The sequence below is a fragment of the Micromonospora sp. CPCC 206060 genome (genome assembly GCF_036906895.1).
Lineage (GTDB): Bacteria > Actinomycetota > Actinomycetes > Mycobacteriales > Micromonosporaceae > Micromonospora.
In genome coordinates this window covers 1-57,671 of sequence record NZ_JBAKHU010000040.1, presented here as the reverse complement: position 1 = coordinate 57,671, position 57,671 = coordinate 1, and the positions used below count along the sequence as shown (strand labels likewise).

Genomic DNA, 57,671 nt, shown 5'->3' with positions numbered 1-57,671 from the left:
TAACGGTGGCGACGCCCCACCGGCGCTGCGCGAACTTGCCGTACGCGGGGTCAGCCTGCGCTATCCCGACCGGGACACCGCCGCCGTCGACGACGTCACGCTGACCATCCAGGCCGGGCAGACCGTGGCGTTCGTCGGCGAGAACGGCTCCGGCAAGACCACCCTGGCCGCGATGATCGCCACCCTGCGTACCCCGACCAGCGGTGTGATCGAGTGGAACGGGCGACCGCTGGCTGACTGGGACCTCGACCGGCTGCGAACCCGGATCGCCGTGGTCACCCAGGAGTACCACAAGTGGCCCTTCACCGCGGCGACGAACATTGCCATCGGCGACGTCGACGTCGATGCCCGGCAGCAGCGGATCGAGGCCGCCGCCGTCCGGGCCGTCGCGCACGACATGATCCGCGAGCTGCCCCATGGGTACGAGACACTGCTCGACCGGACCTTCGCCCAGGGGCAGGACCTCTCCGGTGGACAGTGGCAGCGCATCACCGCGGCCCGCGGTTTCCTGCGCGACGCGGAACTGCTGATTATGGACGAGCCGTCCTCCGCCCTGGATCCGCGTGCCGAGGATGCCCTCTTCCAGGCCATCCGGGACCGGCAGGGCAGGGCGACGACCATCCTGATCACCCACCGGTTGGCCAACGTGCGGCACGCCGACCGGATCTTCGTGCTGCACCACGGCCGGCTCGTGGAAGCCGGCAGCCACGACGAACTCATCGCCACCGGTGGCCGGTACGCCGACCTGTTCACCCTGCAGGCCGCCGGGTACGACGCCAGCGTGGTGGTCCGTCCGCCGGTCCCGCAGCAGGCCGGCCCCGCCGGATCCTGACCACGTTGCGCTGTGTCCCCGGCCGGTGGCGTTCTGATGATCGACAGCGCATCGGCCACTGTGGCAAAATCCCCCGCATTGGCCACCGTGAATAGTGATCTGGGCCACCGGGCGGGGGGCTGCCCGGCGGCCGGTCGGGTTGATCCGCGGTCCGGTGAGACTCGCACGGGTGGGGGAGGTGAGTGGCCATGAGCGCAGTGGACCAACTGTCCGCGCAGCCCGCCCGAACCGCACCGACCAGCGACTGCACCCTGTTCTGCCTGCCCTACGCCGGGGGCGACGCCACGGCGTACTGGCGGTGGCCCGACCTCCTGCCCGGGTCGGTCCGAGTGGACACCGTGGAGCTTCCCGGACGCGACGGTCGCCGGCCCGGGCACCAGGGGATCGAGGTGGGCGACGTGGCCGCCCGGATCGCCGCGCACGCCCACGCGCCGTACGCGCTGTACGGCCACAGCATGGGTGCCCGGCTGGCCTTCGAGGTGATCCGGGAACTGCGGCGTACCGGCACGCCGCTGCCGGTGCGGCTGTACGTGGGCGCGGCCCACCCACCGCACCTGCCCGAGCCGATCACCCGGCTGGCGCACCTGTCCGTGGACGCGTTCCTGGAGCAGTTGATCCTGCGCGCCGGTACGCCGCCCGTGGTCCGGGACGATCCGGACATCCGGGAGGCGGTGCTGCCGACGCTCCGCACCGACCTGGACTGGCTGAAGCGGTACCGCTACCGTCCCGCCGACCCGCTGCCCGTGCCGGTGGTGGCGTTCGCGGGCCTCGACGACCGGGAGGTACCCGACGACATGATGCTCGGGTGGGCCCGGCACACGTCGGCCTCCTTCCGGCTGCACACCCTGGTCGGTGACCACCTGTTCATCCGTACCGCACCACAGACCGTGACCGCGATGATCGCGGCCGACCTCGCGGCAGCCCTGTCCGACGTGCCGGCCGGGCCCGCCGTGGCCCCGCCCGCCGCCGACGAGATCCACCTGTGGCGGATGGCGCTGGACCACCTGCCGGCCGGCACCACCGCGACCGGGGAACTGTCCACCGAGGAGGCGGCCCGCGCGGCGCGGATCGCCGACCCGACGGAGCGTCGCCGCCACGTCGCATCCCGGGTGGCCCTGCGTGACCTGCTGCGGCGTTACGGCACGGATCCACTCCGGTCCGAACCGGCCGGGCTGCGCTGGTCGATCGGCCGGTCGGCCGGCACGGCGGTCGTCGCGGTCTGCCAGGAGGACCTCGGCGTCGACCTCGAAACGCTGCGGCCGATGGCCGACTTCGACGCCTTCTGCGAACGGGTCCTGGCCCCCGCCGAGCGGGCCGAGGTGCTGGCCGAACCGGAGGAACACCAGCTACGGGCCGCGATGCGGTGCTGGACGGCGAAGGAGGCCGTCCGCAAGGCCACCGGCAGCGCACCGGCCGGACCGGACGCCACCGGCTGGCAGGTCACCCACCTCGACCTGGACGGCGCGGTAGCCGCAGTCGCCACCTGCCGTGGACGGTGGCGACTGCGGTTCGAGACGTTCGGCATGGACCTGCGCTAGATGGACGTGGTACGAGCCGGCACACCGGGTGCGGGCCAGCGAGCGGACGAACCGGTGGCGCCCCGACAGTGGACACATGGCCCGGGACAGCCGTCCCCGGCCGGACTGCTGTGGGATCTCGTGGTGGCACAGGCGACGCAGCGGCCCGGGGCGGTCGCGGTCCGCCAGTGGGAGTCCACCCTCACCTACGCCACGCTGGTCGGTGCCGCCGCCGCGCTGGCCGGGCGGCTACGGGCCCTCGGGGTCGGACCGGAGACCCGGGTCGGCATCTGCACGCGCCGTGGCCCGCTGCTGCCGGTGGGCGTACTGGGCATCCTGGCCAGCGGTGGCGCGTACGTCGTGCTCGATCCGGCGCATCCCCTGAGCCGACTCGACGACATCTGCGCCGACGCCGGCATCGACGTGGTGGTGGTCGACGAGGGCGGGGCGACGCTGCTCGCCGACACCGGCCGGCAGCTCGTCGTACCGACCCTGGCGCCCACCGGCGCCGACGCACCGCCCACCGGCACCCGTCCGGCACCGGCCGGCGCAGCCAGCGCGACGAACACGGCGTACGTGCTGTACACCTCGGGATCGACCGGGCGCCCCAAGGGCGTGGCCGTCAGCCAGCACAGCGTCGCGTCGTTCGTCACCGCCGCCGGCCGGCACTTCGGACTCGACGCCACCTGCCGGGCCGTCGCCTTCTCCGCCCTTGGTTTCGACGTGTCGGTGCTGGACCTGCTGACCCCGTTGACCTGCGGGGCCAGCGTCCAACTCGTCCCGGACGCCGACCGCGTCGACCCGGCCCGCCTGCAGCGGTTTCTGGCCGCACACGAGGTGACCTGGGGATTCATCCCACCGGCCCTGCTGCCGTTGCTGGATCCGACCCGGCTGCCCACCCTGCGCGACGTCGTCACCGCCGGTGAGCCACCCGGCCCGGAGCAGGTGGCCCGCTGGTCGGCCCCACCGCAACGCCGGCTGCACAACTGGTACGGCCCGACGGAGACCACCGTGTGCGTGGTCGGCGGCGAGCTGACCGGCGACTGGCAGCGGCCGGTACCGATCGGCCGGCCACTGGCCGGATGCCGGGCGTACGTGCTCGACGAGCGGATGGACCCCTGTCCGCCCGGGGTGCCCGGTGAGTTGTACATCGGCGGTCCCCAGGTTGCCCTCGGGTACTGGCGGCGACCCGCGCTGACCGCCGAACGGTTCGTCCCCGACCCGTACGGCGACGAGCCGGGGGCACGGCTGTACCGCACCGGGGACCGGGCGGCGTGGGAGCCGGACGGACGGATCGCGTACCTGGGCCGGCTGGACCGGCAGGTGAAGATCCAGGGCCAGCGGGTCGAGATCGGCGAGGTCGAGTCGGTGGTCCGCGCGCATTCCCGGGTGTCGCAGGCGGTCGTCGACGTCGAACCGGGCGCGACCGGGGAACTGGTCGCCTTCCTGACCCCGGCCGACGCTCCCGACCTGGCCGCACTGCGGGAGCACTGCGCGCAGCGGCTACCCGGTTACATGCTGCCCACCCGCGTGGTCCGGCTCGCCACGCTGCCGTTGACCGTCGCCGGCAAGACCGACCTGGCGGCGTTGCGGGAGCTGAACCGGCAGCGGCCGAGCGTCGTACCGGCGCCGCAGCCGGCGGCGTCGCTCGCGGCGGCCGTGGCCACCGCCTGGGCGGAGGTCCTCCAGGCGTCCGGACCCGCGCCGACCGACGGGTTCCTCGACGTGGGCGGGCACTCGCTGCGGGCCATGCGGCTGGTGTCCGCGCTGCGGGACCGGATCGGCCGCGACATCGTCGTGGAGGACGTGTACGCCGGCCGCACCCTCGCCGGGCTGACCCGGCGGGTCGAGGCGGCCCCGGTGCTCGACGGCGCCGACCTCGTCCCGGTGGGCAACCCACCCGCGCTGTCCACCGCACAGCGGCGGATGTGGTTCGTGGAACAGGCCGCGCCCGGCACTCCCACCCACACCATCGCCTTCGCCGAGCGGCTCCGGGGGCCGCTCGACCTGTCCGCGCTGCGCAGCGCCCTCACCGGCGTCGCCGAACGCCACCAGCCGCTGCGCTGGCGGGTGCCGCAGCGCTCCGGCGCCCCCTACGTGGCCGTCGACGACGCCGTCGCGGTACCGGTGCCGGTGCTCGACCTGTCCGACGGGGCGCCGCACGAACGGGAACGGGCGCTGCGGGCGGCCCTCGACGCCGCCGCGCTCACCCCGTTCGACCTCGCCACCGGTCCGTTGTGGCGGGTCATGCTGGTGCGACTGGCGGACGACGAACACGTCCTGGCCGTCACCGTGCACCATCTCGTCTTCGACGGCTGGTCGCAGGAGGTGTTCTACCGGGACCTCGCCCACGGGTACGCCGCCGCACTCGACGGCCGCCGCCCCGAAGCGCCGCCCCTGCGTGCCGGGTTCGCCGACTACGTCGCGACCCTGGCCGACCGCGCCGCCCGCCACGGCGGCGCGCACCTGAACTGGTGGGCGCGCCGGCTGGCGGACGCCCCCACGGTGTGTGACCTGCCCCGCGACCGGCCCCGCCCGGCCACCCAGTCGTTCCGCGGCGCGACCCGCGACACCCGCCTCGACGCGGACACCACCGCTGCGGTCCGGGCCCTGGCCCGGCGGGCCGACACCACCGGGCACACCGTCCTGCTCGCCGCGTTCGCGCAGCTGGTGCGCCGGCTCACCGGACAGGACGACCTGATCGTCGGCATCCCGTTCGCCGACCGGGACCACGTCGCGTTCGAGCCGCTCATCGGGCTGCTGTTGCAGATCCTGCCGCTGCGGCTGCGCATCGCTGACGACGACAGCTTCACCGCGCACGTCCGGCGCTGCGCCGAGGAGGTCCGGCTCGCCGTCGCGCACCGGGACGCTCCGCTGGAGCGCGTCGTGGAGGCGCTGCGGGTGCCCCGCGACCTCGGGCGCAACCCGCTGATCCAGGTGCTGTTCAACATGTACACCTTCGGGCCGGCCCGGCTGGACCTGCCCGGCTGCACCGCACAGCCGGTACCGGCCGGGTTGCCCGGTTCGTTGTTCGACCTCACCCTGTACGTCAGTGAACACGGCGACGGCCTGCACCTCGCGGCGGTGTACAACCCGGACCTGTACGACGCCGACCGGATCGGGGCCCTGCTCGACACGTACACGCACCTGGTCCGGACCCTGGTCGCCACGCCCGACGCCCCGGTCGTCGACGCCCCGGCCCGCCCGCCGGCCGCCGGGCTGCCCGACTGGCGTACCCCGCTGCCGCGCCGCGACGGCGTACCGGTGCTGCACCGCATCGCCGGCCGCGTCGCCGCGCACCCCGACGACCCGGCCGTCACCGGTGCCGGCGGCGAGCTGACCTGGCGCGCGTTCGACGTGCTGCGCCGCCGGGTCGCCGCAGCGGTCGGCGCCGCCGGGATCGGCCCGGGGGAGACCGTCGCGGTCCTGGCGAGCCGGCACGTGGCACTACCGGCCCTGCTGCTCGGCGTGTTGACCGCCGGTGCCCGGTGGGCGGTGCTGGACACCGCCCACCCGGCCGCCCGGCTGGCCCGGCAGGCGACGGCCGCCGCCGCCAAGGCCCTGCTGGTCTGCCCGGACGTGACCGTCCCCGCCGAACTGGACCACCTGATCCGGCTCGACCCCGCCGACCCACCGGCCCCGCCCGACGGCACCGTGGCCCCGGTGGACGGCACTGTGGCGCCGGACGGCGGGTACCTGTCGTTCACCTCCGGCACCACCGGCGAGCCGCAGGTCGTGGCGGGCACCGCAGCGGCGCTGGCGGCGTTCCTCGACTGGTACCCGGACACCGTCGGTCTCGGACCGCACGACCGGTTCGCGCTGCTCGCCGGTCTCGGTCACGACCCGGTGCTGCGCGACCTGTACACGCCGCTGGTGCTCGGCGCGCGACTGGCCGTACCCGACCAGGCGCTGCTGCGCGACCCGGTCCGGCTCGGCGCCTGGCTGCGTGAGCAGCGGATCACCGTGGCGCACCTGACCCCGCAGTTGGGCCGGATGCTGACCATCGGCCCGGCCGGTGCACCCCTGTCCGACCTGCGCCTGCTCGTCGTCGCGGGGGACCAGTTCACCGCCGGGGACTCCGCCCGGCTGCGCGCGCTGGCGCCGCACGCCCGGCTCGTCAACGCCTACGGCACCACCGAGACCCCGCAGATCCACTCCTGGTACGAGGTGCCGGCCGACCCACCGGGCGACGTCGTCCCGATCGGGCACGGTGCCCCGGGCAGCGCCCTCGTCGTCGTCGACCGGTCCGGCCGACCGGCGGCGGTCGGCGAACTGGGCGAGGTGGTGGTCCGCAGCCGGCACCTGGCGACCGGCTACCTGGACCCCGGGCTGACCGACCGCCGGTTCGACCGCACCCCCGGCGGCACCGATCCTCAGGACCGGCGGTACCGCACCGGTGACCTGGGCCGGCACCGCCCCGACGGCACGGTGGTGCTGGCCGGCCGGGTCGACCACCAGATCAAGGTACGCGGCTACCGGGTCGAACTGGCCGAGATCGAGGCGGCCCTGGCCGCCCACCCCGACGTGCGGGCCGCCGCCGCGCTGCCGGTCACCACCGGCGCCGAGCAGGGCATCCGCGCGTTCGTCGCACCCGCCCAACCCGACCTGCGCCCGGCCGACCTGGTGGAGCACCTGCGGGCCCGGTTCCCCGAATACGCCGTACCGGCACAGCTGCACCTGGTGCCGGCGATCCCGCTGACCGCCAACGGCAAGGTGGACCGGCGGGCGCTGGCCGGCATCGTGCCGCGACCGCAGACCCGGCCGGTCGACGACGAGCTGCGGACCCGGACCGAACGGCTCGTCGCCGGAATCTGGTGCACCGTCCTCGGCCGGCAGCGGGTCGGCCCGGAGGACAACTTCTTCGACACCGGCGGCCACTCGCTGGCCCTGGTCGCGGTGGCCGCCCGGCTCTCGGCGGCCGTCGGTGCCGAGATCCCGGTGGTGGAGCTGTTCCGCCGACCCACCGTCCGCCTGCTCGCCGGCTTCCTCGACGGTGACAGCGGCAGCTCCGGTCTGGACCGGGCCGCCCGTCGCGTCGCGGCCCGCCGGGAACGTCTACGTCAGAGGAACCAGGGCCGCGCCGGCGGTGCCACGGATACGACTGGAGAAGGCGCGATATGACCCACACCCACCACGCCGTGGAGCCGACCGACACCCCGACCGCGGAGCCGATCGCCGTCATCGGCCTGGCCTGCCGGATGCCCGGCGCCGCCGACGCCCGGCAGTTCTGGGACAACCTCGTCGGCGGCGTCGAGGGCGTACGGTTCTTCACCCTCGACGAGCAGCGGGCACTCGGCGTACCCGAGTCGATCGTCAGCGACCCCAACTTCGTCCCGGCTGCTGCCGTCCTCGACGACTACGACAGCATCGACGCCGGGTTCTTCGGCATGTCCATCCGGGAGGCCGAGACCCGCGATCCGCAGCACCGGCTGCTGCTGGAGCTGAGCCACACCGCGCTGGAGGACGCCGGCTACGACCCGGCCCGCTACGACGGCGAGATCGGCATGTACGCCACCGTCGGCCCGGACGTTTACCAGTGGCTCAACATCCGCAGCAACCCCAAGGCGTACGCCAACGCCGGCTGGCTGGCGGTGATGGTCGGCAACCACCCCGACTACGCGGCGACCCTCGCCTCGTACCGGCTGGGCCTGCGCGGACCCAGCCTGACCATGAACACCGCCTGCTCCAGTTCGCTGGTGGCGCTGCACCTGGCCTGCGAGGCCCTGCGCAACGGCGAGTGCGACATGGCGCTGACCGGCGGCGCGACCATCGACATCCCGGCCGGGCACGGCTACCTCTACGACGAGGACGGCATCACCGCACCCGACGGGCACTGCCGCCCCTTCGACGCCGACGCGCGGGGCACCATCTGGGGCAGCGGGGGCGGGGCCGTGGTACTCAAACGGCTGTCGGAGGCGATCGCCGACGGCGACCACATCCGCGCGGTCGTGCTCGGCAACGCGATCAACAACGACGGCGACACCAAGGTCGGCTTCTCCGCGCCCAGCATGGAGGGACAGGCGGCGGTAATCGCCCAGGCGCTCGGCGTGGCCGGGGTCGACCCACGGTCGATCACGTACGTCGAGGCGCACGGCACCGGCACCGCCCTCGGCGACCCGATCGAGGTGTCCGCACTGTCCGCCGTCTACCAGCGCGACACCGACGACCGGGGCTGGTGCGCAATCGGCTCGGTGAAGTCCAACATCGGCCACCTCGGGCAGTCCGCCGGGGCCGCCGCGCTGATCAAGACGGTGCTGTCGCTGGAGCACGGACAGCTCCCGCCGAGCCTGCACTACCGGCAGGCCAACCCGAAGATCGACTTCGGGCAGAACCCGTTCTACGTCAACACCGAACTGACCCGGTGGGAGCCCGACGGCACCCCCCGCCGGGCCGCGGTCAGCTCGTTCGGCATCGGCGGCACCAACGCACATGCCGTCCTGCAGGAGGCGCCCCCGCAGACGCCGGTCGGCGGTGCCACCCGTCCGGCGTACCTGCTGCACCTGTCGGCACGTACCGACACCGCCCTGGCCCGCCAGCGCGAGCAGCTCGCCGCGCACCTGACCGCGTATCCGGAACTGGACCTCGCCGACGTGGCGTACACGCTGCGCGTCGGCCGGCGGGAACTCGCCCGCCGGGCCGCGGTGGTGGTCACCGACACGCTCGACGCGGTGGCCGCGCTGGCCGACGCCAAGCGCGTCGTCACCGGGGTGGCCGGCCGGCGCGCGCCCCGGGTGGCCCTGCTCTTCTCCGGCCAGGGCGCGCAGTACGCCGGCATGGGCGCCGAGCTGTACCGCACCGAGCCGGTGTTCCGCGACGCGGTGGACGAGTGCATCGACATCCTGGCCACCGACCCGGCCGGCGGCCTCGGCGACCTCCGGGAAGTGATCTTCACCGAGGGCGGCGACGAGGCGCTGCGCCGCACCGGTCGCGCCCAACCGGCACTGTTCGTCGTGGAGTACGCCCTGGCCCGGCTCTGGCAGACCTGGGGCGTCGAACCGGCCGCGATGCTCGGCCACAGCATCGGCGAGTACGTCGCCGCCACCCTGGCCGGGGTCTTCACCCTGCCGGACGCCCTGCGTCTGGTCGCCGCCCGGGGCCGGCTCATGCAGAGCATGCCGCCCGGCTCGATGCTCGCCGTGCAGCTCGACGAGGCCGAGGTCCACCCGATGCTGCCCGACGGGCTGTCGGTCGCCACCGTCAACGCCCCCAACAGCTGCGTGGTGGCCGGGCCGACCGAGCTGGTCGGGGCGTTCGCCGAGCGGCTGGCCGCCGACGGCGTGGGCGCCACGATGCTGCGTACCTCGCACGCGTTCCACTCGCCGATGATGGACCCGATCCTCGCCGCGATCCGCGACCTGGTCGCCGCGACCGAGCGGTCCGCGCCCCGGCTGCCGTTCCTGTCCAACGTGACCGGCACCTGGATCACCCCGCAGGAGGCCACCGATCCCGCGTACTGGGCGCGGCACCTGCGCGAGCCGGTCCGCTTCGGCGACGGGGTGGCCACCCTGCTGGCCGAGGGGGAGTGGCTGTTCCTGGAGTGCGGCCCGGGCCGCCAGCTCGCCGGGCTGGTACGCGGGCAGTTGCCCCGGGACGCGCAGGCCCCGCTGCCGAGCCTGCCCGGCCCCCGCGACAGTGTGTCGGATGTGCACGTGCTGTACCGCGCCGCCGGTGCCCTGTGGGCGCACGGCGTGGCACTGGACGCGGCGGCCATCGCCCCGGTGGCCAACCGGGTGCCCCTGCCGACCTACCCGTGGGAACGCACCCGGGCCTGGGTCGAGCCGGACGCCGCCGCAGCCGGGTTCTCCGCGCAGACCTCCGCGGTCGCCAGCCGCTCGGAACGCGGCGGGATCCTGCCGATCGACGCCTGGGCGTGGGCGCCGACCTGGCGCCAGCTCACCCCGGGCCCGTCGAGCGAACCGCCGATCGGCCGGTGCCTGGTGTTCTGCGACGACGACAGCACCGGACTCGGCGCGGACCTGCGCGCCCAGGGCGCGCAGGTCGTCGAGGTCCGCCCGGGCGCGGAGTTCGGGCGTACGGCCGACGGCTGGACCGTCCGGCCCGCCCACCGCGCCGACTACGACACCCTGGTCGCGGAGTTGGTCCAGGTCGGTGGGCCCGTCGAGCGGATCGTGCACGCCTGGGCGGCCGGCGGCCCACCCGCAGCCAATGCCCCGGCGGCGACCTGGGCCGCCCAGGACCAGGGCTTCTTCAGCCTGCTCTACCTCGTCGAGGCGCTCGCCGCCGGCGACCACCCGGAAACCGTCCGGCTCGACGTGCTGACCCGGGGGGCCGCCGACGTCACCGGCACCGACCTGGTCCGCCCCGAACACGCCACCGTCGCCGGGATCGCCCGGGTCGTCCCGCTGGAACTGCCGTGGCTGGCCGTCCGGCACGTCGACCTGGACCCGGCCGCCGCCGGGACGCCCGCCGACTGGTCGTCCGTCGTGACGGAGCTGGTCCGTAAGCCGGAGACCGACGAGGCCGGTCTCTGCCCGCCGACGGCGCTGCGCGCCAATCGCCGCTGGGCGCAGGAGTACCAGCAGGTCCCGCTCCCCGAACGGACCGCCGGGGTACGCACCAACGGCGTGTACGTGATCACCGGCGGGCTGGGTGGTATCGGCATCACGGTGGCCGAGGATCTTGCCTGGCGAGCCCGGGCCCGGGTGGTGCTGGTGTCCCGTTCCGGCCTGCCGCCGCGCGTGCAGTGGGACGACCACCTGCGGGAGCACGGTACGACCGGGCGGATCGGCCGGGCCATCGCCGCGGTACGCCGGATCGAGGAGGCCGGTGGTGAGGCACTGGTCCTGGCCGCCGACGTGACCGACCCCGAGGACCTGCGGCGGGTACGACGCGAGACGCTGGCCATGTTCGGCGCGATCCACGGCATCGTGCACGCCGCCGGTGTGCCCGGCGGTGGTGTCGCAGAGGTCAAGGAACGCGCCGACGCCGAGCGGGTGCTGGCACCGAAGCTGCTCGGCACCCTGGCGCTGCGGGAGGCGTTCGGGGACCTGGACCTCGACGCGGTGCTGCTCTGCTCGTCGATCACCGCAGTGGCGGGCGGCTTCGGCCAGGTCGACTACTGCGGTGCCAACGCCTTCCTCGACGCGCACGCCCGCAGCGCGCACGGCTGGCGGTCCCGGGTCGTCTCGGTCAACTGGGGCGGCTGGCTCGACGCCGGCATGGCCGCCGAGGTGGCCGCACCGGCGGCGCTGCGCGGCCGGGAGCCCGGTGAGCCCAGCACGCCGACCGCAGCGGAAACCGTGACGCCGGTCGGTCACCCGGTCGTCGTGGCGCGACACGACCCCGGCACCGGTGCGTTGCCCTGGTGCGGCGGGACGGTGTCCGCCGCGACCCACTGGGTGCTCGACGAGCACCGGATGTCACCGGTACCGCTGATGCCCGGCACCGGGTACGTGGAGATCGCCCGCGCCGCGGCCGAGGCGGCGCTGCCGGAGCGGGGCGACGGCCAGGTCATCGAGTTGCGTGACGTGGTCTTCGTCGAGCCGATGCCGGTACCCGACGGCACCTCCGCCGAGCTGCGGGTGGTCTTCGAGACCGAGCCCGACGGCGCCGAGTTCCAGGTCCGCAGCATCGCCGGCGGCACCACCTCGACCCACGCGCGCGGCGGTGCCGGCTGGACCGACTCCGGATCGACGCCGGTCGTCGACCTCGACGCTGTCCGTGGCCGCTGCACCCAGGCCGGCGGCCAGGGCGGGGTGGCGCTGTCGAGCCTGCTCACCTACGGGCCGCACTGGCAGAACCTGCGGACCTGGTACACCGGCGACAACGAGGCGCTGGCGCTGCTGGAAGCGAACGACGTCGTCGCCGCCGACCTGCACAACTGGGTGCTGCACCCCGGCATCCTCGACGAGGCCACCTCGTTCGCCCGGTTCAGGTTGGAGGGCCACTACCTGCCGCTGAGCTACGGCCGGGTGGTGGTCCGCGACCGGATGCCCCGCCGGCTCTGGAGCCACCTGCGGTTCCGGGACTCCGCGGGCGCGGAGGTCATCGTCGCCGACGTGTCCCTGATCGACGACGCCGGCCGGGAGATCGTCAGCATCAGCGACTACGTCCTGCGCCGGATCAACCCCGACGCCGTGCACGCCACGGTGACGGCCCGCCCGGGGACCGACCAGGCCGGCGGCGACGCCACGGTGACCGCCGCCGAGCCGGATGCGGTCGCCGGGCCGGTCACCGCCGACCGGCGGGGGATCCGCCCCGCCGACGGCGCCGAGGCGCTGTGCCGGTTGCTGGCCACCCCGCTCGGCGCGCAGGTCGTGGTCACCGCGGTCGCGTTGCCGACCTTCCTGGCCGAGGTGGGTGGGGTCACCCGGGACGCGGTCGAGGACCTGTCGCCGGACGACTCGGCGGCCCGCCCGGGTGGTGCGGCCCGACCCCGGTCGGACAGCTACGTCGCGCCCAGGACCGAACTGGAGGCGACCGTCGCGCAACTGTTCGGTGAGGTGCTCGGCGGTGACGAGATCGGCGTCGAGGACGACTTCTTCGACCTGGGCGGCAACTCGCTGGTGGCGGTCCAGCTCATCGCGCTGGTCCGCAAGCAGGTCCAGGTGAAGCTACCGATGCGCAGCCTGTTCGAGGAACCGACCGTGGCCGGCGTGGTGCGCCTCATCGAGCAGGAACGGCACAGCGCCGCTCCCGCCGTACCCGACGAGGGCGCCACCATCATCGTCCGCCAGCCCCGCCGCGCCGACGTGGGGCAGCGGTGAGCGTGAGGAGTGAGCGTAGCGAGCCCCGCAGTCGCGAACGGAAGGGAGCACTGCGGTGAGCGTGAGGAGTGAGCGTAGCGAGCCCCGCAGTCGCGAACGGAAGGGAGCACTGCGCCCGTGACGGATCTGCACCAGCGGCTGGCCCGGCTCACCCCGCAGCAGCGCGCCGCCCTGGAGGCACGGCTGCTCGCCGCGCCGGGCACGGCGGCGGCCACGATCCCGCGCCGGGCGTCCGGCGTGGACGCCCCCCTGTCGTACGCGCAGGAGCGGCTGTGGTTCCTGCAGCGGTTCGACCCGGGTGACACCGCGTACCACCTGCACCTGGTGGAGCGGCTGCACGGTCCGGTCGACGCCGGACTGCTGCAACGCGCCCTGGACACCGTCGTCGCCCGGCACGAGGTGCTGCGCTCCGGCTTGCCGATCCGCGGCGGCCGGCCCGTGCAGGTCCCCGAGCCTGGCCGCACGGTGCCGGTGACGGTCGTGGCGGTCGACGGCGCGACCGCAACGGACCGGGAGGCACACGCCCGGGCACTGGTGGATGAGCTGGTCAACGCCCCGTTCGACCTGGAGCGGGCGCCGCTGCTGCGGGTCGCGCTGCTACGACTCGACGATGACGACCACGTGTTCTGCCTCGTGCTGCACCACGTCGCCGGCGACGGCTGGTCGTTGGCCGTCATCGCCGACGAACTGTCCCGCGACTACCCGGCCCTGCTGGCCGGGACGGTCCCCGACCTGCCCGACCTGCCGGTGCAGTACGCCGACTACGCGGCCTGGCAGCGGGCCCGGTCGGGTGACGCGGAGCAGACCGGGCGCATCGAGCGGCTGCGCGAACGGGTCGGCGCGGCGCCACCGCTGGTGCTGCCCACCGACGGGCCCCGGCCGTCGGTGCGCACCGCGAAGGGGCGGTCGGCGTCGCGGCGGCTCGGCCCGCTGCTGTCCGCCCGGGTCACCGAACTGGCGAAGGCGGAGAAGGCCACCGTCTTCATGACGCTGCTCGCCGCGTACCAGGTGCTGCTGGCCCGGCACAGCGGACAGCGGGACTTCTGCATCGGCTCGCCGATGGCCGGGCGGGACCGGCCCGAGGTCCGGCCGCTGGTCGGCTGCCTCACCGACACGCTGCTGCTGCGCGCCGACCTGGCCGGTGACCCGACCTTCCGGCAGCTGCTGGCCCGGGTACGTGACGACGCCCTGCGGGCGTACGCCGAGCAGGGCGTCGCCCTGGAACAGCTCATCGAGCAGGTGGGCGCCGACCGGGACACCAGCCGTACCCCGCTGTTCCAGGCCATGTTCAACCTCCAGCCGGCCCGGACCGGGCTGCTGGCGCTGCCCGGCGTGACGGCGACGCCGTGGGCGCCGGACCTGCGGCATGTCAAGGTCGACGTGGAACTGGACGTCAACCAGTACCCGGACGATCTGGAGCTTCAGCTCAGCGTCAGCGAGGTGTTCGACCCGGGTACGGCCCGCCGCCTGACCGGTCACCTGGCGACCCTGCTGGCCTCGGCGGTCACCGCGCCGGACCGGCCACTGTCCCGGCTGACGATGCTCGACGACGCCGAACGGCACCTGGTGCTGCGGGAGTGCAACGACACCGTGGCCGCCTATCCCCAGCGAACGCTGCACGAGCTGGTCGCCGGGCAGGCGGCCCGTACCCCGGACGCGGTGGCCGTGCTCGACGCCGGGCGGCAGCTCACCTACCGGGAACTGGACGGGCGGGCGAACGGGTTGGCGTGGTGGCTGCGGGAGCGGGGACTGCGCCCGCACACCCCGGTGGCGGTGCTGCTGCCCCGCGACGCCGACCTCGTCGTGGCGCTGCTCGCGGTGCTGCGGGCCGGCTGCCACTACGTACCCCTGGAACCGGGGTACCCGACCCACCGGCTGCGGGAGATCGTCGCCGACGCCGGTGTGCCGGTGGTGCTCACCCGGGGCGCCTCGCCCTGGCCCGACGTGACCACCATCGACCTCGACGACGAACAATCCGGGCCGGCCGACGAGGCGCCATCGGCATCCGGTGACCCGGACGACCTGGCGTACCTCATCTACACCTCCGGCTCCACCGGGCGGCCCAAGGGAATCCGGGTGCCGCACCGGGGGGTGGTCAATCTGGTCACCGATGTGGCCCGCACCCTCGGCTGCGGTCCGGCGGACCGGTGGCTGTTCCTCACCTCCGTGTCGTTCGACATCGCCGCGCTGGAGGTGTTCGCGCCGCTGCTGACCGGCGGCGCGGTGGTCGTCGCCGGCGCCAGTTCGGTGTACGCCGTCGACCAGGTCCGGGCCCTCATCGCCGACCACGCGGTGACCACCGTGCAGGCGCCCCCGTCGGTGCTGGAGGCGCTGCTGCCGCAGCTACCGCCCGGACTGCCCCGGGTGATCAGCGGCGGTGAGGCGCTGCCGGCCAGGCTCGCCGAACGACTGCTGGACCGGGTCGGTGAGCTGTGGAACTTCTACGGCCCGACCGAGACCACCATCTGGTCGACCCGCAGTCGGGTGCGTCCCGGCGAGCCGGTGTCGATCGGCTCGCCGGTGGCCAACACCGCCGCCTACGTGCTCGACGAGCGGTACGAGCCGACCCCGGTGGGCTGCGTCGGTGAGCTGTACCTGGCCGGTGCCGGGGTGGCCCGCGACTACCACGCCGATCCCGCGCTGACGGCGGACCGCTTCCTGCCCGACCCGTACGGCGCAGCACCGGGAGGGCGGATGTACCGCACCGGTGACCTGGTGCGCCGCCGCGCCGACGGGCAGCTGGACTTCGTCGGCCGCACCGACGACCAGGTGAAACTCGGCGGGGTACGCATCGAACCGGGTGACATCGAGGCCGCCCTCGCCGACCACCCGCAGGTACGCCGGGCCGTGGTGACCGTCCGCGACGACCAGCCCGCCGGCCGGGCCCTGGTCGGCTACGTCGACTGGGCCGGCGACGACGACCCGGCGACGGCGCTGCGCGCACACCTGCGCACCCGACTGCCGGAGGCGATGATCCCCGCCGCGTTCGTCGTGCCGGACGCGTTCCCGGTCCTGCCCAGCGGCAAGCTGGACCGGGCCGCGCTGCCCGCCCCGGTCACCGTGCCGGCGGCGGCGCCGTCCCGACCACCACAGACCGACAGTGAACTGCTGGTCGCCGAGGTCTTCGGCGAGGTGCTGGGACGCGACAGGCTCGGCGCCGACGACGACTTCTTCGCCCTCGGCGGCAATTCACTGCTCGCGATCCGTGCGCTCGCCGAACTCGGCGCCACCACCGAACTGGACATTCCGCTGCGGACGCTGTTCACCCACCGGACCGTCGGCCAGCTCGCCACGGTGATCGAGGAGCTGATCGCCGCCGACCTCGATCAGCTCTCCGACCAGGAGGCGGCCCGTCTGCTCGCCGACCGGGGGCGGCCGACGTGACCACCTCACCGGGCCTCTCCTCGGGCAATGTGGACCTGTCCGCCCAGAAGCGGGAGCTGCTGCGCCAACGGTTGCGCCGCTCCGGCCCGGCCGCGCCGCGCATCCCGCGCCGCCCGGACGACACCGGGGCACCACCCCTGTCGTTCGCGCAGGAACGGCTCTGGTTCATGGAGCAGTTCGCCCCGGGCACCGGCGCGTACACCGTCCCGCTGTGCCTGCGGCTGCACGGTGACCTCGACGTCGAGCTGCTGCGCCGGGCCGTCACCGGGGTGGTCACCCGGCACGACGTGCTGCGCTACCGGTTCCCGCCCACCGAGGACGGGGTACCGTGCATCGAGGTCGATCCGGTGCGGCCGGTGGACATCGCGGTGCACGACGTCACGACGGCCGGCGTGACCCCGGCGCAGCGGGAACGCGCGGCCCGGGACCTGGCCGCCGCCGAGGCGGCGCGGGCGTTCGACCTGCGTACCGGCCCGCTGCTGCGGGTCGTGCTGCTGCGGCTGGACGCGGCCGACCACGTGCTGCTGGTCTGCACCCACCACACCGTCAGCGACGGCTGGTCCACCGACGTCCTCGCCGACGACCTGCTCGCCCACTACACGGCGTACGCCCGGGATATCCCGCCGGAGCTGCCCGAACTGCCGGTGCGGTACGGCGACTACGCGCTCTGGCAGCGCGACCGGGTGGCCACCGGCGGCCTGGCGGCCTCCCGGGAGTACTGGCGGCGACAGCTGGCCGGGGTCCCACCACTGGAACTGCCGGTCGACGGCGCCCGGGGCGCGGAGCAGACCTTCGCCGGCGCCTCGCACCACTTCCGGCTGGACCGCACCCTGCTCGACGCGCTGCAACCGGTGGCCGACCGGACCGGCGCGACGTTGTACATGACGGTGCTGGCCGCGTACCAGGTGCTGCTGCTGCGGCACACCGGCCAGCCGGACTTCGCGGTCGGCTCGCCGGTCGCCGGTCGGCCGCTGCCGGAGCTGGCCCGCCTGGTCGGCATGTTCGTCAACATGCTGCCGATGCGGGCCGCCCTCGCCGACGACCCGACCTTCGTCGAGGCGCTGACCCGGGTCCGGGACACCGCGTTGGACGCCTGGTCGCACCAGGACCTCCCGTTCGAGCAGGTGGTCCAGGAACTGGACACGGTGCGCGACCCGAGCCGGCCGCCGGTGTTCCAGACCGTTTTCGTGCTGCAACCGGCGCCCGAGCCGCGACCGGCCGACGGCCCGCTCACCGCCACCCGGTTCCCGTTCGACCTGCACGCCACCCGCTACGACCTGGAGCTGTACGCGTTCCCGTCGCCGGACGGGCTGGAGTGCATGTTCGTCTACAACAGCGACCTGTTCGCCGCGGAGCGGATCGGCTGGCTCGGTGGGCACCTGACGTCGCTGCTGACCTCGGCGGCGGCGCAGCCGGACACCCCGGTGTCGCGGCTGGACATGCTGACCGCGCAGGAGCTGGCCGAGGCCGCCCGGCGCAACGACACCGCACAGGACCTGGGCCCGCCGACCTGCCTGCACCGGCTGGTCGTCGCGCAGGCCGCCCGCACGCCGGACGCGGTGGCCGTGCGCGATGCCCGGGGCCCGCTGACCTACGCCGAGCTGGACCGGCGGGTACGCCGGCTGGCCGGCGCGCTCACTGCTGCCGGTGCCCGTACCGGTGACCTGGTCGCCGTGGTCATGGAACGTGGCGCCGAGCAGGTCGTGGCGACGCTGGCCATCCAACTGGCCGGGGCGGCGTACCTGCCGGTCGACCCGGACCTGCCGTCGGCCCGCCGGTACCACCTGATCGAGCGGGGCGGCTGCCGGCTGGCGCTCACCCAGCCGTGGCTGGTCGACCGTCTGGAATGGCCGGCGGACGTCCGTACGCTGGTGGTCACCGACGACGGGCCAGCACCGGGCGACGAGGCGCCGGACGGCACCGCGCCGGCTGATCCAGCCGGGCCGGACGACTTGGCGTACGTCATCTTCACTTCCGGCTCCACCGGCGACCCCAAGGGCGTCGTGATCGACCACCGGGCCGCCGTCAACACGATCCGCGACATCAACCAGCGCTTCACGGTCGGCCCCGACGACCGGGTACTCGCCGTGTCCGCGCTCAGCTTCGACCTGTCCGTGTACGACATCTTCGGCCTGCTCGCCGCTGGCGGCACGCTGGTGATGCCGGAGCCGGCGGCGGCGAAGGACCCGGCCGCCTGGGCCCGCTGGGTCAGCGAACACCAGGTCACCGTCTGGGACTCGGTGCCCGCCCTGATGGAACTGCTCGTCGAACACGCCGAGCAGGACGGCACCGACCTGACCTCGCTGCGTCTGGTGCTGCTCTCCGGGGACTGGATCCCGCTGGACCTGCCCGACCGGATTCGCGCCGTCGCGCCGCATGCCCGGGTGATCAGCCTCGGCGGCGCCACCGAGGGCGCCATCTGGTCGATCTCCTACCCGGTGGGTGCGGTCGACCCGCAGTGGCGGTCCATCCCGTACGGCACACCGCTGGCGAACCAGAGCTTCCACATCCTGGACCGGCACGGCCACCCGGTGCCGGTCGGCGTCACCGGTGAACTGCACATCGGCGGGGTCGGCGTGGCCCGGGGATACTGGCGTGACCCGGAGCGTACGGCGGCCAGCTTCTTCCCCCATCCGGTCACCGGCGAGCCGCTGTACCGCACCGGTGACCTGGGCCGGTACCGGCCCGACGGGGTGATCGAGTTCCTGGGTCGGGTCGACAGCCAGGTCAAGATCCGCGGGTACCGGATCGAGTTGGGTGAGATCGAGGCGCACCTGTCCCGCTGCCCCGGGGTCGCCGAGTGCGTGGTGGCCGTCCTGCGGCACGACGGCGAGCAGATCCTCGTCGGGTACGTGGTGCCCCGTGACGGCGCCGCACCGACGCCCGCCGAGCTGCGCGGGTACCTCACCGACCGGCTCGCCGGGTACATGGTGCCCAGTCACTACGTGACGCTGCCCAGGTTGCCGCTGACCGGCAACGGCAAGGTGGACCGCAAACGCCTTCCCGCGCCGGAGACGGCCGCCGTGACCGGGCCCGTCGCGGCCGGCGGCGACACCACGGCGTCGATGACCCCGACCGAGCGGATCGTCCTGGAGGTGTTCCGGCAGACCCTCGCGGTGGCGTCACCCGGCCTGGACGACAACTTCTTCGACCTCGGTGGGCACTCCATCGCGGCGATCCAGACGGTCACCCGGCTGCGGCGGGCGCTGCCGGGCGACCCGGACACGGCGCCGGTGTTCGGAGTGACCGACCTGTTCCGCCACCCCACCGTGCGGGAGTTCGCCGCCCTGATCGACCACGCGGCCGACGATCCGGCCGACGGTGACCCGGGCCCCCGGATGCTGCACCGGTTGACCCCCCGGTCGGCCGGCACCCCGACGGTGACCTACGTCTGCGTGCCCTTCGGCGGTGGCCAGCCGATGGTCTACCAGCCGCTCGCCGACGCCCTGCCCGCCGACCGGGCGTTGTACGCGGTGGCGATCCCCGGGCACGACCCGACCCGGCCCGACGAGGTGACCGAACCGATCGAGGTGGTCGCCCGGCGCTGTGCCGACGAGATCGGCGCACACGTCGACGGGCCGCTGGTCATCTACGGCCACTGCGGCATCGGCGGCGCGCTCGCCGTGGAGACGGCCCGCTGCCTGGAGGCCGACGGCCGGGACCTCGCCGCGGTCTGTGTGGGCGGGATCTTCCCCTTCGCCCGGCCGGCCGGCCGCATCGCCGGTCCGCTGTCCCGGCTGGTGCGCTTCGACCGGCTCGGTGGCGACCGCGCCTACGAGAACCGGCTGCGGGCCACCGGCGGCGACGTGGCCGGCCTGGAACCGCAGCAGGTCAAATTCATGATCGCCAGCCTGCGGCGGGACTCCCGCCTCGCCGAGGACTACTTCACCCGGCTGCTCGCCAGCGACCCGGTGCCGCTGCGGGCGCCGATCGTGTCGGTGGTCGGCGAGCGGGACGTCGCCACCGACTTCTACGCCGAACGGTTCCGCGAGTGGCACTTCCTGACCGCCACCACCGGGCTGGTCGTCCTCGACGAGGCCGGCCACTACTTCCTGCGGTACCGCGCGCAGGAGCTGGCCGAGATCCTGACCGGCGCCCCGGACACCGTCACCGCCGCGACCGGGTCCCGGATCGACACGTACACCGTGGACTCCGCCCCGCGCGGTGCCCGGCCGAGCTGGTGGACGCAGTCGGTGTCGGTGGCCGGTGCCCGGCGGGACACCGCCATGCCGGTGCCGGCCGGCCCGCAACCGGGCCTGGGCCGGTTCCTCGCCGTCGCGGTGAGCCAGCTGGTGTCGTTCACCGGCACCGCGCTCACCGACTTCGCCCTGCCCCTGTGGGTCTACCTGACCACCGGCTCGCTGGCGCAGTTCGCCGTGTTCATGATGCTCGCCATCGTGCCGGGGGTGTTCGTCGCACCGCTGATCGGTGCCCTGGTCGACCGTTCGGACCGGCGCCGCGTCATGATCGCGGGCAGCTGCGCGGCCGGTACCGTGCAACTCGTCCTCGGGCTGCTGGTCTGGACCGACAACCTGGCGATCTGGCACACCTACCCGCTGGTGACCCTGCTGTCGGTGGCGCTGACCGCGCACCGGCTCGGCTACACCACGGCGGTCCCGCAGCTGGTGCCCAAGCAGTACCTGGGCCACGCCAACGGGCTGGTGCAACTGGCCAACGGCATCGCCCAGTTCGTGGCGCCGCTGGGTGCGGTGGCCCTGCTGTCCACCATCGGCCTCGGCGGCATCCTGGTCTTCGACCTGGTCGGCTTCGCGATCGGGATCTGCATCCTGCTCGCCACCCGGTTCCCGCAAACCATGGCGTACACGCCACGGGAACCGCTGGCGACCGAGATCGCCCAGGGCTTCCGGCTGTCGTTCGGCAACCGGTCCTTCCGGGCGCTGATCGGGTACTTCGCGCTGCTCAACATCCTGCTCGCGCCGCTGCTGATGTCGCTGATGCCGCTGTCGCTGTCGTTCGGCGACATGTCGACGGCGGGCACCGTGTCGTTCATCGGTGGTGGTGGCGCCGCACTCGGCGGTCTCATCGTCGCCTTCTGGGGCGGCCCGGCCCGGCGCCGGGTCCGGGGCATGCTGCTGGTGTCGCTGCTGTTCGGCGTCTTCGGCGCGGTCACCGGCGTGCACCCGTCGGTACTCGCCGTCGGGCTCGGCGCCTTCGGGCTGTGGGGCACCCTGTCGGTGGTCAACGGCATCTACCTGACGGTCGTGCACGTCAAACTGCCGCAACGGTTCCACGGCCGGGTCATCGCCCTCAACCAGGCGGTGGCCTGGTCCACGCTGCCGCTCGGCTTCGCGGTCGTCGCGCCACTGGGGGAGAAGCTGCTCCAGCCGCTGATGACCGCCGACGGCGCGCTCGCCCCCACCGTCGGCGCGGTCATCGGCACCGGACCCGGCCGGGGTCTGGGCCTGCTGTACATCCTGCTCGGCGTGGCGCTCACCGCGCTGGTCCTGGCCGCGCTGCGTACCCGCACACTCCGTCGCTTCGACGACGAGGTACCCGACGCCGATCCCGACGACCTGGTCGGCGCGCGGACCGTCCGACAGCGGGCCACCGGGCCCGTACCTGCCCCCGATCGACCAGTGGAGAGCGCGTGACCGCCGAGCCCGATGTCTTCCCGGCCGCCTCCGGGCAGGAACGCATGTGGTTCCTCGCCCGCCTGGAGCCCGACCTCGCGGTCTACAACGTCAACCTGTGGATCCCGTTGCCGCCCGACTACGACCTGACGCTGGTCCGCCGGGCGTTGACCCTGCTGGTGCAGCGGCACGAGGCGCTGCGCACCACGTTCCGGCTCGGCGCCGACGCTGACGGCGCCGACGCCGCTGGTGCCGCCGCCGACGGTACCGGCGGCCGGGGCGGCGTCGTGCAGCTCATCCACCCCGCAGCCGAGCTGGACGTCACCGAGACCGACCTGCGGGAGCTGCCCGCCGAGGAGCGGGAACCGGCCTTCCACCGGCTCGCCCGCCAGGACGCGGCGCGGCCGTTCGCGCTCGACCGCGCCCCGCTGTGGCGGGCCCGGCTGGTCCGGCTCGCCGCCGACGAGCTGCGCCTGATCTGGATCTGCGACCACACCGTGTTCGACGGCGCCTCCTCGGACCCGTTCGTCACCGAACTGCTGGAGTGCGCTGCCGCGCTCGCCGAGGGACGCCCACCACGCCTGGTCGACCTGCCGATCCAGTTCGCCGACTACGCCGTCTGGCAGCGCGGACGCCTCACCGACGAACGGGTCGGCGCCGAACTGGCCCACTGGCGCCGGGTCCTCGCCGACCTGCCCGACGAGCTGGGCCTGCCGACCGACCGGCCCCGCCCGCCGGTCCGCAGCTACCGGGGCGAGGTGCACCAGTTCGCGCTGTCGGCGGCCCTGACCACCAGGGTCGAGCAGTGGTCGCAGCGGCGCGGGGTCACCCCGTTCATGACGCTGCTCGCCGCGTTCAAGACCCTGCTGTCGCGCTGGGCCGGACACCCGGACATCTTCGTCGGCTGTCCGATGGCCGGCCGGGCACTGCCCGAGCTCCAACCCCTGATCGGCATGTTCGTCAACGCCGTCGTCATCCGTACCGACCTCGACGGTGACCCGAGCTTCACCGACACGGTGCGCCGGGTCCGCGCCTCCCTGCTGGAGTCGATCGACCATCAGGAACTGCCCTTCGAACGCATCGTGGAGGACCTCCAGCGCACCCGTGACCTCAGCCGGCCCCCGCTCTACCAGGTCGCGTTCAACCTGGTGCCGTCGGACACCCGGGGGCAGATCGCCAACGGCACGGTCAAGGTCGACCTGGCACTGGACCTCAACATCCGCGACGGGCGGCTGCACGGCCGGCTGGAGTACGCCACCGACCTGTTCGACACCGCGACGGTGCAGCGGCTCGCCGACACGTACACCACCCTGCTCACCGCCGCCCTCGACGATCCCGACCGGCCGATCTCCCGGCTGCCGCTGCTCACCGCCGCGCAGCGGGCCGCCGTGCTCGCCGCCGGACACGGCGCGGACGTACCGCTGCCGTCTCCGGCGCTGCTCACCGACCTGCTGCACGCCCAGGCGCAGCGGACCCCGCACGCCGTCGCCGTGGTCAGCGGCACCGACACCGTCAGCTACGCCGAGCTGCACTCCCGGGCCAACCGGCTCGCCCACCACCTGCGCGACCTCGGGGTGGGCCCGGAGGTCCCGGTGGCCGTCTGCGTTCCGCGCCGCGTCGAACTGGTCGTCGCCCTCGTTGCGGTACTCAAGGCCGGCGGGGTGCTGGCCCCCCTCGACCCCGACCACCCGCCGGCCCGCCTGACATTCCAGCTTGCCGACTCCCGCGCCGCCGTCGTGCTCACCGAACGCGGTCTGCGGGACCGCTTCGCCGCGTCCGGGCCGGCGACGGTACTGGTCGACGAGCCTGACGGGCGGCCGTGGCCGGACACCGTGCCGCCAACCGCCCTGCACCCGGACAACGCCGCGTACCTGCTCTACACCTCCGGTTCCACCGGCCGCCCCAAGGGTGTGCTCACCAGCCACCGGGCGCTGGTGAACCGGCTGGGATGGATGCAGCAGCGGTTCACCCTCGACGGTGCCGACGCGGTGCTGCACAAGACCTCCGCCGGCTTCGACGTGTCCCTGTGGGAGCTGTTCTGGCCGCTGGTCACCGGCGCCCGGCTGGTCCTGGCCGTCCCCGACGGGCAGCGTGACCCGGCGTACCTGCGCGACGAGATCATCCGGAGCAACGTCACCACCGTGCACTTCGTACCGTCGATGCTGGAGCTGTTCGTGGCGGCCGACGGGATCGGGGAGTGCCGGTCGCTGCGCCGGATCATCTGCAGCGGCGAGGAGCTGACCCGGAGCCTGGCCGAACGCTGCCACCAGCGCCTGCCGGGCACCGGGCCGCACAACCTGTACGGTCCCACGGAGGCGGCGATCGACGTGTCGGCGTGGCCGTTCGACCCGGCCGGGACCGGACCGGTGCCGATCGGCCGGCCGGTGGCCAACACCCGGCTGCTCGTACTCGACCGGTGGCTGGAACCGCTGCCGGTCGGCTTCCCCGGCGAGCTGTACCTCGGCGGGGTGCAGCTGGCGCGCGGCTACCTCGGCCGGCCCGGCCGCACCGCCGGGTCGTTCCTACCCGACCCGCACGGTCCGGCCGGGGGCCGGCTCTACCGCACCGGCGACCTGGCCCGACTGCGCGCCGACGGTGCCGTCGAGTACCTGGGGCGCACCGACTCGCAGGTGAAGATCCACGGCGTCCGCGTCGAACTGGGCGAGATCGAGAGCGTGCTGACCGGGCACCCGCAGGTACGCCGGGCGGTGGCCGCGGTCCGGGACGACGCCCCTGGTGGGCGGGGCCTGGTCGCCTACGTCGACTGGGCCGGCGACGCCACCGACGCGCCCGCCCGGCTGCGTGAGCTGCTCTCCCGGCATCTGCCGGTCACGCTGCTGCCACAGGCGTTCGTACTGACGGCACACTTCCCGACGCTGCCCAGCGGCAAGGTCGACCGGTCGGCGCTGCCGGCACCGGGCGGCGCCGACCGTACCCAGGTGGCCGCCGTCTACCAGCCGCCGGGGACCCCGCTGGAGGAGGAGCTGTGTGCCCTCTGGGCGCAGCTACTCGGCCGGGACCGGGTCGGCGTCGCCGACGACTTCTTCGAACTGGGTGGGCACTCGCTGCTGGCCGTGCAGCTCGTCGGTCGGCTGCGGGAGCGCTACGGGGTGGAGTTCCCGCTTCGCCGCTGCTTCGAGGTCACCACGGTGGAAGGGCACGCGCTGGAGATCCTGGCGCTGCGCCTGGCCGACACCGACACCGAGGCGCTGCTGGCCGCCCTGGAGGCGGGTTCCTGAGGCACCTGCGCGTCGGTCGCCTGCCCGGGGTACGGGCAGGCGACCGACGCGCAGGTGCCCGGCCGGGTCAGCCGGCGCGCCACTTCTGGTTCAAGGTGCCCGCGCACTCCCACAGCTGCAGTCGGGCGCCGTCGTTACCGTTCCAGTCCTTGATGTCGACGCACTTGTTGGCCTGCGGGTTGACCAGGTCACCGGCCGCCGACAGGACGAACTGCTGGGCCGGGTTGCCGCTGCAGTTGGCGATCTGGATGACCGCGCCGTTGTCCCGGGAACCCCAGGCGACGTCCATGCACTTGCTGTTCTGGGTGCGCAGGGTGCCGCCGGTGAACGTCCAGGACTGGGCGCTGGTGCCGTTGCAGGTCCAGGTCTGTAGCGGTACGCCGTCGGAGAAGTTCGAACTCGGTACGTCGATGCACTTGTTGTTCCAGTTGCTGATCAACCGGGTCGTGCTGCCACCGGTCTTGACCAGCGACAGCCCGTAGACGCTGAGGATCTCGTTGACGGGCTGGAACCACATGGTGCCGCCGGTGGTGCAGTTGCCCGTACCGCCGGACGTGACACCCTGGGCCTGGTTGCCGGAGATCCACGCGCCCCCGGAGTCCCCACCCTCGGCGCAGGCGTTGCTGCGGCTCAGCCCCGACACGGAGCCCTGGGCGTAGGTGATGGTCTCGTTGCGGCCGAGGATGGTGCCGCACCGCCAGCCGGTCGTACGCCCGGAGCGGCACACCGAACTGCCGATCACCGCGTCCTGGGACCCGGCCACGCCCACGTTGCCCCCGGAGTAGTTGTTGACCCACGGCCGCGGGGTCCAACTGCTGTTGGTCCGTACCCAGGCGTAGTCGTTGCCGGGGAACGAGGAGCCGGCGAAGGTGCCCTGGGAGACGTTGTTGTAGCCGAGGGTGGGGCTGCCGGTCCTGCCGCAGTGGCCTGCGGTGACAAAGCCGCCCGCGACGGCGAAGCCGACGGAGCACAACGTGTTGCCGTTGATGACGAACTGGTCACCGCCACGGATGTCGTACACGGGCCGTGGTGCGTCGGGCGAGTCGACGAACCTGACGACGCGCGGGTCGGCGCCGCTGCCGGTGACGAAGGCCTTCGCCGCGGCTGCGGAGCCCGGCGGGACCATCACCACGACGCTGTTGGTCACGACGTCGACGTACCACCCGTGCACGGTCCTGGCATCGGCCTCGGCGCTGCGTCCGTCGAGGGCGGTCCGCGCGCTGTCGAGCGTGGCGCGGCTGTGCCGGACGACGACCGCCTCGGCGCCCCCGGCCCGCACCGTGGCGATGGCGGACGGGTCGGTTACGGCGACGGTCAGGCGGTGCCCGTCCTCCGGTATCCATGCCCCGGCGTACCGGGTACCCAGTTCGGCGCGTAGCCGCTTGTCGATGACCGGGGCGGCGGCCTCGACGCGGAGCCGGTCGGCGATCTGGTCGTCGGTGAGCCGCAGGTCGCGGCGCATCGCCTCGAGCATGCCCGGCGCGAGCGGGACGTCCTGGCCGACGGTGCTGACGGGGTCGGCCGGGGTGGTGGCGTCGGCGGCGAGGACGGGGGTGGTCAGGCTCGCCAGTGTGGCGGTGACCACGCCGACCGCGAGCAGCCGTAATGTGGTGATCATGGAGGTCCTTCCTGCGATGACCCGGCGGCGCGGCCGGTGGCGGAGGGCGGGACCTTGTCGACCCAGCCGTCCGTGAGAGCGCTCTCTCAGAAGTCTGGCAATCGGCCGAGGCGAATGTCAAGGCTTCCGTCAACTGCTACCTGGCACCCGGCGGCAGCATGCTGCGGCGGGAGGCGCACACGGACTGGGGCAGCCTGACGGTGCTCTACGTGGAGGCCTAGAAGGTGCCCAACGCGGCCGCCGGGCCGGTACGTGGATCCTGGGTTTGCTTGGCCCCAAGCGCGCCGGGACCGGGCGCACCGGGGTGACCTGCGGAGACGTCAGGTCGAGGGCTGGTGCATCTGAAATTTTAGTGTAATGTCAGCGCTCGGCCGGGGTCCGATCCGCCGCGCGTCACCAACCGCGCCCGCCCGGCGTTCCGGCCTCAGCCGCACCGTGGATTTCGTCGATGGAGGAAGACAAGAGTGGATGCCGTTACGAGTCCGCCGTCCCCGGTCAACGAAGCGACCCTGAGCTACGCCCCCGGCAGCCCGGAGCGGGTGGCGCTGGAGCGGGAGCTGGCGCGGCAGGAGAGCCGGGAGGTGGAGCTGACCGCCGCGATCGGTGGTCGCCGCCGGATGGGCGGGGGAGCGGAGATCGCGGTGGTGCAGCCGCACGACCACCGCCACGTGCTCGGGGTGTTGCGCAACTCCACCCGGGCCGACACCGAGGACGCCATCGCGGCGGCGGGGGAGGCGGCGCCCGCCTGGCGCGAGCTGTCCTTCGACGACCGCGCCGCGATCCTGCTCAAGGCCGCCGACCTGCTGGCCGGCCCGTGGCGCCAGCGACTCAACGCCGCGACGATGCTGGGCCAGTCGAAGACCGCCGTCCAAGCCGAGATCGACTCCGCGTGCGAGCTGGCCGACTTCTGGCGCTTCAACGTCCACTACGCCCGGCAGATCGTGGGCGAGCAACCGGTGGCGAACTCCCGTGGGGTGTGGAACCGCACCGACCACCGCCCCCTGGAGGGCTTCGTCTACGCGGTCACCCCGTTCAACTTCACCGCGATCGCGGGCAACCTGCCGACCGCGCCGGCGTTGATGGGTAACACGGTGCTCTGGAAACCCGCGCCGACCCAGCAGCTCGCCGCGAGCCTGATCATGGAGTTGCTGGAGGAGGCCGGCCTGCCGCCCGGCGTGATCAACATGTTGCCGGGCGACGGCCTCGATGTCTCTGCGGTGGCGCTCACCCATCGCGACCTGGCCGGCATCCACTTCACCGGCTCCACCGCGACGTTCCAGCACCTGTGGTCGACGGTGGGGGCGAACCTCGGGGGCTACCGGTCGTATCCCCGGATCGTCGGTGAGACCGGCGGGAAGGGTTTCGTGCTCGCGCACGGCTCGGCCGATCCGGACGTGCTGCGGGTGGCGCTGCTACGGGGCGCGTTCGAGTACCAGGGGCAGAAGTGCTCGGCCGCCTCGCGGGCGTACGTGGCCCGGTCGGTGTGGGACAGGGTGCGTGACCCGCTGCTCGCCGAGGTGGAGGCGCTGACGATGGGCGACGTCACCGACCTCTCACACTTCATGGGGGCGGTGATCGACGCCCGGGCGTTCGGCCGGCACCGGGCCGTGATCGAGCGGGCCCGCCAGCGGGACTCCCTGACGGTGCTCGCCGGCGGTGAGGTCGACGACTCGGTCGGGTACTTCGTCCGCCCGACCGTCGTGCACAGCGACGACCCCACCGACGAGATGTTCCGCACCGAGTACTTCGGGCCGATCCTGGCCGTGCACGTCTTCGACGACGACGCGTTCACCGACGCCGTCGATCAGCTGGAGTCCTTCTCGTCGTACGCGCTGACCGGCGCGGTCGTGGCCCGCGACCGGGCGGCGATCGCCTGGGCCGGTCAACGGCTGCGGTTCGCCGCCGGCAACTTCTACGTCAACGACAAGCCGACCGGGGCGGTCGTCGGGCAGCAGCCGTTCGGCGGCTCCCGCGCCTCGGGCACCAACGACAAGGCGGGCGCGGCGTCGAACCTGACCCGCTGGATCTCGCCGCGGTCGATCAAGGAGACCTTCGACCCGCCCGGCGACCACCGCTACCCCCACATGGGCTCCCGCTGACGGCGGCTCCCACCAGCCAGAACTCGCTCTGGACTGACCCGCCGACCAGGTGTAGCGTCGTTCACACTTCACTAACATTTCACTGAAATTCCCATGCACCCCCATTGCTTCATGACCATCGACACGGAGGTGTCAGATGAAGAAGTCACTCCGCTCCCTCGGCGTCGTCACGGCCATCACCGGGATGCTCGCCCTGACCGCGTGCGGCACGGACACCTCGTCCGCCGGATCCGGGGCAACCGGTTTCGGCGACTGTGAGGTGACAGCGAACCCCACGGTCCACGAGATGAAGACCATGACCGAGGGCACCCTCACCGTCGCCGCCTCGCTGCCCTACCCGGCCGGCTACCGGGGCAACACTCTCGAATCGGTCAACGGCGGCTACATGTACTGCCTCGACGCCGAGATCGCCAACCGCGCCGGGCTGAGCAGGATCAAGCTGGTGAATGCCTCGTTCGAGGCCCTCGTCACCGCCAAGACCTCGAACTTCGACTTCGCGGTCTGGGACATCTACGACACACCCGAACGGCGCAAGGCCGTCGACTTCTCCACGCCCTACAACACCTACCGCACCGGTGTCCTCGTCAAGACCGGATCCGACCTGACCAAGGAGAGCATCAGGACGGCCACCGTCGGCGTGCTCGCCGGATCCGTTCAGCTCACGTACGTCAACGAGACGCTCAAGCCCAAGCAGGTGCGGGTCTTCGCCTCCAACGACGACCTCTTCAACGCCGTACTGGCCGGGCAGATCGACGCCGCGCTCAACGACACCGCCACCGTCATGCCCCGTGCGGCCAGCTCGGACGGCAAGCTCGAGGTCATCGGACAGTACCCGGCCGGCGGCGACGTGGCAGCGCTGTTCCCCAAGGGCTCGCAGAACGTCACGGCGGTCAACCAGATCCTCGCCGACATGGAGAAGGACGGCACCCTCGCCGCCATCATGGACAAGTGGCTGAACCCGATCCTCGGCGGAGACCCTGACAAACTGGCCGACTGGAGTGCCTGACCATGAAGGTACAGGCACCCGAGACACGTGACGCCCCGCCGACAACGTCCGGTACCGGCCGCACTCCGACCAGGCCACTGTCGACGACGGCCTACCTCACCGCCGCCGCCGTCCTCACCGTCCTGGCCGCGACCCTGTGCTACCAGCTCGCCACCATGCTGGTCGACGCACCCGCCACCCGGATCCTGCTCGGTGCCGCGCTCCCGGTCGCCGCGCTCGGTTGGCCCCTCTCGTTGGCCTACCGGCGCAGCCACCGGTCCCGGCAGGACTGGGAGGCCGGCCGGTACGTCGAGGCCCGCCGGGCGGCGGCGCACTCCCGCAGTGCCGCCATCTCGTCCCTCGGACTCAGCGGCTGCCTGGCCATGGTGGCCGTGCTCGCCCTGATGGTCTTCACCAACGACGGGGCGGTGCAGAAGACGTTCTTCAACGGCGAGTACATGGCGCGCAGCTTCCTCGACATCCTCCGCGCCCTGTGGATCAACATCCAGATCGCGCTCGGCGCCCAGGTCCTCGCCATGGTCTTCGGGCTCGTGCTCGCCATCGGCCGGCAACTGCCGGGCCGGGGCTTCCGCCCGGTCAGGGCGCTGTCCATCGCCTACATCGACGTGTTCCGCGGCATCCCGTCGGTCGTCCTGATCTACCTCGTCTGCTACGGCCTGCCGCTGACCGAGGTGCCGTTCCTCAGCGGCGGATCGCTGGTCGTCTACGCCATCGTGGCGCTGGCCATGACGTACAGCGCCTACAACGCGGAGCTGTACCGCGCCGGGATCGAGTCGATCAACCCTGGCCAGAGCGCCGCAGCCCTGTCCATGGGCCTGACCCAGACCGACGTCCAGCGGTTCGTCATCCTGCCGCAGATGGCTCGCAACATCGCCGCGCCCATGCTCAGCACCTTCATCGGCCTGCAGAAGGACACCGCGCTGGTGATCGTCGTCGGCATCATCGACGCGTTCAGCCAGGCCAAGATCTACTCGGCGAACGATTTCAACCTCTCCGCGGTGACCGCCGTGTGCATCGTCTTCGTCCTCATCACCATCCCGCAGACCCGGTTCGTCGACTACCTGCTCGCCCGTACCGGGGCCAGGAAGACAGGGGCGTGAGCCATGTCCCGAGCGTTCATCGAGTTCGACGAGGTGACCAAGCGGTACGGCGACCTCACCGTGCTGGACAAGGTCGACCTCACCGTCGGCCGGCACGAGGTCGTCACGCTCATCGGCGCCTCCGGTTCCGGCAAGTCGACGCTGCTGCGCTGCGTCAACGGGCTGGAGGACGTCCAGGGAGGGCAGATCCTCCTCGACGGTGACGTCGTCTCCGGCGAGGGCGTCGACCTGGTCGGGCTGTGCCGCCGGGTCGGGATCGTCTTCCAGAGCTACAACCTGTTCCCGCACATGACGGTGCTGCGCAACTGCACGCTCACCCCGGTCCGCGCCGGCGTGGCGAGCAAGGCCGAGGCCGAGGCCAACGCGCGGGCGATGCTCGACCGCGTGGGCCTGCGCGACAAGGCCGACGCCTACCCCTCGCAACTCTCCGGCGGCCAGCAGCAGCGCGTCGCCATCGCCCGGGCGATGCTCATGCGCCCGCAGGCCCTGCTGCTGGACGAGATCACCTCGGCCCTCGACCCGGAACTCGTGATCGAGGTACTGAACCTGGTCCGGGAACTCGCCTCCGACGGCATCACCATGATGATGACGACCCACGAGATGCCCTTCGCCCGCGAGATCTCATCGAAGGTCTGCTTCCTGCACCGGGGCGTGATCCTCGAACAGGGCCCGCCCGAGCAGATCTTCGAATCACCCACCGCGCCCGAACTCCGGTCGTTCCTCCGCAAGATCCACGAAGCCGGCCGGGACTAGCCCCACCCTCACGAGACAAGGTCAGGGACACCAACCGATGAGCAAGACGTACGACACCAGGGACTTCTTCACCTACCTCGGGTACCCGAGCGGCGACCAGCCCTACTGGTGCAAGGACCTGCGCAGCCTCTCCGTCTACTGTCGAGGGGACCGGGCGAACCTGGAGGCGCTGCTCGCGCCAACCCCGTTCGAGCTCGCCGACGACCGGTTCGTCGTGCAGATCGCGGACTTCGGCAACGCCACCCCCGGCCCCTTCTACGACTCGGGTGTCGTCATCCCCGTCCGCTACGGCGACCACCGGGGAGTCAACTACTTCTTCGAGTACGAGGACCAGCCCTGGAGCGTCGCCTTCGGCCGGGAGGTCTGGGGCTACCCCAAGCAGTACGCCGACATCGCGCTGACCGACACCGCCGACGCGGTCTCCGGCGCCGTGCACCGCTCCGGCAAGCTGATCTTCGGTATCTCGATGACCCCCGGGGACGGGCACGACAACGCGACCTGGGCGGACATGTCCCTCTACCCGCACCTTCAGGTCCACGCCCTGCCGGAAGCCGACGGGCCGGGGTTCCGGATCTTTGAGATCGTCTCCCGGGACACCTCGAAGGACTTCGTCCTCAAGCGCCGGAGCTTCGGACCCGCAGCCGTCGAGCTCACCGACGCGCTCTCGGTCAACGGCGTCGAACTGAAGGTGGTCGAGGTACTCGGCGGGGAGTTCTCCGTCGGGGACTATGCCTGCACTGTGGAGCACGGCATCTCGACGGTGATCGACGACCTTCTCGGCGGCCCGTCCCGCGCCGGAGCGTGGGAGCGCCCGTAACCGTCCGGTAGCTTGCCAGAGTGCGGGCCGCTGTGCAGAAGCGGCGCACGACGTGGGGAAGGAATCGCGATGTTGTCGGAGTACGTCGGAAAGGGCGCGCTCGTCGGCATTGACCAGACGGGCAACGCCCTGCTGAGCCAATCGGCCTACGCCAGCCTCTGCTCTCGACTCGTCCGCGCCGAGATCATGCCCGGGGACCGGCTCGTCGAGAACGACCTGCGGGCCGACCTCGGTGTGGGGCTCTCCCCGGTGCGCGAGGCCATCAGGCGGCTGGAGTTCGAGAAGCTGGTGGTCATCTACCCGCGCAGCGGCACCTACGCCACCGAGATCGCGCTCAAGGACTCCCGCTCGGTCATGGAACTGCGACTGGAACTGGAGTCCCTGGCCACGACGCTGGCCTGCCGCCGCGGCTCGAAAGCGGAGAAGGAACAACTCGTCGCGCTCGCCGAGGAGCAGGCCCGTACGACCGACCTGCAACGGTGCATCGACCTGGACGCCGCATTCCACCAGGGCATCTACCTGATGAGCCGCAACGAGTACCTCAAGACGACCGCCCGGATCTACTTCAACCTGGCCCTGCGGCAGTGGTACTTCTGCTCCAAGGTGGTCACCACCCCGGACTGGACCGGGGTGGACCACCGTCCCCTCGCGGCGGCCGTCGCCGACGATGACGCCGCCACCGCCGCCGAGCAGATGCGCGAGCACGTCCGCCACGACTCCCAGCAGGTGTTCGAGATCCTCACCAACTACGGCCTGTAGCCGCCCGAGGGGCGTGCCCGAGCCGCCGGAAAGGACGGCGCCGTGCCATCGGCCGCACTGACATCCCTGTTCACCCTCGACGGAGCACGCGCCCTGGTCACCGGCGCCCACGGCGGTCTCGGCCGCGCCCAGGCCCTCGCCCTCGGCCAGGCCGGCGCCGAGATCATCGCGACCGATCTGACGGCGGACCGGGCCGAGCAGGCGTGCGACCACCTGCGCCAGCAGGGCGTCCGCGCGCTTCCGCTGGCGCTGGAGGTCACCTCCCTCGACAGCATCGAGGCCGCGTTCGGCGCCCTCGAACAGCAAGGCCGCGTTCCCGACGTGGTGGTGAACAACGCTGGCGTGTCGCTGCGCAACAGCGCGTTGACCGCCACCGTCACCGAGTTCGACCTGACCCTGGGGGTCAACCTGCGCGGCACGTACTTCGTGGCCCAGCGCGCCGCGCGGGCCATGCGACTGCGCGGCGGGGGCCGGATCATCAACCTCGCCTCCATCGGCGGCCTGGTCGTCGACGGCGAGCGGTCCTCGGTGTACGACGCGTCGAAGGCCGCCGTCGTGCAGCTGACGAAGAACCTCGCCTACGAGTGGGGCAGGCACGGCATTCGGGTGAACGCCATCGCCCCGGGCTACATGCGCACGGAGATGACCGCCGACCTCATGCCCACCAGGGACGCCGAGGACGAACTGGTGGCCGGGCACATCCCCCTGGGCCGGGTCGGCGAGCCGGGCGACCTGGCCGGCGCGGTGGTGTTCCTCGCCTCGGACGCGTCCGCGTACGTCACCGGGCACACCCTCACCGTCGACGGCGGTTGGGTCGTCTCGCTGTAGCCGGTTGCCGTGCCGCCACTCGCCCGGCGGACGAGGCGGACCGCGCGGACGGGTGACTAGCGGCGGGCTTACCGGGTACGCGCTGCCCATGGGTAGTCAGAACCACAACAAACACGACAGCGGCGGTGAGTCGGCCCGAGGGCGGCGGCATCCGGGCAGCGGCGCCCCGGGACGGCAGGGCTCGGAGGTCGAACGTTCACCGAAACGCCGGCACGAGCGGGCGGCGACCGGGACCTCTGGCAGCGAGCGGGACCACGGCCGGTCCAAGGTCACGCACGAAGGGCGTGTCCACCGTCAGGGCTCGGGCTGAGCACCCGGGCGGGGGCGCGAGCCACCACTCGCCGGGCCACACCAGATGGCCCGGCGGTACCCGGTCCCGCAGGGGTTGAGCGGGCCGGTCAAAAGGCCAGGCGAACGCCGCCACAACGTCTCAGAGCGAGCCCGCGATCTCGGCGATGCGGCGTAGCTGCTCCATGCGCAGGCGCAACGTCGGCGGCACCACCCCGACGATCAGCGTGGTCACGCCGGCGTCGCGGTACGCGGCGAGACGTTCGCGGACCCGGGCCGGCGGACCACAGACGGTCATCGCGTCGACCAGCGCGTCGGACATCGCCGCCATCGCCTCGCCCTGCCGCCCCGCGAGGAACGCCTCCTGCATCGTCTCGGCCTCGCGATCGAACCCGAGCCGACTGGCCAGCTGGTTGTGGAAGTTGTGCCGGCGTGAACCCATCCCGCCCAGGTACAGGGCGAGCATCGGGCGCATCATGTCGTAGGCCAGCTCTAGGTCCTCCTCCACCAGGACCATCACCATCGGCGCGATGTCGAAGCCGTCCAGCGTCCGCCCGGCCCGCGCCGCGCCCTCCTGCAACTGGACCCGGCAGGCCGCCACGTGCTCCGGCGGGAAGTTCAGCGGCAGCCAACCGTCGGCGATCTCCCCGGTCAGCCGGACCGCCTGCGGGCCCAGCGTCGCCAGGTAGATCGGCAACGGCTGCTGCACCGGCTCCACCGCCAGGGCCATCTCCTTGCCCTCACTGTCCGGCAGCGGCACGGTCAGGGTCGGCCCGGAGTACCGCACCGGTTCGCGGGCCAGCGCCATCCGCACCACGGCCACGTAGTCACGGGCCTGGGCGAGCGGACGATCGAACCGCAGTCCGTGCCAGCCCTCCACCAACTGCGGGCCGGAGAACCCGAGCCCGAGCCGGAACCGGCCACCGCAGAGCTGGTCGATCGTGGCCGCCGTCATCGCCGCGGCGACCGGCCGGCGGGCCGGCATCTGCAGGATCGCCGTACCCAGCCGGATCCGGGTGGTCTGCCCGGCCAGCCACGCCATCAGGCTCGCCGGATCGGTGCCGTACGTCTCCGCCGCCCACGCCGAGTGGTACCCGAGCCGTTCCGCCTCGCGGACCAGGGTCAGGTGCTCGGCCGGGCTGAGACCGGCCGTGCCCCAGTAGCTCAGGCTGTATCCGAGTCGCACGCGGGCACCTCCGGTCGGGGGAACTGTTCAGCGATGGCACCGGCCAGCTCGGCGGGCGCGTCCTCGATCAGCCAGTGCGAGGCGTCGAGCCCGCACAGGACCGGACGGTGCCGGCTGTGCCGGCGCCAACCCAGCAGCCCACCCCGGGTCACCGACCGGTCGTGGTGGCCGTACAGGACGGTGACCGGGGCGTCGAGCGGCGGGCCGGGGGAGTGCCGGTACCCGGCGAGCATGGCGAAGTCGGCCCGCAGCGCCGGCTCCAGCACCGGCCGCAGGTCGGTGCGCCCGGCCAGCTCCTCCGGGATGCCACCGGCCTCGACCAGCTGCGCCCAGAACAGTGCCGATGGCAGCTGGTGCAACCGGCGGGGGACCGGGGCGACGTCGGGCGCGGCGAACGAGCCGACCAGCAGCCGCTGCGGGGATGAACCCCGCTCACCGAGGCGCCGGCAGACCAGATAGGCCAGCAGCGCACCGGAACAGTAGCCGAACAGCGCGTACGGCGCGGGCACGGACGCTGCCAGCGCAGCGGCGAGGTCGTCGACGAGCCCGTCCAGGTCGGTACGCGGATCCTCGGCCAACCGCGCCTGCCGGCCCGGCAGGTTCACCGACCACGGCTCGATCCCGGCGGGCAGCAGCGGGGCGAGCGTGGTGAGCGAGGCGGGGCCGCCACCGGCGTGCGGGAAGACCACCAGCCGCACCGGCGTGTGGACCGGCTGCCCGTCAGCGGTGTCGGCCGGCTGTCCGTCAGGACCGCTCGCCGCCCGTAGCGGCACGAACCAGTCGCTCACCCGGCACCCCCACCGGCCGGCCCGCCCAGGTGCGCGGCGAGTTCCGCCGGGGTCGGGTGGGTGAACACCACCTGCACCCCGGCCGGGCGTCCGGTGAGCTGTTCGATCCGGGTCACCAGCCGGGCGGCGAGGATGGAGTGCCCGCCGTTGAGGAAGAAGTTGTCGTGCGGGCCCAGCCCGGGGCGGCGCAACGCCTCACGCCACAACCCGGTCAACGCCTCGACCAGCTCCGGATCGGCGGCACCCGGCCCGGCATCCGGCACCGCCACCGGTGCCGCGTCCACCTCGACGGTGTGCAGCGCCCGGTGGTCGACCTTGCCGTTGGCGGTGGTGGGCAGCCGGTCGAGCACGAGGATGCCCGAGGGGACGGCGGCATCGGGCAGGGTGGCCCGGGCGTGGTGCCACAACTGGTCCCGTAGCTGACGGTGGTCACCGGCGCCGGCGCGTACCTGCACGAACGCGACCAGCCGGCCGTCGTCCTGCGGGTCACCCCGCACCGTCACCGCAGCCGCCGCCACCTCCGGATGCTCGTGCAGGACGGCCTCGACCTCGTCGAGTTCGATGCGGTGTCCGCGCAGCTTCACCTGACGGTCGGTACGCCCGGACAGCTCCAGCACCCCGTCGTGGCGTAGCCGCGCGATGTCGCCGGTACGGTAGAACCGGCCGTAGTCGGGGTGCTCACCGAACCGCTCGGCGGTCAGCTCGGGCCGGTTCAGGTAACCGGCGCCCACCCCGGCCCCGGCGATGCACAGCTCACCGGGCACACCCGGCGGCAGCGGTCGGCCGTGTGCGTCGGCGACGAAGATCCGGGTGTTGGCCAGCGGCACGCCGATCGGCACCGGGTCGTCCGGGTCGCCGTCCAGCTCGGCCACCGTGGACCAGATCGTCGTCTCGGTCGGACCGTACACGTTGTACACCCGCCCGCCGAGCGCCCGCAGCCGGCGGGCCAGCGTGGCCGGCATCGGTTCCCCGCCGCACAGCAGCACCCGGCCGGTCAACTCGTCGCCGGCCTCCGGCGCGAGCATCCGCCACGCCGTCGGCGTGGCCTGCACCAGCGACACGTCCCGGTGGACGATCAGCTCCAGCAGGTCCCGGGGCCGCAGCAGCGCCCCGTCCGGCGCGACCACGACGGTCCCGCCGTTGAGCAACGGCAGCAGCAGCTCCAACGCGGAGATGTCGAACGTGGCCGCGGTCGACCAGAGCACGGTCCGCGCCGCGCCAGGGCCGAGCCGGTCGGTGAAGTCGCACACCAGGTTGAGCAGGTTACGGTGGGTGACCACCACCGCCTTGGGTCGGCCGGTGGAACCGGAGGTGTAGATGGCGTACGCGCAGGCGTCGGGGGCGACGGGCCCGTCGAGCAGCGGCCCGGCGGCTGCCGCACCGTCGGCGGGTACCGGCAGGACCGGCACCGCCGACCAGCCCGCCGGGGTGTCCCCAATGGTCAGCACCACCCGGGCGCCCGCATCGTCCACCTGGTACGCCAGCCGACCGGCCGGCGGCCCGGGTGCCAGCGGCAGGTAGCCCGCCCCGGCGGCCCACACGCCGAGTACCGCGGCGGCCAGCTCGACCGACCGGCCGAGGGCCAGCGCGACCAGGTCGCCGGGGCCGACCCGGTGCGCCCGCAGCAGGTCGCGCACCGCGGCGGCCCGGTCGAGCAGTTCCCGGTACGACACCCGCCGGTCGCCGTCGGCGACGGCCGTCGCGTCCGGGTCGTGCGCCGCGCGGGCGACGATGCGTTCGGCGACGGTGTCCGGTGTACCCCACGACCGGTCGGTGCGGTTGAGCCGCTCACCGGTGGACTCGTCGGTGGGCGAGCCGAACGGCAGTTCGGTGACCGCGCGGTCCGGATCGGCGGCGGCCTGCACCAGCAGCGCCTGCATCCGGGCCACGAACGCGGCGATGTCCGCCTCGTCGTGGACCTCCGTGCTGTGCCAGCAGCGCAGCGTGAAGCGGTCCGGTTCCGGCACCGCGATGCACTGGAGGTCCAGTCGGCTACGGTCGAACAGGTCCTCGACGTAGTCGGGTACCTCGCCACACACCCGGATCTTCTCGTCGCTCCAGGGCCGGTAGTTGAACATGTGCCGGAACAGCGGCACCCGCCAGTCGCCGGTACCGTGGCCGCGTTCGGTGAGGACCTGCTCGACCGTCGCGTCGGCGTGCTCGATGCCGGCGAAGAACGCGTCGCCGACCCGCTGCACCAGGTCGGCGAAGCCGGCACCCGGATCGACCCGGACCCGCAGTGGCATGGTGCTCACGCCGTACCCGACGTGCTGCTGCGTCGCCGGGCGCCGGGTGCCGACCGGTACCCCGATGATCAAATCCGGTCCGGCGCCGTGGCGCAGCAGCGTCAGGCAGAACGCGCTCATGAGTACCACGTTGTCGCTGGTGTGCAGCCGTTGCCGCAGGTCCCGCATCGCCTCCTGCGCGGTGTCGGTCATCGACCAGCTGCACGTGTGCCCGGCGAAGGTGGGGCGGGCCGGCGTGGGCCGGGCGCCCGGCAGCACCATCGTCGCCGGATCGGCCCCACGCAGGTGGTCCAGCCAGTAGCGGGTCGACTCGGGCGCCGGCTGCGGCGCGGCCAGCAGCGGCGCCTCACCGGCGAGGTCGTCGGGGATGTGCCCGGTGGTGGTGATGCCGTCGTAGATTCGGCCGAACTCCTCCACCAGGATCTGCACCGACGGCGCGTCGATGACGATGTGGTGCGCGGCTAGCGCCACCACGCTGGCCCCGTCGGGCAGCGTGTGATGTGCGGCCCGGAACAGCAGGTCACAGCCCAGATCGAACGGCTCGTGCAGGAACTCCTGGAGGTCGGTGACGAGCCGGTCGCCGGTGGTGGCCCGGGTGGGCACGGTCACCGTCGCCTCCTCGGCCGGGGTGAGGTGCCGTACCGGTGTCCCGTCGAGTTCGGGGAACCGCAGCCGTAGCGCGGGATGCCGCCGCAGCAGGTGGTTGACCGCGGTCTGCAGCGGCCACCAGCGCAGCGGGCGCGCGGTGCGGAACGCGATGCCGATGTTGGACACGCCGCTGTCGGGGGCGAGCTGGTCGAGTACCCAGAACGCGTGCTCGGTACGTCCGAGCGGACGCAGCGGCACGGCCGGGACCGGCAGGCCACCGGCCGTGGTGGCGGCGACCGGTGCCGGGCCGGGCGTCGGTGCGCCGCGCTGCTGCTGCGGTGCCGCCGGCCCGTGGGTGGGCACCACCCAGTGCCGGTCCCGGTGCAGCGGATGACCGGGCACCGGTATCCGGTGCAGGGGATGGTCCGGCTCCACCGCCGGCCAGTCGACGTCGACCCCGGCCACCCAGAGCCGGGCGAGCGCGGTCATCAGGTGACGCTGCGGGTCGGCGGTACCGTCCCCACCGAGCGCGGCGACCGTATCGACGGTCAGGCCGGCGTCGGCGAGCGCGGCCCCGGCGAGACGGGTCAGCACGTCGCCCGGCCCGATCTCCAACAGCACGTGCCGCCCGGAACGCAGTGCTCCGCGCAGAGCGTCGCGCAGGCCGGCGGGCGCGTCGCTGTCGCTGTCGCCGTCGGGCCAGGCGAGGCTGTCGACGGTCCGCCCGTCGGCCGCCGACCAGACCGGGATCCGCGAACCCGACCAGGTCACCCGGCCCGGGCGGGCCACCAGGGCCGCCGCCTCGTCGAGCGGGACAGCACCCGCCACGGTCGCCGCCGCGAGCGTACCGACCCCGGCTCCGATCACCGCCGCCGGCTGCACCCCCCACGCGCGCCACGTCTCGGCGAGGGCGTACTGCGTGACGAAGGTCAACGCATCGGCCACCGCCGGGTCGGTGGACGCGGCCGTCCAGGCGTCGTACAGGTCCGGCCCGTACCGCCCGATCGCGTCCAGGCACACGTCGGCGGCCTCGGTGAACGCCGGCTGTACCGCGTACAGTCCCCGGGGCGCCGGCTGTCCCGGACAGACGTCGGGGAAGCCGAAGACGGCCCGATGCGGCCCGGTGACCGGGCGGTCCCCGGCGATCACCTCGGGCCGGGTCGCCTCGGTGGCGCTCGCGCAGACCGCCGCCCGGCGCACCGGATGCACGGTCCGGCCCTGCTGGAGGGTGCCCACCGCGTCGGCGAAACGGTCCTCAGGGCAGGTCGCGAAGAACCGGGCCACCGCCGCACCGGCGCCGTTTGCGGCCTCCGCGTGGCGGCCCGACCACACCACCACCCTCGGTCGGTCGGGCGTCGCCGGGTACGCCGGGCGGTGTCCCTCCTCGACGACCAGGAACGTGTTGGCGTCCCCCGGACCGACCGCATGTACCGCACCGCGACGCGGCACACCGTCGCGTACCGGCCAGGTGTCCGGTTGCCGGGCGAGGCGGAACGGGCCGGTCTCCAGCCCGAGGGCCGGGTGCGGCGTGTCCACGTGCAGGGTCGCCGGCAGCACCTCGTGCCGCAGCGCGAGGATCGTCTTGAGCAGCCCGGCGATGCCCGCTGCGGCGCCGAGGTGCCCGACGTTGGACCTGACCGAACCGACCGACACCGAACCGCTCGGCGGTTCCCCGCCGGCCAGGCGGAACGCCCGGGCCAGCGCGGCCAGCTCCCGGGTGTCGTCGCGACCGGTGGCCGCACCGTCAGCCTCGACGTAGTCCAGCTCGGCCGGTCGGCACCCGGCCACCACGAGCGCCTCGGCGATGGCGGTCGCCCAACCCGAGCCGTCCCGGCCGGGGTGCCCCGTCGCGCCGGCCCGGATCACGGCGAGGATCTGGTCGCCGTCGGTGACCGCCTCGGTGAACCGTCTGAGCACCACCGCACCGGCACCGCTGCCGTACACACAGCCCGACGCGGCGGCGTCGAACGGCCGGGTCCGGCCGTCCGGAGGTCGCCGGGCGCCCGGCTGCCAGCGGTAGCCGTGCCCGTAGGGCAGTTCCACGTGCGCGCCGCCGGCCACCGCGACGTCACACGCCCCGACCTGGAGTGCCTGCACCGCCTGGTGGACGGCGAGCAGTGAGCAGGTACCGAGGGTGACCGACGGGCCGCGCAGATCCAGCCGCTCGGAGACGAACGCCGCGAGGTCCGCGTCGTCGCGCCCGTCCTGTGTCGTCTCGAACCCGTCGGGCAGCAGGTGCAGGCCCCGGTACCGGCCGGGGCGCGCGGCAGCGAACACACCTGTGCCGGCACCGACCGTGGTGACGTCGTACCCGGCCTGTTCGATGGCGGTGTGCACGGCTTCCAGGAACAGCCGTAGCTGCGGATCGCAGCGGTCCGCCTCCGCTGCCGACAGGCCGAAGAACGCCGCATCGAACCGGTCGATCCCGGGGGTCAGCAGCGCCGCCCGGACGTAGTCGGGATCGGCCAGATCGTCGGGGGTCACGCCGACGGCCAGCAGGTCGGCGTCGGACGGCGCGCTCACCGCGTCCACCTGCTCACGCAGCATCCGCCAGAAGCCGTCGAGGTCCGCCGAGTCGGGGAACCGGCAGGCCGCACCGGTCACCGCGATCAGATCCGGCGTACCGGTCACCGCGCCGTCCCGTCGCGTCGGATCTGTGCCCGGATGTCCCGCCGCGAAACGGACTGACCGGCGGACCGCCCGGCTGCCGGTTCGGCCCGGTCGGTGGCCGGGGGATCCGCGCGACGGGCGGCCTCGTCGCGCTCCACCGCGGCCCGCGCCTCGACCAGCCACTCCGCTGTACGGCGCAGGGTCGGGCGGCGGAACAACCCCATCACCGGCACCCACATCTCCAGCCGCTTGATCATCAGGGTGTGCAGCCGGACCACGGTGGCGGAGTCCAGGCCGGCGGTGAAGTAGTTGTCGTCCGGATCGATCGGGTGGCCCAGCAGCTCGGCCACCATGGTGTTGAGGAGGTCAACCACCGTCTCGACGCTCGCCCCGGCAAGCGGTCGGCCGGCTGTCGAAGGTCCGTCCTGGCTCATCGCGGCTCCCAACCCCCGGCGTCGGTGCGGGCGACCCGAACCGGCGGACGCCACCGACCATCCACTGAAATGGATCAAGTGCGCCGCCCACTGTAGTGGATGAACGTCGGTTCGCAGAGACCTGCGGCGGTTCCCTTTGGACACGTTGCCCCGCAGACGGTCGCAAGCCGGCCGGCACGCCGTCCCGTCCGGCTTCACATCGGGGCCGACCGTCCACCCGAGGTGCGGCGGTGACCAGTCGAGGCGTGCGGTGACCAGCCGGGAGACCAAGATCACAGCATCGATGGGGGCGCGGCCGGCGAACCTCTCGGCCGCTCTGGCTGCATGATGGTCATGATCAGACATCCAGGCCGACGGGTGCGCGTCGCCAGCCGATGACCGCTCACCACATGCCCGCTGCGATCACCGGAGGGATGACCGAGCATGCCTGACGGCCGAGACGATCAGCAGGGGCGACGGTACGACAACCGACCGGCCCGGCGACGGGCCGGCGACGGGCCGCGTCAGCAGCAGTTCCCGACCGGATCGGTGGCGCCTGCCGCCGCCAGCAGCACAGATCTCGGGTGATCTACACATGCGACCGGTTGGCACACCCGGCGACGGTGACCGCACCGACCCGGCAACAGGGCGATCCGCCCCGGTGGGACGTACCGCCGAGACCGGACAACTGATCGGTTTCGCCCGACAGGTGTCCGCCGGGCAGGGCCGCGCGGTCATCCTCGAAGGTGAGCCCGGCATGGGCAAGTCGACCATGCTCGACGTGCTCGCCGCCCACTGCCGTAGCAACGGACTGCGGGTCTGTCACGGCAAAGCCGACGAGCTGCAACAACGGCTACCGTTCGCAGCGATCGGCGGATGCCTCGGCGTATGGTCCGCCCGCCGCGAACCCGACGTCGACGCCCTGGCCGGCCTGCTCCGCGGCGACGCCGGAGTACGACTCGCCTCAGTCGGTGCCGCCGACCGTCACTTCGTGGTCACCGAGGCGATTGCGGAACTGCTCGACCGCTGGTGCGCTGACACCCCGGTCGCCCTCCTGCTCGACGATCTGCACTGGGCGGACGAGTCCAGCCTGTTGTCGCTGCACCGGCTCGGCCCGATGCTCGACCGCTGCCCCCTGCTGATCGTGGTCACCGTCCGACCGGCACCACGCCCGGCGGCCCTCGGCGGTCTGCTCCAGAGCCTCGTGGCCCGGGGCTCCGGGACGCTGCGGCTCGGCCCGCTCGACCCCGGCGCCGTCGAGGAACTGGTACACCAGCTCGTGGGCACCCGGCCCGGCCCGCAACTGATGGCCCTGATCGCCGGAGCCGGCGGCAACCCGATGCAGGTCACCGAATGGATCACGGTGCTACGCCGCGACCGGCACATCGGTGCCGCAGGCGACCACGCCGACCTGCTCAGCTCGAACGACGGGTCCGGTCTCGGCATCTCCGGTTCCCTGATGGGTACCATCTCCCAGCGTCTCGATGTCGGATCCCGCGACGCCCGCGAGGTGCTGCGGGTGGCCGCCCTGCTCGGCTCCGGCTTCGACGTCGGCGAACTGTCCGTGGTACTCGGCAAGCCCACCATCGAGCTGTGGGAGGTGTTGACCGAAGCGGTCGACACCGGCGTCCCGGTCGACCACGGTGAACGCCTGGTCTTCCGACACGACCTGCTCCGCCAAGCCCTCGCTGCGGAGCTGCCGGTCGCCCTGCGGGCCGCCCTGCAACTCCAGATCGGCCAGGCCCTGGCTGCCTCCGGCGCCCTGCCGGAGCGGGTGGCCGAGCGGCTGCTCGCGGCCACCACGCTCGACGGTCGCGCATTGGACTGGCTGGTCGAGCGCAGCCGCCTGCTGACCCGGCGTGCACCCGACCTGGCGATCGATCTCATCAACCGTGCCCTGGGTTTCCTCCGGCCCGGTGACCCCCGCGCACCGCTGCTGCGCAACCATCTGGCCTGGGCACTGCTCTACGCCGGCCGGGCCGCCGACGCGGTCGACGCGGCCCGGGCGGCCCTCGCCGCCGACCGCGACCCGGCTGATGTCGCCGCCCTGCACCGGCTGATCGCCCTGGCCCACTTCCAACGCGGCGACGTGGTCGCGGCCCGCCAGGAGGCCGAACGGGCACTGACCGCGCCGCTGACCCCGGCTGAGGACCTCCGTGCGCGGGCCCTCATCGCCGGCTGCGACCTGTTCCTGGGCGACCTCGACGCCGTGGAACAGGTCAGCCACGCAATGGCCGACGGCGTCCACCACCCGCGGATACGCGCGCACGGACTGTCCCTGCGGTCCTGCGTCCTGCTCGCCCGACGCCGTGTCGCGGCGGCACTCGACGTCATCACCGAGGCCATCGCCCTCACCGGCACCGCCGAGTCCTGGGACCACCGCCAGATCAGCCCCTACCTGATCCAGGGCGTCTGTCTTGTCGAACTCGACCGCTACCAGGAGGCCGAAGCCGTCCTCGGTGAGGCCATGCGTACCAGCCAGAGGGGTGCCGACTTCATGCCGCTGGCCTGGTGCCAGTGGGTCCGGGCTGACATCCGGTTCCTCGACGGCCGCTGGGACGAGGTGCTCGCGGAGGTCCGGGCCGGCCTTCAGGCCACCGACTATCTCGACGTCGCGCAGATGCTGCACGGTGTCGACGGTGTGGTGGCCCTGCATCGGGGCCGGGCACCGACGCTCCCCGTCGACAACCAGTCCGGACGGCCGGTGTGCTGGCGCCAACTGTGGGCCACGGCGCTGGCCCGGGAGGCGCAGGGGCACGCCGATGAGGCACTGACGATGCTCCTGGCGGCCTGGGACCGGCGCGTGGCGGCGATCACCGACCACAACCTGCATCTGATCTGGCCGGACATCGCCCGCCTGGCGCTCATCGTCGACCGTACCGCGCTGATCGCGCCACTGCGGGTCGAGACGGCGGCGTTCGCCGAGCACACCCCGGCGGCCAGCAGCAGAGCGGTGCACCTGCTCGTCGAGGGCGTCATCGAGGCCGATCCAGGCCGGGTCCGCTCGGCCGCCGGCTGGTACGCCGCCGCCCGCCCCCTCGGCGAGGCGTACGCGTGGGAGTGCATCGCGATCCTGCTGGCCCGGGCCCACCGACCCGCTGATGCCCGAGCGGCACTCGACCGGGCGCTCGCCTGTTACGACGCCCTCGGCGCGACCTGGGACGCCGAACGCGCGGTGACCTACCTGGCCGAGCTGGGGGTACGTCGCAGAAACCGGCCCCGGCCCCGGCCCCGCTCCGGTTGGGACGCGCTGACCGGGACCGAGCGCCGGATCGCCGAGCTGGTGGCCGCCGGCCGGTCCAACCCGGACATCGCCGCCGAACTGAACCTCTCGCCGCGTACGGTGCAGCACCACGTCTCCAGCGTCCTCGCCAAACTGGGGCTCAGTTCCCGGGTCGAACTCGTCGCCCTGGCCTTCCAGCGGGACGCGGACACCGACGGTCCACCCCAGGGGTAAGCACCCGGTCACGCCGGTCGGTACGGCCAGACCGTGGTACGCGGGATTAGTCACCGCTCCTCCCCGCGTCGGGCCCGTCGGACGGGGTCGGTCGGTCCCCGCCGGTGCCGGCAGGGTCAAGGATGTCCTTGATCGACCGGGCTGACTCCGTCCGGCGCCCGGGCTGCGGCTGCGGCTGCGGTTCCAGTTCCAGCTCCGGCTCCGGACGGTCGGTACTCCGGCCGGCATCGACGCGGTCCACCGGCGGTTCGGCGGTGGGCGGCACGGGCGGATCGGCGGTGGGCGGCATCGGCGGAGTCCGTACCCCGGTCGGCTCCGGGCCCGGTTGGCCCCATCGGACGGGCTCGCGTGGCGGCAGCGCGTGGTCGGGCTGGTCGGAGACCTCAAGTCCGGCCTGGCGCAGGCTCGCCTCCAGGTCGGTCACCGCCGGCGTGGTCGTCCCGTCAGGCTGGACGATCTGCCACCTGTCCCGCCGGACCAGCATCGGCTGGCCGCCCCGGTTGACGCCCGGGGTCGCGGCGAGCACGTGCCCGTCCGGGGTGGTGTGCACGTCGGACGGGGCGGCGACCACCGGCCGCCCGGTGCGCCGGGCCAGCTCTGCGGCAGGCGACGGCTCTCCTTGCGGCCCCGGGGTGGCCAGGTGCGAACCGACCAGCACCACGGTCTTGCCGGCGACGTCATGGTGGCGCAGCACCCGGTCGTGGAAGCCTTCGGCGGTCAGCTGGGTACCGTTGACCTGCAACAACACCCCGCCCTCGGGACCCGTTGCGGCGGCCACGTGGACCACCAGGGCGTTCTCCACCGGCCGCAGCGAGTACGCCGCAGCCAGCTCGTCGGCCCGCCGCCGCACGGCCTCCGGGTTGTCCGACCGGTCGCTCCGTACCTCTTCGGAGGGCAGGTAGAACCCGGACCGGGTACGGAACCCGTGCGGGTGTTCCAGGTCCTCCCGCAGTGCCAGATCCGGGGTCATCAGCACCTCGACCGCGTCGGACAGCCGGAACGACGTACGGACCGTGCCCTGGCCGTAGGACACCCCGCCCTGCCGGTTGACCGCCTCCGCCTCGACGTGCACGACCATGCCCGCCCTGACCAGCAACATCGGGGTCTGGTACATGTGCCCGGCCTGGGTGGTCAGGTAGCGCAGGTTGCTGGACTGGGTCGTGGTCGTCTCCTGGGTCAGCGTGTGGTAGCTGGACGTGCTGCCGACGGAGGGTGGCGGAGTGGGGCTGGCGCCGGTGGCGTCGTCGGTGCTGGTGCTGCCGGTGGGGATGCTGCTGGGCGGCGCAGCGGCGGGGGTGTCGGGGGTGTCTTCGAGGTGGCTGGTGGCTGCCGTGCTGCCCGCTTCGTTGGCTGGCGTGCCGGTGTAGACGGCGTTGTCGGTCGTGGTGGCCGGATGGTGGGGGCCGGGGCTGTCGAGGGCGTCGGGGGTGAGGGTGCCGGTGGGGTAGGTGGGGCTGAGGACTTCCCGGATGCCGTGGATGCCGGGGGTGATGAGGAGGGCTTCGGTGGAGGTGCTGCTGGTTGTTGCCCCGGGATCGGGTCCGCTGGCGGTGATGAGGGCGCCGGTGATGGTGTTTCCGCCGCTGGTGCCGGCGGCGTTGGCGTTGGAGGTGTCGGTGAGGCCGCCGTCGCCGGTGCTGCTGCCGGTGTTGATCGGTACCAATGCCGGTGCCGGTGCCGGCATTGGTACCGATTCGGGGGTGGGGGTGGTGTTTGTGGCGGTGCCGGCCTGGAGTTGGCCGTTGCCGTTGCCGGTGTTGATCGGTACCGGTACCGGTACCAATGCCGATACCGATCCGGGGGTGGGGGCCCGGCTGGCTGTGGTGATTTGGCTGCCTGGGCTGCCGGCGGCGGCCGGGGTCGGTTGGCTGCCGGTGTCGCTGGAGGGAGCGGTGAGGGTGGGGATGGTGGGGCCGAGGCCGGGTAGGCCGGTGCTGGTGCCGTTGGCGCCTCGGGCGCGGGCGCGGTCTTTTCCCCAGTCGAGGATGCCTTCGGTGGCGCCGGCGGTGGCGGCCCAGCCGGCGGGTGCTTCGCGGCGGCCGTTGAGGATGAGGTCGGCGGCGGCTTCGGCGCTGTATTCGTGGAGGGCGCTCTGTCCGACGGTGTTGGTGAATTCGGCGACGTTCTTGGCGACCTGGTTGGTGATGGTGATACCGGACCGGGTGGCGAGGTGTTGGGTGAGGGTGCTGAGGCCGCCGAGGGTGGCGCCGCCGGTGCGGTCGTTGTCCCATTCGGTGCGGTGTTGCCGGGCGGTCTGTGCGGTTTGGACGGCGATGTCGAGGCCGACTTGGTAGAAGAGGTTCACGGCGAGGGATTTGGCGAGTTGGCCGAGGATCTGGGTGGCGATGTGTCGGCCGAGGGTTTGTAGTGCGGCGATGGCGGGTGCGGCGGCGGGTGCGGCGGGGGTGGCGAGGAGCCAGGTGAGGTAGATGATGTTGCTGATGAGGATGCCGAGTTGGCCGATGATCATCATTTTGGCGTACTCGACGTTGAGGGCGGCTTGGTTGGTGTAGGTGGTGAGGTTGGTGCTGGTGTCGCGGAGGGCTTTGATGTGGCCGGTGTCGATGAGTTGGTCGAGTCGGGTGGTGAAGGCGTCGGCGCCCTGGCCGGTCCAGGAGGTGGTGACGCCCTGGCGGGCTGCGCGGATGGTGGTTTCGGTGTCGCCGAGTTGGGTGGCGAACTGGTTCCAGGCGGTGGACAGGGCGCGGAGTTGGTCCTCGTCGGCTTCGGGCCATGATTCCCCGGTGGTGATGAGGAACATGGTGCGTACCCAGTCGGGGATCTCCATGCCCATGGGGCAACACCCTCCAAGCGGTTCGTGTACTCACGGCGTGCGCGCTGCTGTGTGACGGCGTCCGGTCGTCGGCCGGACGGCGGGCGGGTCAGGTGCGGGTGGTCAGCTCGCTGCCCGCTGCGTGTTGTCGGTCTCGGCGTTTTCGTAGCCGGTCATGGCCTTGTTCACCCGGTCGGAGCTGTCGTGGAGCAGGCTGACCACTTGTTGGCTGGCGTCGAGGACCTCGTTGCGTTTGGGTTCGTACGACTGTTGGAAGGCGTGCGCGGTTTCGTCGGAGGTGCCCCAGCAGGGGCCGATGGCCTCCAGTCCCTTTTCGAGGTCGGCGACGGCCTGTCGGATCCGGTGTGCCTCGGCGCGTACCGACGCGGTCATGCTGCGGGTGGTGCCGGTGTCGACCGACAGTTCGTCCATCGTTGCCCGCTTTCTTCTCCGGGCCCCGGCTGGTGTTCGCGGCGGGGCCGTGTGGTCGGGGGTGCGAAGGTCAGGGTGCCGGCGGAATTCTTCCGTTGTGGACCGTGGGTGTGACAGGGCCCCGAGGGCCAACCTGGACCCACGATCCGGTCTGGGTGGTGGCAGGGCATGGCACCTCGGGAGCGCAACCGACAAATAAATTTGTCTTGACTAAAAAAGCTGCCGGTGTGACAGTGGTGGCATGTTCGACATCGCGGTGATCGAGGACCCGGCAGCGGCCGAAGCGTCGCTGGACCCGATCCGCGCCCGGCTGCTGGCCGAGCTTGCCGAGCCGGCCTCGGCGACGATGCTCGCCGCCCGGGTCGGCCTGCCCCGGCAGAAGATCAACTATCACCTGCGGGCGCTGGAGCAGCACGGCCTGATCGAGCTGGTGGCGGAGCGCCGCAAGGGCAACGTCACCGAGCGGGTCATGCAGGCCACCGCCGCGTCGTACGTGATCTCGCCGGTGGCCCTCGCCGCCGGGCGACCTGCCCCGTCCCCGCCGCCCGACCGGCTGTCGGCGCGGTGGCTGCTCGCGGTCGCCGCCCGGCTGGTGCAGGACGTCGGCGCACTCATCACCGGTGCGGACCGGGCGAAGAAGCCGGTGGCGACCTTCGCCCTCGACACGACGGTCCGGTTCGCCTCGGCGAGCGACCGGGCCGCCTTCGCCGAGGAGTTGACCGCTGCGGTCACCGTCCTGGTCGCCCGGTACCACGACGAGCAGGCTCCCGGCGGACGCGAGCACCGGGTGGTGCTCGCCCTGCACCCCAGCGTCACCCCCGGGCCCGGCACGGGGTCCCTGGAGTCCTGACCGCCGTACGACGTGCGCTGACCCTTCCGACGACGAGATGTCACCACAGAAAACCGACCGGAGGACGCTGACCATGGGACACCACTTCGAGTTGCACAAGCACATCGAGTTGGCCGCCACCCCCGAGCAGGTGTGGGAGGCGATCGCCACCGGTCCGGGTGTCGACTCCTGGTTCATGGGTCGCACCGAGATCGAGCCGCGCGAGGGCGGACGGATCCGGCTCACCCTGGCCGGTCACGTCGAGGAGGCGACGGTCGCCGCCTGGGAGCCCGGCAAGCGGTTCGCCGACCGCACCGAGACCCAGCCGGACGGTACCTTCATGGCCACCGAGTACCTCATCGAGGGCCGTGACCAGGGCAGCACCGTGCTGCGGCTGGTCCAGAGCGGCGTACTCGGCGACAACTGGGAGAGCGAGTACGAGGCGATGCGGACCGGCTGGGACATGTACCTCGGCACGCTGGCCGCCTACCTCACCCACTTCCCCGGCCGGACGGCCCTGCCGGTCTCGGCGTTCCGCCCCGGCGCCGGCGACCCGGACCCGGTATGGGCAGCGGTGACCGATGCCTTCGGCCTCTCCGGCCCGGCCACCGAGGGACAACCGGTCACGCTCGCGGTCGACGGCCTGCCGCCGGTCGAGGGGGTCGTCGACCTCGCCGGCCTGCCGACCTACCTCGGCGTGCGGACCGCCGACGCGCTCTTCCGGTTCGTCCACTCCGGCGCCGACCGGGGGAACACCCTGGTCATCGGCCACCACCTCTTCACCGACGACGATCCGGCCCGGACCGAGCAGGCCTGGCGGAACTGGTTGACCACCCTGCCCATCGGCTGACGTCCGGCGGATCCACCCCAGCCAACCGACCGCCGCAGGTGGCCCTATTGACGGGGGCGGCCACCTGCGGCGGTCGGTGACCCCGGCCGGATGGTTCCCCGACCCTGCGAAAACCATCCGGCCGGTACGGTACGGCGGCCGGTGGACCGCCGGACGGCGGTGATCCGGCCGGAGATCCACTCCGCGACCCGGGCCACCCCGATCCCGACCACCAGGCAGGCCACCAGCACCAGCCAGCGGGGCACATCGTCCAGGCGCGGGTAGACCTGCCAGTGGCTGAGGTAGATGTAGAGCGAACTACCGGCCAGCAGGGCGGCCACCCGGTTGAGCAGCGCCGTGCCCGGGACGTGCGGCACCCACACCAGCAGCGCGAACCCGGCCACGATGAGCAGTTCCCGTCCCAGCTCGCCGAAGAACCCGGGCACCGTGGCCAGGGCGACCACGGTGACCGCCACCCGCTGCGCCACCCCGGTGGCCCGGGCCGCCGCCCAGCCGAGCGCGAACAGCCAGAACACCACCACCGCCGACGGCAGGTCCGGGTACGCGGCCAACCCGAACAGCTCGTACCGGCCGATCAGCCCGACCACCAGCAACGCCACGGGCAACCCGAACGGCCAGCGCCGCTCGGCCCGGTCCACCCACGGCAGCGCGGTCAGCGCCGCCAGCGCCAGCAGGATGTACACCAGCGCCTCGACGAACCAGAAGTGCCACTCCGACCGGCCGTCGTGCGGGCCGAGGACGGCGTTGAGCAGCAGGATGTTGCTCAGCCGGTAGTCGTCGGTGAGCGCCCACGCCAGCGCGATCCAGATGATGCTGGGTACCGCGACCCGGCCGATCGAACCCCACAGGTGCCGGTTGCGGTGGCGACGGTCGGCGCCGGTGAGCTGGAACCGGGCGAAGTTGAAGCCGGCGACGGCCAGCAGCAGGTGGGCGCCACCCTTGAGGTGGAACACCGGCAGGTGCGAGCCGACGATCAGCACGATCGCCGCCGCGCGCACCGCCACGCTCGTCTCCAGGGCCCGCCACCGGCGGCGGGACGGCTGCCGGGACGGGTGCAGATCCCGGATCGCCCGGGTGTGCCAACCCGCCGGCAGGTGCCCCAGGGCCTGCTCCAGGCGGACCGACATCTCCACGTACGACAGCGAGTCGCCGTCGAGGCTGACGAAGCTGTCCTGCTCGGTGACGCCGTCGCGGTCGAGGACCTCGGCGTAGAGCCGGCACAGGTCGACCGGCCCACCGCCGGCCCCACCGTCGGTCTCCGTGCCGGCGCTGTCGGGCTGCTGCGCGGCGGCCTGCCGCACCGCCGGGTAGTCGAGCTTGCCGGTGGCCAGCCGGGGGAGCGTGTCGAGGACCAGCACCCGGACCGCCCGGCCCGGCAGTCCGCACTCGCGGCGGACCAGCCGCCGGACGCGGGTGCCGTCGGTGCCGGCCGGTACGGCGACGATGAGCGTGTCGTCGTCACCGAGGCAGGCCGCGCGGATGCCGTGCGTCTCCAGTACCGTCTCGACGCGCTGCGGGTCCACCCGCAGCCCGCAGATCTTGGCGAACCGGCTGCGCCGCCCGACCAGCTCGTACAGCCCGTCGTCGCCGCGCCGGGCCAGGTCACCGGTACGCAGCTCGGCCACGCGACGGCCCAGCCGCAGGTCGGCCGGGTGGTGCGCGTACCCGAGCATCACGTTCGGCCCGGTGTAGACCAGCTCCCCGGTGCCGTCGGGCTGCCCGTCGACCGGTTCGATGCGGAAACTCCCGCCGGGCACCGGCACCCCGATGCTGCCGGGGCGGGTGGCCGCCAGCTCCGGCGGCAGGTACGCCATCCGTGCGGTCGCCTCGGTCTGGCCGTACATGACCACCAGCTGCCAGCCGGCGCGGCGGCCCCGGTCGGCCCAGCGCACCACCCGGTCGGGGGCCAGCCGCCCACCGGCGCAGGTGACGTACCGCAGCCGGGGCAGGTCCATCCCGGCGAACCCCACCCGGTCCAGCAGGTCGAAGGTGTACGGCACGGCGGCGAAGGTGGTACCGCCCCGGGCCCGGAGCAGGTCCCAGAAGCAGGTGTCGGCCACCGACAGGTCGGTCAGGATCAACGCGGCCCCGCGCAGCAGGTGCGAGTTGATCACCGACAGTCCGTAGCAGTAGTGCATTGGCAGGGTCGTCGCGGCCCGGTCGGTGTCCTGGATGTCCAGGTACGTGGCGATCGCCTCGGCGTTGGCCTGCACATTGGTGTGCGACAGCCGGACCAGCTTCGGCGAGCCGGTGGTGCCGGAGGTGCTCAACAGCAGCGCCAGGTCGGGGTGCAGGTCGTGCGTCGAACCGTCGCGGCGCTCGTGGACCTGCGGGGTGCCCTGCCGTCCGGGGCCCAGCACCACGTCCGGGTCGTACGCGTCGACCAGCGTGTCGGTGTGCTCGGCGGGGGCGAGCAGGACGGGGTGCCCACCGGCCAGCGCGGCCAGGTACCCCACGACGGCGTCGACGGTGTTGCCGGTGGTGAGCAGCACCAGCCGGCGTCGGGTGCCCAGCCGGCGGGCGGTCGCGGCCACCCGGGCGGCCAGCTCCCGGTAACTGATCTCCCCGTCGACGGTCAGCAGCGCCGGCCGGTCGCCGTGATCGGCGAGATCGCGGGCGAGCGGGACCGTGCGCAGGTCGGGCAGCAGGTCGATCGGGGAGGCCACGCGCGCACTCTAAGGCCAGGCTAGCCTTACCGCCAGAGGTGCACCGAGGTACGCGAGACCCGTCACCTCACCATGACACCAAAGGTAAGGCTGTGCTAACTTCGGCGCGGTTTCGCGTCGACTGGGCGACCACCCCAACCGCCCGGCAAGGAGTCAGCTGTGCCCCTGGAGTTCCTGCGCCGCGCGGTGGCGATCACCGCCACCGTCGCTGTCGTGCTCGGTCTGGCCGCCTGCGGCGGCGACGACGCCGGTGACGACGAGGCCGCTGTCACCCTCTACAGCGGTCGCAGCGAGAACCTGGTCAAGCCGCTGCTGGAGAAGTTCACCGCGCAGACCGGCATCACCGTCAAGGCCCGCTACGGCAACACCGCCCAGATGGCCGCGCAGCTGCTGGAGGAGGGCGACAAGTCCCCGGCCGAGGTGTTCTTCGCCCAGGACGCCGGCGCCCTCGGTGCGGTCAACAAGAAGGGCCTGTTCGCCGCCCTGCCCGCCGAGACCCTCAACAAGGTCCCGCAGACCTACCGGTCGGCCGACGGCAAGTGGGTCGGCGTCAGCGCCCGGTCCCGGGTCCTGGTCTACAACCCCAATCTGGTACCCGCCGCCGACCTGCCCAAGTCGGTGTTCGACCTGACCGACCCGAAGTGGAAGGGCAAGATCGCCGTCGCCCCGACCAACGCCTCGTTCCAGGCGTTCGTCACCGCGATGACCGTCCAGCACGGCGAGGCCAAGACCCGCGAGTTCCTCGCCGGTCTCAAGGCCAACGAGCCGCAGATCCGCGACGGCAACGTCCCGATCGTCGAGGACGTCGACGCCGGCAAGATCGCCCTCGGCCTGGTCAACCACTACTACGCCGGTGAGATCGCCAAGGAACGTGGCGTCGCCCCCGACGCGCTCACCGCCAAGCTGCACTTCTTCACCGGCGGCGACATCGGTGCCCTGGTCAACGTCGCCGGTGTCGGCGTGCTCACCTCCGCCGCCGAGGACGCCGACGTGCGCAAGCTCGTGGACTACCTGCTCGGACCGGAGGCCCAGAAGTACTTCGCCGAGCAGACCTTCGAGTACCCGGTCGTCACCGGCGTCACCGGTCCGGCCGGGGTGCCCGCCCTGGCCGAGCTGACCGCCCCGCCGGTCGATCTCAACGACCTCGACGGCCTGCAGGCCACCATCACCCTGATCAAGGAATCGGGGCTCACCCCCTGAGAACCGTCACGACCCCGCCGGCACGACGGACGCGCACCACGGCGTCCGTCGTGCCGGCGTTGTACCGGCTGGCCCCCCGGCCGTGGCTGCTGCTGGCCGCCACCGCCGCAGTCACCGTCGCCCTGATCCCCCTGGTCTACCTGGCGGTACGCACCGGCCAGGCCGGCTGGGCCGCCGTCACCGCCGAACTGACCAGCCCGCGCGTCGCCGACCTCGCCGCCCGCAGCCTCGCCCTGGCCGCCGTGGTCACCACCGGCTGCGTCATTCTCGGCGTCGGCACCGCCTTCCTGGTGACCCGCACCGACCTGCCCGGCCGGCGCACCGTCACCATCCTCGCCGCGCTACCGCTGGCGGTGCCCACCTACATCGCCGCGTTCACCTGGGTCTCCACCATCGACGGCTTCGAGGGGTTCTGGGCCGCCGCCCTGGTGCTGACCCTGTGCAGCTACCCGTACGTCTTCCTGCCGGTGGCCGCCGCCCTGCACCGCGCCGACCCCGCCCAGGACGAGGTCGCCCGTTCCCTGGGGCGCAGCGGCTGGGCCACCTTCACCTCGGTCACCCTGCCCCAGATCCGGCCCGCCGTCGCCGGTGGCGCCCTGCTGGTCGCCCTCTACGTGCTCTCCGACTTCGGCGCGGTGTCCATCCTGCGTACCGACACCTTCACCCGCGCCGTGTTCATCGCCTTCGACCTCGGCTTCGACCGGGTCGGTGCGCTGGTGCTCTCCACCGTGCTGGTCGCCCTGACCGTGCTGCTGCTCGCCGCCGAGACCGCGACCCGCCGCCGGGGCGCCCGCTACGCCCGGGTCGGTGCCGGCGCCCGTCGCCCGCACACCCCGACCCCGCTCGGCGCACTGCGCTGGCCGGCGGTCGGCGCCGTCACCGCAGTGGCCGCCCTGGCCCTCGGCGTACCGGCGGTCAGCCTGGCCCGCCGCCTGGCCGTCGGGGTGTCCCGGCCCGGCAGCCTGATCGAGATCGCCACCGCCACCGGCAACTCCCTGACCGTCGCGGCGGCCGGTGCGGCCCTGACCATGCTGCTGGCCCTGCCGATCGGTCTGCTCACCGCCCGCGCGCCCGGCATCCTGGCCACCATCCTGGAACGGTTGAGCTACCTCAGCCATGCCCTGCCCGGCATCGTGATCGGCCTGTCGCTGGTCTTCTTCGGTATCGGCGTGGCGTACCCGCTCTACCAGAGCGTCTGGCTGCTCACCCTCGCCTACGCGGCGCTGTTCCTACCTCTGGCGGTCGCCGCCGTCGCCAGCGCCGCCGCGCAGGCGCCCCCGGTGCTGGAGGAGACCGCGCGGTCGCTGGGCCGACGCCCGGTGCAGGTCTTCACCACGGTCACCCTGCCGCTGACCCTGCCCGGTATCGCCGCCGGTGCCGCGATGGTCTTCCTGACCTGTATGAAGGAACTCCCCGCCACCCTGCTGCTGCGCCCCACCGGCATGGACACCCTGGCCACCGAGCTGTGGACGCAGACCACCGTGGCCGCCTACGCCGCAGCGGCACCGTACGCGGCGCTGCTGGTCCTGCTCTCGGCGATCCCCACCTGGGTACTCGCCGCCCGTACCGGGCTTCTCGACCAGGAGGGGAAGCAATGAGCGCACTGTCGGTCCGTGCCGCGGAGAAGGCCTGGGGACCGGTCCGCGCCCTGGCCGGGGTCAGCGTCGAGGTTCCCACCGGCTCCCTGGTCGCCGTCCTCGGCCCGTCGGGCTGCGGCAAGACCACCCTGCTGCGCTGCATCGCCGGCCTGGAACGCCTCGACGCCGGTGAGATCGCCGTCGACGACCGCCGGGTCGCCGGCCCCGGGGTGCACGTACCCACGCACCGCCGCCGGATCGCCCTGGTTCCGCAGGAGGGGGCGCTGTTCCCGCATCTGTCGGTCGCCGACAACGTCGGCTACGGCCTGGACCGGGCCACCCGCCGCTCCGGTCGGGTCGTTGAGGTTCTCGACCTGGTCGGGCTGGCCGACCACGGCGACCGGATGCCCCACCAGCTCTCCGGCGGCCAGCAGCAACGGGTGGCCCTGGCCCGGGCCCTGGCACCCCGACCGTCGCTGATCCTGCTCGACGAGCCGTTCAGTGCCCTCGACGCGGGGCTGCGCGCCGGGTTGCGCCGTGACGTGCGGGCCGCGCTGCGCGCCGACGGCGCCACCGCTGTCCTGGTCACCCACGACCAGGCTGAGGCGCTGTCCCTGGCCGACGAGGTGGTCGTGATGCGGTCCGGCCGGGTGGTGCAGGCGGGTACCCCCACGACCGTGTACCGTACCCCGGCCGACCCGTGGGTCGCGGCGTTCGTGGGGGAGGCGGTGCTGCTGCCGGGTACCGCGCGCGGGGATGCGGTGACCACCGCCGCGGGTACGCTGCCGGTCCTGCCGTCGGCCCGGGTGGGACAGCGGGAGACCCCGGTGACGGTGCTGATCCGCCCCGAACAGGTCCGGTTGGCCGCCGCCGACACCGCCGGTACCGTCACCGGCACGGTGGCCCGCTACGAGTTCCACGGCCACGACACCCTCACCGTCGTACGCCTGGCGGACGGTACCGAGCTGGCCGCCCGGAGTCTGGACAACGCCGAGCAGTTCCGCACGGGCGTCACCGTCGGCCTGCGGGTCGGTGGTGCGGTCCTCGCCTGGCCCGCCGGTTCCGACTGAGCCTGCCCGCTCATGTCGGCCCGACTCAGCCGGCCCGTTCGACCGGACATGTCGGCTCCCGCGTCGGTGCGGCCGGTCGCCCGTTTCGGTGAGTGACCCCCAAAAGCGGAGCAGCGTCAATTTTCGGCCCCATGTCACTGGTCCCGTAGCCCAAATAGTGGGAGCCCTCCCGCGGCGTTGCAACGGCAGGTTCCCCTAAACGCCGGAAAACGGTGGCCGCCGCGCCGCCCGCAGTGGCCGTTGTGCATCGACCGTTAGGGATTGGCGGTGGCGGTACCGAAGGTCCAAAGGCGGTCGGTTCGGGCGCACTGTTTGATCAGATAACGCCTCCAAAGTGGACATAGCAGCCGCCGTTTCCTTTGCTGGACAGTGAGCCATTCCGCGCAACGGTCTGGTTGCTGGCTGTAGCCGCTTGGGTGTCCGGTAGG

General features: G+C 72.8%; 28 protein-coding genes (1 of these 28 running past the window's edge). 20 read left to right on the top strand and 8 right to left on the bottom strand.

The annotated features are described in order from the left end of the window. From V6U90_RS22340 to V6U90_RS22310, 7 genes are all read left to right on the top strand, one after another. Window positions 1-832, top strand: the 3' end of a protein-coding gene (locus tag V6U90_RS22340) for an ABC transporter ATP-binding protein (protein ID WP_334439968.1). The gene continues 1,055 nt to the left of window position 1, outside the view; only the last 832 of its 1,887 coding nucleotides appear in the window; its start codon lies beyond the left edge, outside the window; it ends in the stop codon at window positions 830-832. 188 nt (window positions 833-1,020) lie between these two features. Then, complete coding sequence (locus V6U90_RS22335; protein ID WP_334439957.1) at window positions 1,021-2,370, top strand: thioesterase domain-containing protein; 1,350 nt, start codon at window positions 1,021-1,023, stop codon at window positions 2,368-2,370. 123 nt (window positions 2,371-2,493) lie between these two features. Next, the gene (locus tag V6U90_RS22330) at window positions 2,494-7,470 is read left to right on the top strand and encodes an amino acid adenylation domain-containing protein (protein WP_334439954.1); all 4,977 of its coding nucleotides are present in this window, start codon (window positions 2,494-2,496) and stop codon (window positions 7,468-7,470) included. Further along, on the top strand, window positions 7,467-13,076 hold the full coding sequence (locus tag V6U90_RS22325; protein WP_334439951.1) for a type I polyketide synthase: 5,610 nt from the start codon (window positions 7,467-7,469) through the stop codon (window positions 13,074-13,076). The genes V6U90_RS22330 and V6U90_RS22325 overlap by 4 nt, the downstream gene beginning before the upstream one ends. Window positions 13,077-13,193: 117 nt before the next feature. Next, on the top strand, window positions 13,194-16,460 hold the full coding sequence (locus tag V6U90_RS22320; RefSeq protein WP_334439948.1) for a non-ribosomal peptide synthetase: 3,267 nt from the start codon (window positions 13,194-13,196) through the stop codon (window positions 16,458-16,460). Beyond that, window positions 16,457-22,072, top strand: coding sequence for a non-ribosomal peptide synthetase/MFS transporter (locus V6U90_RS22315; RefSeq protein WP_334439945.1), 5,616 nt, complete (start codon window positions 16,457-16,459; stop codon window positions 22,070-22,072). Before V6U90_RS22320 ends, V6U90_RS22315 begins: the two co-directional genes overlap by 4 nt. Next, a complete protein-coding gene (locus V6U90_RS22310) occupies window positions 22,069-25,290 on the top strand; it encodes a non-ribosomal peptide synthetase (protein WP_334439942.1) in 3,222 nt (1,073 codons plus the stop codon). Before V6U90_RS22315 ends, V6U90_RS22310 begins: the two co-directional genes overlap by 4 nt. Window positions 25,291-25,357: 67 nt before the next feature. Here V6U90_RS22310 and V6U90_RS22305 read toward each other — a convergent pair whose 3' ends face one another. Beyond that, window positions 25,358-26,908 (bottom strand): ricin-type beta-trefoil lectin domain protein, encoded by a 1,551-nt coding sequence (locus V6U90_RS22305; RefSeq protein WP_334439939.1) that lies wholly within the window; start codon window positions 26,906-26,908, stop codon window positions 25,358-25,360. A 464-nt stretch (window positions 26,909-27,372) separates the two neighbouring features. Here V6U90_RS22305 and pruA point away from each other — a divergent pair, with 464 nt between their 5' ends. The 7 genes from pruA to V6U90_RS22270 all read left to right on the top strand — a co-directional run bounded on the left by pruA (window position 27,373) and on the right by V6U90_RS22270 (window position 34,270). Then, entirely contained in the window at window positions 27,373-29,007 is a 1,635-nt protein-coding gene (gene pruA / locus V6U90_RS22300) for an L-glutamate gamma-semialdehyde dehydrogenase (RefSeq protein WP_334439936.1), read from the top strand. Window positions 29,008-29,143: 136 nt separating this feature from the next. Further along, window positions 29,144-30,013 (top strand): ABC transporter substrate-binding protein, encoded by an 870-nt coding sequence (locus V6U90_RS22295; RefSeq protein ID WP_334439933.1) that lies wholly within the window; start codon window positions 29,144-29,146, stop codon window positions 30,011-30,013. Between the two features lie 2 nt (window positions 30,014-30,015). After that, a complete protein-coding gene (locus V6U90_RS22290) occupies window positions 30,016-31,113 on the top strand; it encodes an amino acid ABC transporter permease (RefSeq protein ID WP_334439931.1) in 1,098 nt (365 codons plus the stop codon). Window positions 31,114-31,116: 3 nt separating this feature from the next. After that, window positions 31,117-31,866 carry an amino acid ABC transporter ATP-binding protein gene (locus V6U90_RS22285; RefSeq protein WP_334439929.1) on the top strand — a complete coding sequence of 250 codons (750 nt, stop codon included), beginning with the start codon at window positions 31,117-31,119 and terminating at the stop codon, window positions 31,864-31,866. Window positions 31,867-31,903: 37 nt separating this feature from the next. Beyond that, the gene (locus tag V6U90_RS22280; protein ID WP_334439927.1) at window positions 31,904-32,683 is read left to right on the top strand and encodes an acetoacetate decarboxylase family protein; all 780 of its coding nucleotides are present in this window, start codon (window positions 31,904-31,906) and stop codon (window positions 32,681-32,683) included. Between the two features lie 69 nt (window positions 32,684-32,752). Further along, complete coding sequence (locus V6U90_RS22275; protein WP_334439925.1) at window positions 32,753-33,442, top strand: GntR family transcriptional regulator; 690 nt, start codon at window positions 32,753-32,755, stop codon at window positions 33,440-33,442. Window positions 33,443-33,484: 42 nt separating this feature from the next. Beyond that, window positions 33,485-34,270 carry an SDR family NAD(P)-dependent oxidoreductase gene (locus tag V6U90_RS22270; protein WP_334439922.1) on the top strand — a complete coding sequence of 262 codons (786 nt, stop codon included), beginning with the start codon at window positions 33,485-33,487 and terminating at the stop codon, window positions 34,268-34,270. A 430-nt stretch (window positions 34,271-34,700) separates the two neighbouring features. Here V6U90_RS22270 and V6U90_RS22265 read toward each other — a convergent pair whose 3' ends face one another. The 4 genes from V6U90_RS22265 to V6U90_RS22250 are packed head-to-tail and all read right to left on the bottom strand — an operon-like array spanning window position 34,701 to window position 42,350. Beyond that, entirely contained in the window at window positions 34,701-35,744 is a 1,044-nt protein-coding gene (locus tag V6U90_RS22265) for an LLM class F420-dependent oxidoreductase (RefSeq protein ID WP_334439920.1), read from the bottom strand. Beyond that, window positions 35,723-36,532: a thioesterase II family protein gene (locus V6U90_RS22260; protein ID WP_334439917.1), complete on the bottom strand. Its 810-nt coding sequence runs from the start codon at window positions 36,530-36,532 to the stop codon at window positions 35,723-35,725. Before V6U90_RS22260 ends, V6U90_RS22265 begins: the two co-directional genes overlap by 22 nt. After that, complete coding sequence (locus V6U90_RS22255) at window positions 36,529-41,997, bottom strand: non-ribosomal peptide synthetase/type I polyketide synthase (RefSeq protein ID WP_334439914.1); 5,469 nt, start codon at window positions 41,995-41,997, stop codon at window positions 36,529-36,531. Before V6U90_RS22255 ends, V6U90_RS22260 begins: the two co-directional genes overlap by 4 nt. After that, entirely contained in the window at window positions 41,994-42,350 is a 357-nt protein-coding gene (locus tag V6U90_RS22250) for an acyl carrier protein (RefSeq protein WP_334439913.1), read from the bottom strand. Before V6U90_RS22250 ends, V6U90_RS22255 begins: the two co-directional genes overlap by 4 nt. Before the next feature lie 700 nt (window positions 42,351-43,050). Here V6U90_RS22250 and V6U90_RS22245 point away from each other — a divergent pair. Further along, window positions 43,051-45,846 carry an ATP-binding protein gene (locus V6U90_RS22245; protein ID WP_334439898.1) on the top strand — a complete coding sequence of 932 codons (2,796 nt, stop codon included), beginning with the start codon at window positions 43,051-43,053 and terminating at the stop codon, window positions 45,844-45,846. Window positions 45,847-45,892: 46 nt separating this feature from the next. Here V6U90_RS22245 and V6U90_RS22240 read toward each other — a convergent pair whose 3' ends face one another. Beyond that, on the bottom strand, window positions 45,893-48,640 hold the full coding sequence (locus V6U90_RS22240; protein WP_334439895.1) for a WXG100-like domain-containing protein: 2,748 nt from the start codon (window positions 48,638-48,640) through the stop codon (window positions 45,893-45,895). Between the two features lie 102 nt (window positions 48,641-48,742). Further along, window positions 48,743-49,051, bottom strand: a complete 309-nt coding sequence (locus tag V6U90_RS22235; RefSeq protein WP_334439893.1) for a WXG100 family type VII secretion target — start codon at window positions 49,049-49,051, stop codon at window positions 48,743-48,745. 241 nt (window positions 49,052-49,292) lie between these two features. Between V6U90_RS22235 and V6U90_RS22230 the strand changes: the two genes are divergently transcribed. Together V6U90_RS22230 and V6U90_RS22225 are read left to right on the top strand one after the other, a co-directional pair. Continuing rightward, the gene (locus tag V6U90_RS22230; protein WP_334439890.1) at window positions 49,293-49,901 is read left to right on the top strand and encodes an ArsR/SmtB family transcription factor; all 609 of its coding nucleotides are present in this window, start codon (window positions 49,293-49,295) and stop codon (window positions 49,899-49,901) included. Between the two features lie 73 nt (window positions 49,902-49,974). Further along, entirely contained in the window at window positions 49,975-50,730 is a 756-nt protein-coding gene (locus V6U90_RS22225) for an SRPBCC family protein (RefSeq protein WP_334439887.1), read from the top strand. A 44-nt stretch (window positions 50,731-50,774) separates the two neighbouring features. On the opposite strand, the gene V6U90_RS22220 is transcribed toward V6U90_RS22225, so the two are convergent. Beyond that, entirely contained in the window at window positions 50,775-53,396 is a 2,622-nt protein-coding gene (locus V6U90_RS22220) for an AMP-binding protein (RefSeq protein ID WP_334439884.1), read from the bottom strand. Between the two features lie 159 nt (window positions 53,397-53,555). Between V6U90_RS22220 and V6U90_RS22215 the strand changes: the two genes are divergently transcribed. The 3 genes from V6U90_RS22215 to V6U90_RS22205 are packed head-to-tail and all read left to right on the top strand — an operon-like array spanning window position 53,556 to window position 57,243. Next, a complete protein-coding gene (locus V6U90_RS22215) occupies window positions 53,556-54,596 on the top strand; it encodes an iron ABC transporter substrate-binding protein (protein ID WP_334439881.1) in 1,041 nt (346 codons plus the stop codon). Window positions 54,597-54,655: 59 nt separating this feature from the next. Beyond that, on the top strand, window positions 54,656-56,194 hold the full coding sequence (locus V6U90_RS22210) for an ABC transporter permease (RefSeq protein WP_334439965.1): 1,539 nt from the start codon (window positions 54,656-54,658) through the stop codon (window positions 56,192-56,194). Beyond that, window positions 56,191-57,243: an ABC transporter ATP-binding protein gene (locus V6U90_RS22205; RefSeq protein ID WP_334439878.1), complete on the top strand. Its 1,053-nt coding sequence runs from the start codon at window positions 56,191-56,193 to the stop codon at window positions 57,241-57,243. Before V6U90_RS22210 ends, V6U90_RS22205 begins: the two co-directional genes overlap by 4 nt. Window positions 57,244-57,671: the final 428 nt, after the last annotated feature.

Coding starts and splice junctions, on each gene's coding strand:
- V6U90_RS22335 (WP_334439957.1), top strand. CDS start 1,021: ATGAGCGCAGTGGACCAACTGTCCGCGCAGCCCGCCCGAACCGCACCG.
- V6U90_RS22230 (WP_334439890.1), top strand. CDS start 49,293: ATGTTCGACATCGCGGTGATCGAGGACCCGGCAGCGGCCGAAGCGTCG.
- V6U90_RS22285 (WP_334439929.1), top strand. CDS start 31,117: ATGTCCCGAGCGTTCATCGAGTTCGACGAGGTGACCAAGCGGTACGGC.
- V6U90_RS22305 (WP_334439939.1), bottom strand. CDS start 26,908: ATGATCACCACATTACGGCTGCTCGCGGTCGGCGTGGTCACCGCCACA.
- V6U90_RS22235 (WP_334439893.1), bottom strand. CDS start 49,051: ATGGACGAACTGTCGGTCGACACCGGCACCACCCGCAGCATGACCGCG.
- V6U90_RS22205 (WP_334439878.1), top strand. CDS start 56,191: ATGAGCGCACTGTCGGTCCGTGCCGCGGAGAAGGCCTGGGGACCGGTC.
- V6U90_RS22295 (WP_334439933.1), top strand. CDS start 29,144: ATGAAGAAGTCACTCCGCTCCCTCGGCGTCGTCACGGCCATCACCGGG.
- V6U90_RS22240 (WP_334439895.1), bottom strand. CDS start 48,640: ATGGGCATGGAGATCCCCGACTGGGTACGCACCATGTTCCTCATCACC.
- V6U90_RS22280 (WP_334439927.1), top strand. CDS start 31,904: ATGAGCAAGACGTACGACACCAGGGACTTCTTCACCTACCTCGGGTAC.
- V6U90_RS22225 (WP_334439887.1), top strand. CDS start 49,975: ATGGGACACCACTTCGAGTTGCACAAGCACATCGAGTTGGCCGCCACC.
- V6U90_RS22290 (WP_334439931.1), top strand. CDS start 30,016: ATGAAGGTACAGGCACCCGAGACACGTGACGCCCCGCCGACAACGTCC.
- V6U90_RS22275 (WP_334439925.1), top strand. CDS start 32,753: ATGTTGTCGGAGTACGTCGGAAAGGGCGCGCTCGTCGGCATTGACCAG.
- V6U90_RS22325 (WP_334439951.1), top strand. CDS start 7,467: ATGACCCACACCCACCACGCCGTGGAGCCGACCGACACCCCGACCGCG.